This is a genomic window from uncultured Albimonas sp. (assembly GCF_963977235.1).
Taxonomy (GTDB): Bacteria; Pseudomonadota; Alphaproteobacteria; order Rhodobacterales; family Rhodobacteraceae; genus Albimonas.
Genome location: NZ_CAXBOD010000002.1, coordinates 171,623 through 228,167 on the forward strand (window position 1 = coordinate 171,623; position 56,545 = coordinate 228,167).

General features: G+C 72.5%; 48 protein-coding genes (2 of these 48 cut by a window edge). 27 read left to right on the forward strand and 21 right to left on the reverse strand.

Annotated elements, in window-relative coordinates:
- From AAC134_RS03040 to AAC134_RS03050, 3 genes are all read right to left on the reverse strand, one after another.
- A protein-coding gene (locus AAC134_RS03040; protein ID WP_339947572.1) for an ABC transporter substrate-binding protein crosses the window boundary here: on the reverse strand, positions 1 to 543 show its 5' portion. 657 nt of this gene lie to the left of the window's left edge; the window shows 543 of its 1,200 coding nt (coding positions 1-543); its start codon is at positions 541 to 543; its stop codon lies off the left edge, out of view.
- A 52-nt stretch (positions 544 to 595) separates the two neighbouring features.
- A complete protein-coding gene (locus AAC134_RS03045) occupies positions 596 to 2,176 on the reverse strand; it encodes a fatty acyl-CoA synthetase (RefSeq protein WP_339947573.1) in 1,581 nt (526 codons plus the stop codon).
- Between the two features lie 226 nt (positions 2,177 to 2,402).
- A complete protein-coding gene (locus tag AAC134_RS03050; protein ID WP_339947574.1) occupies positions 2,403 to 3,206 on the reverse strand; it encodes a TetR/AcrR family transcriptional regulator in 804 nt (267 codons plus the stop codon).
- Between the two features lie 190 nt (positions 3,207 to 3,396).
- Here AAC134_RS03050 and AAC134_RS03055 point away from each other — a divergent pair, with 190 nt between their 5' ends.
- Complete coding sequence (locus tag AAC134_RS03055) at positions 3,397 to 4,278, forward strand: MipA/OmpV family protein (protein ID WP_339947575.1); 882 nt, start codon at positions 3,397 to 3,399, stop codon at positions 4,276 to 4,278.
- Positions 4,279 to 4,620: 342 nt separating this feature from the next.
- On the opposite strand, the gene argE is transcribed toward AAC134_RS03055, so the two are convergent.
- A complete protein-coding gene (argE, locus tag AAC134_RS03060) occupies positions 4,621 to 5,793 on the reverse strand; it encodes an acetylornithine deacetylase (protein ID WP_339947576.1) in 1,173 nt (390 codons plus the stop codon).
- A gap of 283 nt (positions 5,794 to 6,076) precedes the next feature.
- Here argE and AAC134_RS03065 point away from each other — a divergent pair, with 283 nt between their 5' ends.
- The 5 genes from AAC134_RS03065 (at position 6,077) to AAC134_RS03085 (ending at position 12,054) form a co-directional block, all read left to right on the forward strand.
- Entirely contained in the window at positions 6,077 to 7,135 is a 1,059-nt protein-coding gene (locus tag AAC134_RS03065) for an ABC transporter ATP-binding protein (RefSeq protein WP_339947577.1), read from the forward strand.
- The gene (locus AAC134_RS03070; protein ID WP_339947578.1) at positions 7,132 to 8,151 is read left to right on the forward strand and encodes an oligopeptide/dipeptide ABC transporter ATP-binding protein; all 1,020 of its coding nucleotides are present in this window, start codon (positions 7,132 to 7,134) and stop codon (positions 8,149 to 8,151) included. The genes AAC134_RS03065 and AAC134_RS03070 overlap by 4 nt, the downstream gene beginning before the upstream one ends.
- A 70-nt stretch (positions 8,152 to 8,221) precedes the next feature.
- Complete coding sequence (locus AAC134_RS03075) at positions 8,222 to 9,931, forward strand: peptide ABC transporter substrate-binding protein (protein ID WP_339947579.1); 1,710 nt, start codon at positions 8,222 to 8,224, stop codon at positions 9,929 to 9,931.
- A 163-nt stretch (positions 9,932 to 10,094) separates the two neighbouring features.
- A complete protein-coding gene (locus tag AAC134_RS03080; protein WP_339947580.1) occupies positions 10,095 to 11,105 on the forward strand; it encodes an ABC transporter permease in 1,011 nt (336 codons plus the stop codon).
- A 64-nt stretch (positions 11,106 to 11,169) separates the two neighbouring features.
- A complete protein-coding gene (locus AAC134_RS03085) occupies positions 11,170 to 12,054 on the forward strand; it encodes an ABC transporter permease (RefSeq protein ID WP_339947695.1) in 885 nt (294 codons plus the stop codon).
- Positions 12,055 to 12,121: 67 nt separating this feature from the next.
- Here the strand turns inward: AAC134_RS03085 and AAC134_RS03090 are convergent, their stop codons facing one another.
- Complete coding sequence (locus AAC134_RS03090; protein WP_339947581.1) at positions 12,122 to 13,027, reverse strand: acyl-CoA thioesterase II; 906 nt, start codon at positions 13,025 to 13,027, stop codon at positions 12,122 to 12,124.
- Positions 13,028 to 13,232: 205 nt separating this feature from the next.
- On the opposite strand from AAC134_RS03090, the gene AAC134_RS03095 reads away from it, so the two are divergent.
- The 8 genes from AAC134_RS03095 to AAC134_RS03130 all read left to right on the forward strand — a co-directional run bounded on the left by AAC134_RS03095 (position 13,233) and on the right by AAC134_RS03130 (position 21,796).
- A complete protein-coding gene (locus AAC134_RS03095) occupies positions 13,233 to 13,871 on the forward strand; it encodes a TetR family transcriptional regulator (RefSeq protein ID WP_339947696.1) in 639 nt (212 codons plus the stop codon).
- Positions 13,872 to 14,046: 175 nt separating this feature from the next.
- A complete protein-coding gene (locus AAC134_RS03100; RefSeq protein ID WP_339947582.1) occupies positions 14,047 to 15,189 on the forward strand; it encodes an acyl-CoA dehydrogenase family protein in 1,143 nt (380 codons plus the stop codon).
- Positions 15,190 to 15,292: 103 nt separating this feature from the next.
- Positions 15,293 to 16,864, forward strand: coding sequence for a long-chain-fatty-acid--CoA ligase (locus tag AAC134_RS03105; protein ID WP_339947583.1), 1,572 nt, complete (start codon positions 15,293 to 15,295; stop codon positions 16,862 to 16,864).
- 72 nt (positions 16,865 to 16,936) lie between these two features.
- Positions 16,937 to 17,842, forward strand: a complete 906-nt coding sequence (locus tag AAC134_RS03110) for a crotonase/enoyl-CoA hydratase family protein (RefSeq protein ID WP_339947584.1) — start codon at positions 16,937 to 16,939, stop codon at positions 17,840 to 17,842.
- A 65-nt stretch (positions 17,843 to 17,907) separates the two neighbouring features.
- A complete protein-coding gene (locus AAC134_RS03115; RefSeq protein ID WP_339947585.1) occupies positions 17,908 to 18,687 on the forward strand; it encodes an enoyl-CoA hydratase-related protein in 780 nt (259 codons plus the stop codon).
- Positions 18,688 to 18,732: 45 nt separating this feature from the next.
- Positions 18,733 to 19,890, forward strand: a complete 1,158-nt coding sequence (locus AAC134_RS03120) for an acetyl-CoA C-acetyltransferase (protein WP_339947586.1) — start codon at positions 18,733 to 18,735, stop codon at positions 19,888 to 19,890.
- Positions 19,891 to 19,892: 2 nt separating this feature from the next.
- The gene (locus tag AAC134_RS03125) at positions 19,893 to 20,672 is read left to right on the forward strand and encodes an SDR family NAD(P)-dependent oxidoreductase (RefSeq protein ID WP_339947587.1); all 780 of its coding nucleotides are present in this window, start codon (positions 19,893 to 19,895) and stop codon (positions 20,670 to 20,672) included.
- Positions 20,673 to 20,803: 131 nt separating this feature from the next.
- On the forward strand, positions 20,804 to 21,796 hold the full coding sequence (locus AAC134_RS03130; protein ID WP_339947588.1) for a nitronate monooxygenase family protein: 993 nt from the start codon (positions 20,804 to 20,806) through the stop codon (positions 21,794 to 21,796).
- 403 nt (positions 21,797 to 22,199) lie between these two features.
- Here the strand turns inward: AAC134_RS03130 and AAC134_RS03135 are convergent, their stop codons facing one another.
- Positions 22,200 to 23,903: an EAL domain-containing protein gene (locus tag AAC134_RS03135; RefSeq protein ID WP_339947589.1), complete on the reverse strand. Its 1,704-nt coding sequence runs from the start codon at positions 23,901 to 23,903 to the stop codon at positions 22,200 to 22,202.
- A 204-nt stretch (positions 23,904 to 24,107) separates the two neighbouring features.
- Here AAC134_RS03135 and AAC134_RS03140 point away from each other — a divergent pair, with 204 nt between their 5' ends.
- From AAC134_RS03140 to AAC134_RS03165, 6 genes are all read left to right on the forward strand, one after another.
- Positions 24,108 to 25,409 carry an extracellular solute-binding protein gene (locus AAC134_RS03140; RefSeq protein WP_339947590.1) on the forward strand — a complete coding sequence of 434 codons (1,302 nt, stop codon included), beginning with the start codon at positions 24,108 to 24,110 and terminating at the stop codon, positions 25,407 to 25,409.
- 147 nt (positions 25,410 to 25,556) lie between these two features.
- Positions 25,557 to 26,438 carry an ABC transporter permease subunit gene (locus tag AAC134_RS03145; RefSeq protein ID WP_339947591.1) on the forward strand — a complete coding sequence of 294 codons (882 nt, stop codon included), beginning with the start codon at positions 25,557 to 25,559 and terminating at the stop codon, positions 26,436 to 26,438.
- Between the two features lie 139 nt (positions 26,439 to 26,577).
- Positions 26,578 to 27,366 carry an ABC transporter permease subunit gene (locus AAC134_RS03150; protein WP_339947697.1) on the forward strand — a complete coding sequence of 263 codons (789 nt, stop codon included), beginning with the start codon at positions 26,578 to 26,580 and terminating at the stop codon, positions 27,364 to 27,366.
- 41 nt (positions 27,367 to 27,407) lie between these two features.
- Positions 27,408 to 28,502: a sn-glycerol-3-phosphate ABC transporter ATP-binding protein UgpC gene (gene ugpC / locus AAC134_RS03155; RefSeq protein WP_339947698.1), complete on the forward strand. Its 1,095-nt coding sequence runs from the start codon at positions 27,408 to 27,410 to the stop codon at positions 28,500 to 28,502.
- Positions 28,499 to 29,209, forward strand: coding sequence for a DUF1868 domain-containing protein (locus AAC134_RS03160; protein ID WP_339947592.1), 711 nt, complete (start codon positions 28,499 to 28,501; stop codon positions 29,207 to 29,209). The genes ugpC and AAC134_RS03160 overlap by 4 nt, the downstream gene beginning before the upstream one ends.
- Before the next feature lie 95 nt (positions 29,210 to 29,304).
- Positions 29,305 to 30,249: a hexose kinase gene (locus AAC134_RS03165; RefSeq protein WP_339947593.1), complete on the forward strand. Its 945-nt coding sequence runs from the start codon at positions 29,305 to 29,307 to the stop codon at positions 30,247 to 30,249.
- Between the two features lie 147 nt (positions 30,250 to 30,396).
- Here the strand turns inward: AAC134_RS03165 and AAC134_RS03170 are convergent, their stop codons facing one another.
- On the reverse strand, positions 30,397 to 31,149 hold the full coding sequence (locus AAC134_RS03170; protein ID WP_339947594.1) for a tyrosine-protein phosphatase: 753 nt from the start codon (positions 31,147 to 31,149) through the stop codon (positions 30,397 to 30,399).
- Between the two features lie 385 nt (positions 31,150 to 31,534).
- On the opposite strand from AAC134_RS03170, the gene AAC134_RS03175 reads away from it, so the two are divergent.
- Genes AAC134_RS03175 through AAC134_RS03185 form a run of 3 tightly spaced genes read left to right on the forward strand, consistent with a single transcriptional unit; the run spans position 31,535 to position 33,519 of the window.
- Entirely contained in the window at positions 31,535 to 32,743 is a 1,209-nt protein-coding gene (locus AAC134_RS03175) for an adenylate/guanylate cyclase domain-containing protein (protein ID WP_339947595.1), read from the forward strand.
- A complete protein-coding gene (locus AAC134_RS03180) occupies positions 32,740 to 33,156 on the forward strand; it encodes an ATP-binding protein (RefSeq protein WP_339947596.1) in 417 nt (138 codons plus the stop codon). The genes AAC134_RS03175 and AAC134_RS03180 overlap by 4 nt, the downstream gene beginning before the upstream one ends.
- A 24-nt stretch (positions 33,157 to 33,180) precedes the next feature.
- Positions 33,181 to 33,519, forward strand: coding sequence for an STAS domain-containing protein (locus AAC134_RS03185; protein ID WP_339947597.1), 339 nt, complete (start codon positions 33,181 to 33,183; stop codon positions 33,517 to 33,519).
- A gap of 167 nt (positions 33,520 to 33,686) precedes the next feature.
- On the opposite strand, the gene AAC134_RS03190 is transcribed toward AAC134_RS03185, so the two are convergent.
- Genes AAC134_RS03190 through AAC134_RS03210 form a run of 5 tightly spaced genes read right to left on the reverse strand, consistent with a single transcriptional unit; the run spans position 33,687 to position 39,603 of the window.
- On the reverse strand, positions 33,687 to 34,982 hold the full coding sequence (locus AAC134_RS03190) for an alanine racemase (RefSeq protein ID WP_339947598.1): 1,296 nt from the start codon (positions 34,980 to 34,982) through the stop codon (positions 33,687 to 33,689).
- Positions 34,979 to 35,713, reverse strand: coding sequence for a hypothetical protein (locus AAC134_RS03195; RefSeq protein ID WP_339947599.1), 735 nt, complete (start codon positions 35,711 to 35,713; stop codon positions 34,979 to 34,981). Before AAC134_RS03195 ends, AAC134_RS03190 begins: the two co-directional genes overlap by 4 nt.
- Positions 35,714 to 35,771: 58 nt before the next feature.
- Positions 35,772 to 36,806, reverse strand: a complete 1,035-nt coding sequence (locus AAC134_RS03200; protein ID WP_339947600.1) for an ABC transporter substrate-binding protein — start codon at positions 36,804 to 36,806, stop codon at positions 35,772 to 35,774.
- A gap of 3 nt (positions 36,807 to 36,809) precedes the next feature.
- Entirely contained in the window at positions 36,810 to 38,948 is a 2,139-nt protein-coding gene (locus tag AAC134_RS03205; protein ID WP_339947601.1) for an MFS transporter, read from the reverse strand.
- A gap of 13 nt (positions 38,949 to 38,961) precedes the next feature.
- On the reverse strand, positions 38,962 to 39,603 hold the full coding sequence (locus tag AAC134_RS03210; RefSeq protein ID WP_339947602.1) for a hypothetical protein: 642 nt from the start codon (positions 39,601 to 39,603) through the stop codon (positions 38,962 to 38,964).
- Positions 39,604 to 40,186: 583 nt separating this feature from the next.
- Between AAC134_RS03210 and AAC134_RS03215 the strand changes: the two genes are divergently transcribed.
- From AAC134_RS03215 to AAC134_RS03225, 3 genes are all read left to right on the forward strand, one after another.
- Positions 40,187 to 40,927, forward strand: a complete 741-nt coding sequence (locus AAC134_RS03215; RefSeq protein WP_339947603.1) for a hypothetical protein — start codon at positions 40,187 to 40,189, stop codon at positions 40,925 to 40,927.
- Positions 40,928 to 41,021: 94 nt separating this feature from the next.
- Positions 41,022 to 43,265, forward strand: a complete 2,244-nt coding sequence (locus AAC134_RS03220) for a hypothetical protein (RefSeq protein ID WP_339947604.1) — start codon at positions 41,022 to 41,024, stop codon at positions 43,263 to 43,265.
- A gap of 3 nt (positions 43,266 to 43,268) precedes the next feature.
- Positions 43,269 to 45,431 carry a SpoIIE family protein phosphatase gene (locus AAC134_RS03225; protein ID WP_339947605.1) on the forward strand — a complete coding sequence of 721 codons (2,163 nt, stop codon included), beginning with the start codon at positions 43,269 to 43,271 and terminating at the stop codon, positions 45,429 to 45,431.
- A gap of 297 nt (positions 45,432 to 45,728) precedes the next feature.
- Here AAC134_RS03225 and AAC134_RS03230 read toward each other — a convergent pair whose 3' ends face one another.
- The 7 genes from AAC134_RS03230 to AAC134_RS03260 form a co-directional block, all read right to left on the reverse strand.
- Positions 45,729 to 46,562, reverse strand: coding sequence for an enoyl-CoA hydratase-related protein (locus AAC134_RS03230; RefSeq protein ID WP_339947606.1), 834 nt, complete (start codon positions 46,560 to 46,562; stop codon positions 45,729 to 45,731).
- Positions 46,563 to 46,732: 170 nt separating this feature from the next.
- A complete protein-coding gene (locus AAC134_RS03235; protein WP_339947607.1) occupies positions 46,733 to 47,584 on the reverse strand; it encodes an enoyl-CoA hydratase in 852 nt (283 codons plus the stop codon).
- Positions 47,585 to 47,670: 86 nt separating this feature from the next.
- Positions 47,671 to 48,843 carry an acyl-CoA dehydrogenase gene (locus tag AAC134_RS03240; protein WP_339947608.1) on the reverse strand — a complete coding sequence of 391 codons (1,173 nt, stop codon included), beginning with the start codon at positions 48,841 to 48,843 and terminating at the stop codon, positions 47,671 to 47,673.
- Positions 48,844 to 48,854: 11 nt separating this feature from the next.
- Complete coding sequence (locus AAC134_RS03245) at positions 48,855 to 50,078, reverse strand: acyl-CoA dehydrogenase family protein (RefSeq protein WP_339947609.1); 1,224 nt, start codon at positions 50,076 to 50,078, stop codon at positions 48,855 to 48,857.
- Between the two features lie 612 nt (positions 50,079 to 50,690).
- Complete coding sequence (locus tag AAC134_RS03250; RefSeq protein WP_339947610.1) at positions 50,691 to 51,983, reverse strand: FAD-binding oxidoreductase; 1,293 nt, start codon at positions 51,981 to 51,983, stop codon at positions 50,691 to 50,693.
- 14 nt (positions 51,984 to 51,997) lie between these two features.
- Entirely contained in the window at positions 51,998 to 53,140 is a 1,143-nt protein-coding gene (locus tag AAC134_RS03255; protein WP_339947611.1) for an FAD-binding oxidoreductase, read from the reverse strand.
- A 740-nt stretch (positions 53,141 to 53,880) separates the two neighbouring features.
- Entirely contained in the window at positions 53,881 to 54,582 is a 702-nt protein-coding gene (locus AAC134_RS03260) for a glutathione binding-like protein (RefSeq protein WP_339947612.1), read from the reverse strand.
- Between the two features lie 206 nt (positions 54,583 to 54,788).
- Here AAC134_RS03260 and mscL point away from each other — a divergent pair, with 206 nt between their 5' ends.
- Positions 54,789 to 55,229 carry a large conductance mechanosensitive channel protein MscL gene (mscL, locus tag AAC134_RS03265; protein WP_339947613.1) on the forward strand — a complete coding sequence of 147 codons (441 nt, stop codon included), beginning with the start codon at positions 54,789 to 54,791 and terminating at the stop codon, positions 55,227 to 55,229.
- An 89-nt stretch (positions 55,230 to 55,318) separates the two neighbouring features.
- Here mscL and AAC134_RS03270 read toward each other — a convergent pair whose 3' ends face one another.
- The gene (locus tag AAC134_RS03270) at positions 55,319 to 56,209 is read right to left on the reverse strand and encodes a CoA ester lyase (protein ID WP_339947699.1); all 891 of its coding nucleotides are present in this window, start codon (positions 56,207 to 56,209) and stop codon (positions 55,319 to 55,321) included.
- A 9-nt stretch (positions 56,210 to 56,218) separates the two neighbouring features.
- Positions 56,219 to 56,545: the 3' portion of a MaoC family dehydratase gene (locus AAC134_RS03275; RefSeq protein ID WP_339947614.1), read on the reverse strand. The gene runs 144 nt beyond the window's last position; only the last 327 of its 471 coding nucleotides appear in the window; the start codon falls outside the window, past its right edge — the gene reads right to left on this strand; the stop codon is at positions 56,219 to 56,221.

Sequence of the window (56,545 nt, forward strand, 5' to 3'; positions counted from 1 at the left end):
ATCGTCGGCCAGCGCGTGGCCGAAGGTGTAGTCGGCGGCCACGATGAACATCTTGTCCGCGCCCGACTCGACCACCGACTTGGCGATGGTCTTGGACAGGGCGTAGGTGTTGTAGACCCAGTGGAAGCCGGTCTCCGAGCAGGCCTCGCCGGTCAGCGCGTTGGTGCCCGCCGAGGTCGAGATGTTGACCTTGCCCTTCTCGGTCGAGATCCCGCGCACCGCGAGCGCGACCGAGCTGTTGCCGAGGCCGGTGATCATCTCGACCCCGTCGACGTCATACCATTTGCGCGCGATCGAGGCGCCGACGTCGGCCTTGTTCTGGTGATCGGCCGAGACGATCTCGATCGGCCGGCCCAGCACCGTGCCGCCGAAATCCTCGACCGCGAGCTGCGCGCCCGCGACCGAGTTCGCGCCGGTGATGTCGGCGTAGACGCCCGACATGTCTTCCAGGACGCCGATGCGGATCGGCTCCTGCGCGTGGGCCGCGCTCCAGCCGCCCAGGGCGAACGCGGCGATGGCCGCGCCCAGAAGGGTGCGTTTCATGATCTCTCTCCTCCCATGTGGTTCGGGCCGGCCCTCTGGCGGGGCCTCGGGTTCAGCCCGCCGACGCCGCGGCGCCGGAGTGAACGGCGGTCTCCTCTCCGCCGTGGACCCGGCGCAGCTCTCGCTTGAGGATCTTGCCCGAGGCGTTTCTCGGCAGATCCTCGACGAAGACGATGCGCTTGGGGATCTTGTAGTGGGCGAGGCTTTTCTTCGCGTGCGCGATCAGGTCGGCCTCGGTGGGGGAATGCCCCTCCTTCAGCACCACCATCGCGGCGATGGCCTCGAGCCATTTCTCGTCCGGCAGACCCACGACGGCGACCTCGAAGACCGCCTCGTGGGAGAACAGCACGTCCTCGACCTCGCGCGAGGCGACCAGCACGCCGCCGGTGTTGATCACGTCCTTCACCCGGTCGACGACATAGAGGAACCCCTCCGCGTCAAAGCGGCCCATGTCGCCGGTGTGGAACCAGCCGTTCTTGAACGCCTCGTCGGTGGCGTCGGGGCGGTTCCAGTATTCGGTGATCACGTGGGGGGTGCGGTGGACGATCTCGCCGGTCTCGCCGACGGGGACGTCGTTGTCGTCCTCGTCCACGACGCGGGTCTCGACGTTGAGCACCGGGCGGCCGCAGGAGGTCAGGCGGCCGTCATGCTCCTCGGGCTTGAGCACGGTCGCCAGCGGCCCGGTCTCGGACTGGCCGTAGCAGTTGAAGACGCGGGCCCCATTCAGGCGCTTGCGCAGCTCCACCAGGATCGGCTCGGGCATGATCGAGGCGCCGTAGTAGACCTTGTTGAGCGAGCTCAGGTCGTGGCTGTCGAAGCCCGGATGGCGCAGCAGCCCGACCCAGACCGTGGGCGGCGCGAAGAACGAGGTGATCTTGTTCCGCTCGATGCAGGCGAAGATGTCCTCGGGCTTGGGCTGCTCGAGCAGGGCGCAGGTCGAGCCGACCATGATCTGCGGGTTCGAGAAGGTGTGGATCTGGCCCGAGTGGTAGAGGGGCAGGGACCACAGGCAGCGGTCGCTCTCGACATATTCCAGCGCGTGGATGCAGCTGTGGAATTCCGACATCAGGGCGCGGTGCTTCATCAGCCCGCCCTTGGGCTTGCCGGTGGTGCCGGAGGTGTAGAGGATCTGGACGTAGTCGTCCTCGCTCACGTCCCACTCGCGCTCGGGGTCGAAGGCGCCGGTCGCGGCGGCCATCACGTCGATCGCGTCGCCCCCGTCGAAGGCCGAGAGGAACTCCAGCCCCTCGACCGGGCCCATGTCGTCGATCGAGCCCTTCAGCGCGCGATCGTAGACCAGCGCGCGGGATCCCGACTGCTCGACGATGTAGCGCAGCTCCGGCCCCGTCAGGCCGTAGTTGGCGGGCACGTGGATCAGGCCCGACTGGGCGCAGGCCAGCCACAGCAGGTAATACGCGTCGGAGTTGCGCGCGAAGGCCGCCACCCGGTCGCCCTTCTTCAGGCCGGCGTCGCGCAGGTGGGTCGCGATGCGGAAGGCAGCCGTCTCCATCTCCTCATACGACCAGGTGCGGTCGCGGAAGATCAGGGCGTCCTTCTTCGGGTTGCGGGCCACGGCGCGGCGCAGGCCGTCGCCGATGCCGTTGCGGCCGGCGCGGGCGCGAAAGTCGGTCATCGATGTCCTCCCTTGGGGCCGCGCTCGGGGGGCGGGCGGAGCGCGAGCATGGCGCAGCGCGTCGCGCGCGTCACGACCTGCCGGCCGATCGGATATCGTGAAAGGGCGCCGCGCGGCGCGGCGGGGTCGACGGTCACGTCGCGGTTTCCTCCCTGGGCGCGGGGCCGTCGCGCCCCGTGGGCTGCGCATGCTCCGTCGTTCTCTCTCGCAACAGATATAGTCGCGATTAGGTTTTGCTGGCCGCGAGCATATTTTCCTGCGCCGAGTCGTCAAGCGTCTCGTTGGGCGCCGGTCCGGCCGGCGGGCGAGAGGGCCCGCCCCAGGCCCCCGAGGCGACCTCGAACGGCACCCCCAGGGCCGCCAGCACCAGCGTCTCGAGCCGCGAGGCCACGACCTCGGGGCTCTCGGGGCCGTCGGGGTGGAACCAGTTGAACGGCCAGGTGACCATGCCGGTGACGGTCTGGTTGGCGATCGAGGCGTCCTCGTAGCGGAACACCCCGGCCCGGCGGCCTTCCTCGAGCAGCTCGTGCAGGGCGCGGGCGAAGCGCTGGCGGTCGGCGCGCAGACGCTCGTAGATCTCGGGAGGCAGGTGCTTGCCCTCGACGAACAGGATCGAGAGGAACTCGCGCTCCTCGATCACCCGCAGGGACATCTCGCGCACGAAGCTGCGGAAGCGGGTCAGGACGTCGTCGTCGGTCGGGGCGAGGGCCGACTCGGCCAGGTCCGCCGACATCACCGAGGTCTGCGCGCAGATCGCGGTCAGCAGCTCCAGCTTCGAGGCGAAGTGATAGTAGATGAACGGCGGCGTCACCCCCAGCGCGTCGGCGATGTCGGAGACCTTGGTGCCCGTGTAGCCGTTGCGGAAGAACAGCGAGGCCGCGGTCTTGAGCACCAGCTCCTTCTTGTAGGCGTAGGCCGCCAGGCGCGCCGCGGAACGGCCGGCCGGGCGGGCGCGCGCGCGTCGCGGCGCATCGGTTTCGCCGGGCGGAGCGGCGGGGTCGCCGGGCGTGCTTGGGATGTCGTCGGTCATGGGCTCCGCATCGGCGAGGCGCGCCGGGGTCGCGTGGGCGCGCAGGCGCATGATCCCCGATGCGCCCGCCCGGCGCCAAGAGGGCGCGATCGAGCGCCGCCGCGACGCTGGCGGCTGGGCGCGGGCCGTGGACGCGCCCGCGCCCAGCCGCTAGCCTCGCGGCAGAGTCAGTTGCCGGGAGGCGCGTGAGATGACCTTCGCCCATTCGAGCGCCCGGGCGCGCGCCGCCGCCCGTCTTCGCGCGGGCGCGCGCGCCCTGCTTCTGCTGTCGGCCGGCTGGGCCTCGCCCGCGCTCGCGGGCGGCGATTTCCCGATCCCGATCCCGCTCGACCACCTGCCCAACGCGGTGGCCGTGGGCGTGGGCTTCGCGCCCACCTGGCTCGGCTCGGACGACTATTTCCTCGGCGGGGCGCCGGCGGCGAGCATCGGGACCCCGCTCGGCCGGCTGAACGTGATGGGCAACTATGCCGCGCTCAACCTGCTCGAGGAGCGGTTCGACCGCAGCGGCTGGCGCTTCGGGCCCGCGGTCGTCTACCGCTTCGGCCGCTCGGACGTCGACGACCCGGTGGTGGCGCGGCTCCCCGAGGTCGACGATTCGCTCGAGATTGGCGCGAACCTCGGCTACCAGTTCGTCGACGCGGCCAATCCGGTGCGGCGGCTGAACCTCGGCGCGGACCTGACCTTCGACGTGACCCAGGGCGACGGCGCGGCGGCGCTGAACCTGTTTGCGCGCGCCGTCCAGCCGCTGCCCTGGCCCGGCGGCGCCGCGATGGCGCTGGTCTCGGCGACGCTGGTCAACGACGCCTATGCCGAGCGGTTCTTCTCCGTTTCGGCCGCAGGGTCCGCCGCCAGCGGCCTGCCGATCTTCGAGGCCGGCGGCCCCGGCCGCGACGTGCGCGTGGGCGTCGGCATGCTCCAGAGCCTGTCGCCGCGCTGGCACCTCGGCGCGGGGGTCGTCTACAGCCGCCTCGTCGGCGACGCCGCCGACGGTCCGATCGTCTCGCGCCGGGGCGAGGCCGACCAGCTCCTGTTCGGCCTCGGCCTCGCCTACGCCTGGGGCTTCGAGGGCTAGGCGCCCGCGCCCGACCTGCCGCGGCAAGCGCCTGTTCTCCGGAGCCGTCTCTCGCGGATGCCGATCAGAGCGACTCGGCCGGAGGGGTCAGGGATCGCGAAGCGACCGGCGCAGCCGGCTTGTCCTTGACCCCTGCGGGCGAGTCGCTCAGGCATCAGACGCGAGAGACGGCTCCGGAGAACAGGCGCGGGGCTTGTTCTTGGGTGAGTCAGGAGCCCGCCGGAGGCTCCCCCCGCCGGAATTCGGACGCGACGCCAGCCCCCGGGCGCCCGACAGCCAAGCCCGCCCGCAGGGCGCCTGCAGTCCGCTCCCCCACGCTCGCGCAGCGCCAGTCGCCCCCCCTCAAGCCGCCAGCATCGCCACCAGCCGCTTCATGAACGCCTCGCCCTTGTCGAGCTGGTCGACTTCGAGGAATTCGTCGGGCTGGTGGGCCTGGGCGATGTCGCCCGGCCCACAGACGATGGTCGAGTAGCCGCCCTCCTGGAAGAAGCCGGCCTCGGTGCCGTAGGCGACCGCGCGTTCGGCGTTGTCGCCGGTCAGGATCCGGGCGACGCGCTCGGCCTCGCCGTTCTCCTCGCGCCGGCAGGGGGGGACGGGGATGCGGGGCTGGGGGTCGATGCGGGCCTCGGGGCGGATCCGGCGCAGCTCCGCCTCGAGGCGCGCGCATTCCTCCTGATAGCGGCGGGCCCAGTCGGCGGGGACCTCGGGCGGGACCACGCGGATGTCGGTGGTGAACCAGGCGTCCTTGGCGGTGATGTTGCCCGCCGTGCCGCCGTGGAAGATGCCCACGTGCAGGGTGGTCCAGGGCGGCTCGAACCCCTCGGCCTCGGGGTAGGGGGCGGCCTCGGCCCTCGCCCGGTTCTCGGCCATGCGGTCCTCGAGCCAGGTCACCAGCCGGGCCGCGGTCATCACCGCCGAGACGCCCTTGTGGACCTGCGAGGAATGGATCTCGAACCCGGTCACGAACGTGGTGAACCCCGCCCCGCCCTTGTGGGTCGAGACCACGCCCATCGAGGTCGGCTCCCCCACGATCACGGCCGAAGCCGGGGGCAGAACCTTCTGCATTTCGGCGACCAGGGGCGGCGCGCCGCGACAGCCCAGCTCCTCATCGAAGGAGAAGGCGATCTGCAGGGGGCGCTTGATCCCCGCCCTGGCCGCGTCGGCCGCCGCGCACAGCGCCAGCGCGTCGAACCCCTTCATGTCGCAGGTCCCGCGGCCGAAAAGCTTGCCGTCCCGCTCGACCACCTGGAAGGGATCCGTGCTCCAGGCCTGGCCCTCGACCGGCACCACGTCGGTGTGGCCCGACAGGACCATGCCGCCGGGGACCTCGGGGCCGATGTTGGCGAGCAGGGCCGCCTTTTCGCCGGTCTCGTCGGGCATCAGGTGCACCCGCGCGCCGTGACCCTCGAGGTAGTCCTTCGCGAAATGCACCAGCTCCAGGTTCGACTTGGCGCTGACGGTGTCGAAGCCGACCAGCTTCTCCAGCATCTCGCGCGGGGTGTAGGTGACGGGCATCCGGGGGGCTCCTCAAGGGGACGACGCCGCCAGCCTGCGCCGCGCCCCGCGGCGCGGTCAAGCGCGCCCGCAAGACGGGCGGCCGCCCAGCCGACCGCCGGCAGGGATCTGACGCAGGGACTTCCGAGGATTATCGATAATCCGCGCGCCCGGGCGTTTTTGCGTTGCGGCGCCACCCGTATTGGTATTCTCTGACTCGCGCAGAACCCGAAAAACAATGGGTCCGACAGGGAAAAGAACACCATGCGAACGGCCGACGCCCTTGCGGCGGGACGGGATGCCCTTGGCTGACGGCGCCCCTGCGACCGCCCGCCAGACGGAAGGCGCGGACGACGCGCCCGTGCTCGAGGTCGAGGGCCTCGAGACCGTCTTCGACACGCGCGACGGCGCGGTGCATGCGGTGAACGGCGTGTCCTTCCACCTCCGCCCCGGCGAGCTGCTGGGGGTGGTGGGCGAGAGCGGCTCGGGCAAGTCCGTCACCATGATGAGCGCGCTGCAGCTGCTGCCCAGCCCCCCCGCGCGGCGCACCGGGGGCGCGGTGCGCTTCCGCGGCCGGGACGTCGACGCGATGACGCCCAAGGCCCTGCGGGCCCTGCGCGGCGGCGAGATCGGCTTTGTCTTCCAGGACCCGATGACCTCGCTGAACCCGGTGTTCACGGTGGGCTTCCAGATCATGGAGCCGCTGCGCAAGCACCTGAAGCTCAGCAAGCCCGAGGCCCGCAGGCGCGCGGCCGAGCTGCTGGCCATGGTCGGCATCCCCTCCCCCGAGGCGCGGCTGAACGACTATCCCCACCAGTTCTCGGGCGGCATGCGCCAGCGGGTGATGATCGCCATTGCGCTCGCCTGCGAGCCCGGCGTGGTCATCGCCGACGAGCCGACCACCGCGCTCGACGTCACCATTCAGGCGCAGATCATCGAGCTGGTGAAAGACCTGCGCCAGCGCCTCGGCGCGGCGATCGTGTGGATCACCCACGACCTCGGCGTGATCGCGGGCATCGCCGACCGCGTGGCGGTGATGTACGCGGGCCGCATCGTCGAGGAGGGCCCCGTTCTCGAGATATTCGAGAACCCCCAGCACCCCTATACCCGCGCCCTGCTCGAGACGATGCCCCACCTCGAGGGCGACCGCCCCGAGCGTCTGCGCACCATCACCGGCCAGCCGCCGGTGCTGATGGCCCGGCCCTCGTCCTGCTCCTTCGCGCCGCGCTGCCCGCACGCCTTCGACAAATGCCTCGCGGCCGATCCGCAACTGGAACCCCGCGGCGCCCCCGGCCATCGCGCCGCCTGCTGGTGGACCCCGCCCGAGGCCGGCGCCTCGCCGCAGACGGAGGCCCCGGCATGACCGACGCCGCCGCCCTTCGCGCCCCCGTCCCCGCCGCGGCCGAGGATGCGCCGCTGCTGCGGGTCCAGAACCTCTCGGTCCACTTCCCGATCCACAAGGGCCTGCTGCGCCGCCAGGTCGGCGCGGTGCAGGCGGTCGACGAGGTCGACTTCGACGTCCGCAAGGGCGAGACGCTGGGCCTGGTCGGCGAATCCGGCTGCGGCAAGTCCACCACCGGCCGCGCCGTCCTGCGCCTGACCCCGATCACCGCCGGCCGGGTGATCCTGGGCGGCGAGGACATCACCCATATCGAGGGCGAGGCCCTGCGCGCCCGGCGCCGGAAGATGCAGATGATCTTCCAGGACCCGCAGGCGAGCCTCAACCCGCGGATGAACGTCGCCGGCATCATCTCCGAGCCGCTGACCGAGCATCTCTCGCTGACCCGCAAGCAGCTCGACGCCCGCGTCTACGAGCTGATGGACCAGGTCGGCCTGCGCCGCAGTTTCGCCAACCGCTACCCGCACGAGTTCTCGGGCGGTCAGCGCCAGCGCATCGGCATCGCCCGGGCGCTGGCGCTGGACCCCGAGTTCATCGTCTGCGACGAGCCGATCGCGGCGCTCGACGTCTCGATCCAGGCGCAGGTGGTCAACCTGCTCGAGGAGCTGCAGCAGCGCCTCGGGCTGACCTACCTGTTCATCTCCCATGACCTGTCGATGGTGCGCCACATGGCGACCCGGGTGGCGGTCATGTATCTCGGCCGGATGGTCGAGCTCGCCCCGCGCGAAAAGCTCTACGCCATGCCCAAACACCCCTACACGCAGGCCCTGCTCTCGGCCGTGCCCGAGCCGGACCCCCGGCGCGAGGCCAGCCGACAGCGGATCATCCTGACCGGCGACGTGCCCAGCCCGGCGAACCCGCCCTCTGGCTGCCGCTTCCGCACGCGCTGCCCCTACGCCTTCGACCGTTGCGCGGTCGAGACGCCTGCCTTCCGCAAGCTGTCGGACGGCCACTTCGCCGCCTGCCACCTTTCGGAATGACCCGAGCTTCCGAGCGGATACCGGGAACAATCCGGGCCGCTTCCATCAACAGGGAGAGAAGGAAGAGACCATGAAACCGATGCACAAGTTGCTTGCGGGCGCCTGCGCCACGGCGTTGCTGGCCGGCGCGGCCCCCGCCCAAGCCGAGCGCGGCGCCGACGGCCAGCTCAACATCATCTACTGGCAGGCCGTGTCGATCCTGAACCCGTTCCTCTCGGGCGGCACCAAGGACGTCGAGGGCTCGTCCCTCGTGCTCGAGCCGCTGGCCCGCTACGACGAGACTGGGACCATGGTCCCCTGGCTGGTCGACGAGATCCCCACGCTGGAGAACGGCGGGGTGTCCGAGGACCTCAAGTCGATCACCTGGAAGCTGAAAGACGGCATCAAGTGGTCCGACGGCTCGGACTTCACCGCCGAGGACGTGGCCTTCACCGCCGCCTACTGTATGGATGAATCGGGCGGCTGCCAGCAGGTCGCGGCCTTCACCGACGTCGAGTCGGTCGAGGTGGTCGACCCGCTGACCGTCAAGGTCACCTTCTCGGTCGCCAAGCCCTTCCCCTACGGCCCCTTCGTCGGCGCCCAGTCGCCGATCATCCAGAAGGCCCAGTTCGCCGACTGCATGGGCGCCAAGGCCCCCGAGTGCACCGACGCCAACTTCGGCCCCCACGGCACCGGCCCCTACGTCGTCTCGGAGTTCAAGCCCAACGACGTGGTGGTGTTCGAGCCCAACCCCCACTACCGCGAGGCCGACAAGCCGGCGTTCTCCTCGGTGGTGTTCAAGGGGGGCGGGGACGCCGCCGCCGCCGCGCGCTCGGTCCTCGAGACGGGGGAGTTCGACTACGCCTGGAACCTGCAGGTGGAGCCCGAGATCCTCACCCAGATGGCCGCGGCCGGCAAGGGCACGGTGGTCTCGGCCTTCGGCACCTCGGTCGAGCGTCTGCACACCAACTTCACCGATCCCAACCCCGACCTGGGCGACCAGCGCTCCACCGCCGAGGGCGGCGCGCATCCGTTCCTGACCGATCCCGCGGTGACCAAGGCGCTGAGCCTTGCCATCGACCGCGAGATCCTGGTCGAGGCCGGCTACGGCGCCGCGGGGCAGGTGACCTGCAACGTGCTGCCGGCGCCCGAGGTCTACAACTCCACCAACAACGACTGGTGCAAGACGCCCGACGTCGAGGAGGCCAACCGCCTGCTCGACGAGGCGGGTTACGAGATGGGCTCGGACGGGGTGCGCGAGAAGGACGGCGTTCGCCTGTCGATCCTGTTCCAGACCTCGACCAACTCGGTCCGTCAGGGCACCCAGGCGCTGATCAAGCAGATGTGGCAGGAGATCGGCGTCGAGACCGAGCTGCGCAACGTCTCGGCCTCGGTGTTCTTCGGGGGCGACCCGTCCAGCCCGGACACGTTCCAGAAGTTCTACGCCGACATCGAGATGTACACCAACAACTTCGACGGCACCGACCCGGAAGCCTACATGGCCTCCTGGCGCTGCTCGGAGATCCCGTCGCCGAAGACCAACTGGCTGGGCGCCAACATGCCCCGCTACTGCTCGGAGGAGTATGACGCGCTGGTGGCCGAGATGAGCGAGACGGCGGAGCTCGAGAAGCGCGCCGAGATGGCGATCAAGATGAACGACATGCTGATGAACTCCGGCGCGATCATCCCGCTGATCCACCGCGGCGGCGTCTCGGCCCACGCGGTCACCCTGGACGGGGTGAAGATGAACGAGTGGGACTCCGAGCTGTGGAACATCGCCGACTGGACCCGGTCGGAGTGACCCGCGGGCCGGGGGGCGTCTGCGCGCCCCCCTCGCCCTTCCGCCCCCCGTGCGCGGGGGGCGGCCTGCCTCCGCGCCCAGGCCCTTCGGCCGCGCGTCCCGAGACCGGAGCCGGCGCCCCGCCGCTCCGCCACGCCGCGCAGGCTGACCCCCAGAGACGCCCATGCTGACCTACACCCTGAGACGGCTCGCTTTCGCGGTTCCCGCGCTTCTGGCGATCAGCTTCATCATCTTCGCGATCCTCGACCTCGCCCCCTCGGATCCGACGGCGCAGCTGCCGCTGACCATCCCGCCCGAGGTGCGCGAGAAGATCCGCATGAGCCTCGGCCTCGGCGAGCCCTTCGCGGTGCGCTACTGGAAATGGCTGATCCAGTTCTTCGTCAACGAGCCCCTGAACCTGATCGAGCAATGGACCGGCTGGAGTTTCGGCGACGGCGACCGGTTGCGCGTCCTGTCCTGGCAGACCCGCTCGCCCGTCGTGGACCTGATCGCCCAGCGCATGCCGCAGACCCTGTGGGTGGTGGGCATGTCCTATGTGATCGGCGCGCTGATCGCGATCCCCATCGGGGTGATCTCGGCCTATCGGCAGTATTCGTGGTTCGACCAGTTCGGCACGCTGTTTTCGATGGTCGGCTTCTCGATCCCGACCTTCTTCACGGGGCTCTTGTTCATCGTGATCTTCTCGGTGAACCTCGAGTGGTTCCCCTCGATCTACGACACCACGCACCGGGTCACGGACTGGGACAGCTTCGTCTACCAGATCAAGCAGATGATCATGCCGACCATGGTGCTGGGGCTCTACAACGCCTCCCAGATCAGCCGCTTCATGCGGGCCTCCATGCTCGACAATCTCGGGCAGGACTATGTGCGCACCGCCCGCGCCAAGGGCATGACCGAGCGGGTGGTGGTGCTGGTGCACGTGATGCGCAACTCGTTGATCCCGGTGGTGACGGTGCTGGCGCTGAACCTGCCGCAGGTCTTCGGGGGGGCGATCATCACCGAACAGATCTTCAAGGTGAACGGCCTCGGCCAGCTGCTGATCGGCGCCATCGAGGGCGGCGACATTCCCACCGTCCAGACCCTGACCTTCATCTTCGCGGTGCTGATCGTGCTGTTCAACCTGATCGCCGACCTGCTCTACGGCATCCTGGACCCGAGGATCCGCTATGACTGACCAGCCGATCCCCGCCGGCGGCGCCACCCCCGCGGGCGGCCCCGCTCTCGTCGCCGCGCCCGAGATGCCGCGCCACCGCTCGCAATGGTCGGACGTGTGGCGCCAGTTCGCCTCTCACCGCGGGGCGCTGGCGGGGATGGCGGTGTTCCTGTTCATCATCCTGCTGTTCACGCTGGGGGCGTTCCTGCACGACGTGGACCCCCAGAAGCTCGACATCCGCGCCAAGAACCAGCTGATGAGCTGGGAGCATCCGCTGGGGACCGACAACCTCGGACGGGACATGCTGGCCCAGATCATCGCGGGGGGGCAGGTGTCGCTCGCCGTGGGCGTGACCGCGATGCTGTTGTCGCTGCTGGTGGGCACGCTGATCGGGGTGCTGTCGGGCTATTTCCGGCGGCTCGACGGGCCCTTGATGCGTTTCACCGACCTGTTCCTGGCCCTGCCGCTGCTGCCGCTGCTGCTGGTCATCATCATGCTGTTCCGCGACGTGCTGCGCTCGGCCTTCGGGCCGGAGAGCGGCATCTTCATCCTGATCGTCTTCGTGATCGGCATCACCTCCTGGATGCAGACCGCGCGCATCGTGCGCGGCGACGTGCTGGCCCTGAAGGAGCGGGAGTTCGTGCTGGCCGCCAAGTCCATCGGCACGCCCTCGCGGCGCATCATCCTGCGCCACATCCTGCCCAACGTGCTGAGCCCGATCATGGTCTCGGCCACGCTCGGCGTCGCCAACGCCATCATCACCGAGAGCGCGCTGTCGTTCCTGGGCCTCGGCTTCCCCTCGGACTTCCCGACCTGGGGGCGGCTGCTCTACGACGGCGCGAACTTCATGACGCTGACGCCCGACCGGGTGATCTGGCCCGGCCTCGCGATCTCGCTGACGGTGCTGTCGGTGAACTACATCGGCGACGGGTTGCGCGATGCGCTCGATCCGCGGATCAGGGGGCGCTGAGGCCGGGCAGGGCGCAAACGAAAAGGGCGGCCCCCGGGGCCGCCCTTTGCCGTTTCGTCAGGCGGTTTCAGCCCTTCTTCTTCATCGGCCGCATCAGCCCTTCCTGCGCGACCGAGCAGACCAGCTCGCCGGCCTGCGTGAACACCTGCCCGCGGTTGAAGCTGCGGGCGCCGCCGGAGAAGGGGCTGTCCATCGAATAGAGCAGCCAGTCGTCAAAGCTGACCGGCTTGTGGAACCACATCGCGTGGTCCAGCGAGGCCTGCATCGCGTCGCCCCGCCGCCAGGAGATGCCGTGCCGACGGGTGCCGGAGCTGAGCAGGTTCATGTCCGACGCATAGGCCAGCAGGCACTGGTGCACCTCGGGCGGCTGGTTCGCGGGCGCCTGGAGCTTCATCCACAGGCGGTTGAAATCCGACAGCTGCTTGGGCTCGAGCAGGTCCTGGGGCTCCACCTCGCGCATCTCGATCGCGTAGATGTGGGTCGGCCCCAGCGGGTCGAACTTGCCGGTCTTGCGCCGGATCTCCTCGCGGATCTCGTGGCGCGAGCGCAGGCCGCTGTCGGGGCCGGGCGTGTCGGGCATCTCGTGCTGGTGCGACCAGCTCTCCTCGGGCCGCTGGAACGAGGCGGCGAGGTTGAAGATCTGCCGGCCGTGCTGGATCGCGATCACCCGGCGGGTGGCGAAGCTGCGGCCGTCGCGGGCGCGGTCGACCTCGTAGATCACCGGGATCGCCGGGTCGCCGGGATGGATGAAATAGGCGTGGATCGAATGGCAGGCCATGCCCTCGACCGTCTTGTAGGCCGCGCGCAGCGCCTGGGCGATGACGTGGCCGCCGTAGATGCGCACGTGATCCTCGTCGGCCTCGGCGACATGCCCGCGGAACAGGTTCATCTCCAGGCGCTCGACGTCGAGCAGGTCGATCAGCTCCTCGACCAGCTGGCGGCCGGGAACGGGTTGGGGGCTCGGCTCGGACACGGCGTCTCCTCTGGCGGGTCGTGGGCGGGCGCCGGCGTCGGGCCGGCGGGCGGGAGATTACTCCCCACCGCGCCGCGGCGCCATGGGTGCGGCGCAACACGGTCGCCGCGCATGACCGGCCGGCCGGACGGCGAGCGTCGCGTGACAACGCTTCGCTCCCCGATTAAGGTCAGCGCCATGAACGCAGGGACAGTTTAACTTGACGATGAAGAGCGAGTCGGCCGCCGTGGCCGTAGAGGGGCGGATGTCGACGCGCGACCTGCTGCTGACCGCGGCCAGCGAACTGATGCGCAAGCGCGACACGCTCAACGTGCCGATCAGCGAGATCGCGGCCGAGGCGGGCGTGAACTCGGCGCTGGTGAAGTACTATTTCGGCAACAAGAACGGGCTGATGCTGGCCCTGCTGGAGCGGGACCTCGGCGCCTCGATCACCCAGCTCTCGGCGCTGGTCAACATGGACATGAGCCCGTCCAAGAAGATGCGCTATCACCTGTCGGGCCTGGTGCGCATGTATTTCCGCTGCCCCTACCTGCAGCGGCTGCTGATCAAGACGATGCGCGACGAAAACGCCGAAACCGCGCGCGACATCGCCGAGAAATACCTCTCGCCGATCTCCCGCGCCTACCAGACGATGATCTCCGAAGGGGTGGCGGCGGGCGAATTCAAGCCGATCGACGCGCGCCTGTTCTACTTCATCGCCATCGGCTCGGCGGACCAGATCTTCTCGGCGCGATTCGTCCTGAAGTACGTCCACGGCATCGACGAGATCGACGACGAGCTGCGCCGGGCCTATGTCGACACCACCATCACGCTGATCATGGACGGGCTGCTCGCCAAGCGCTGAGCCCGTCCGCAAACCCGGCCGAAATCTGACCCGGACGCCCGTTCCGCCCGTCCCGGCGCCCGCCCTGGCGGGCGCCGCCACGTGGCTTGCGGCGCCGCGCTTGCCGCTTTACCGTCCCGGTTTAATCGACTAGTTAATACCGCCAAGGCCGATTGAACGCCATCGGGAGGATCATATGCTCGACGCCATGGACCGCAGCGTTTACGACGAGGAGCACGGGCTGTTCCGGGATGCGGTGCGCAAGGTCTTCGACCGCCACCTCACCCCGCGCCTGGACGAATTCGAACAGAGCGGCGTCGTCGACCGCTCGGTCTGGCTCGCCGCCGGCGAGGCCGGGATGCTCTGTCCCACCGTCCCCGAAGAATACGGCGGGATGGGCCTCGATTACCGCTACAACGCCGTCGTCGCCGAAGAGCTCGCCTACCTCGGCTCCTCGGCCGGCTTCACGCTCCAGTCCGACATCGTGGCCGACTACCTGGTCGCCTACGGCTCGGAAGAGCAGAAGAAGAAGTGGCTGCCCAGGTTCGTCACCGGCGAGGCGATCAGCGCCATCGCGATGACCGAGCCGGGCACCGGCTCCGACCTCCAGGGCGTCAAGACGACGGCCAAGAAGGACGGCAACCACTACGTCGTCAGCGGCCAGAAGACCTACATCACCAACGGCCAGAACGCCGACGTGATCGTGGTCGTGGCCAAGACCGACCCGACGCAGGGCGCCAAGGGCATCTCGCTGATCCTGGTCGAGGCCGACCGCGACGGCTTCACCCGCGGGCGCAACCTCGACAAGATCGGCCAGCACTCCGCCGACACCTCCGAGCTGTTCTTCCAGGACGTGCGCGTCCCGATCACCAACTGTCTGGGCGAAGAGGGCAAGGGCTTCGCCTACCTGATGAACCAGCTGCCCCAGGAGCGTCTGTCGATCGCGCTGGCCGCCCAGGCCGGCGCGCAGCGCGCCTTCGACGAGGCGGTGAAGTTCACCAAGGAGCGCACCGCCTTCAAGCAGCCGATCTTCGACTTCCAGAACACCCGCTTCACGCTGGCGAGCCTGAAGTCCAAGCTGCAGGTCGGCTGGGCGCATGTGGACTGGGCGCTGGCCCGCCACGTCGAGGGCAAGCTCGACGCCTACGAGGCCTCGGCCGCCAAGCTCTGGCACACCGAGATGCAGTGGGAGATGGTGGACGCCTGCCTCCAGCTCCATGGCGGCGCCGGCTACATGAACGAATATCCGATCGCCCGCCTGTGGCGCGACGCCCGCGTGCAGCGCATCTACGGCGGCACCTCGGAGATCATGAAGGAGCTGGTGTCCCGCTCGATCTGACGGCGGGCCGGCCCCGGCGGCGTCAAGACCGCCGGGCCGACAGGACAACGGGGGCGACGCGGCCGGCGCAAGGCCGCGCGCCCGCTCAGGGAGGATGCACCGAATGATCGACCCCGCCGCGCTGAAGACGATGGGCACGCTCGCCCGCTCGAACGCCAAGCGCCGCCCCGACGTGATGGTCCACGAGTTCGAGGGCCGGATCACCACCTTCGCCCAGTTCGACCGCTACACCGACCAGGTGGCCAACGGGCTGCAGGCGCTGGGCGGCCGGAACGTCGCCTACTGGGGCAAGAATTCCGACGTGGCCTTCGAGCTGTTCATCGGCACGGCCAAGGCCGGCGGCTTCTTCGGCCCGCTGAACTGGCGCCTGGCGCCGGCCGAGATCGCCCAGATCCTCGAGCGCTACGTCCCCGACGTGCTGGCCGTGGGCCCCGAGTTCCTGTCCGCCGTCGAGGAGATCCGCGACCAGCTCCCCAAGGATCTGACCATCATCGCGGCCGAGGGCGGGTCGGAGAAACACCCCTCCTATTTCGACTGGCGCGACGGCCAGGACGCCGAGTTCAAGGGCGACCTCGGAGAGCCCGACGACGTCTGCCTGGTGCTGTTCACCTCCGGCACCACCGGCCTGCCCAAGGGCGTGATGCTGAGCCATCACAACCTGCTGGGCCAGCGCACGCTGATGTCCGCGGCGGGCATGAACTACGACACCATGGATGATGACGCGATCATGCTGGTGTGCATGCCCTTCGCCCATATCGGCGGCATCGGGGTGTGGTGCCTCAGCTACGCCAACTGCGCCAAGGCGATCATCACGCGGGAGTTCAACCCCCTCGAGGCGCTGGACCTGTTCATCAACCGCGGCGTCTCCCACGCCTTCCTGGTGCCCGCGGCGCTGCAGTTCATCGTGCGCACGCCCCAGGCGCAGGCGGCCGATTTCTCCCACGTCAAGAACATCGCATATGGCGCGGCGCCGATGCCCGTGCCGCTGCTGGAAGAATGCCTGACCGTCTTCGGCTGCGACTTCTGCCAGTGCTACGGGATGACCGAGACGACCGGCACGATCTCCCTCCTGCCGCCCGAGGATCACCGCGCCCGCGACCCCAAGCGCCTCGCCTCCGCCGGCAAGGCGCTGCCGGGCTCGCAGATCAAGATCGTGGACCCCGACGGGACCGAGCTGCCGCTGGGCGAGATCGGCGAGATCGCGATCCTGTCGGGCAACAACATGGCCGGCTACTACAACAACCCCGAGGCGACGGCGAAGACCAAGGACGCGCAGGGCTGGGTCCGCTCGGGCGACGCGGGCTACATGGACGCGGACGGCTATCTCTACATCCACGACCGCATCAAGGACATGATCGTCTCGGGCGGCGAGAACGTCTATCCCGCCGAGGTCGAGAGCGCCCTCTACGCCCATCCCGCCATCTCCGAGGCCGCCGTGATCGGCGTGCCGGACGAGAAGTGGGGCGAGGCGGTGAAGGCCGTGGTCACGGTGAAGGAGGGCCAGACCCTCGACCCCGTCGACGTGATCAACTTCGTGCGCGGGCGGCTCGCCCACTTCAAGTGCCCCAAGTCGGTCGACGTGATCCAGGCGATGCCCCGCAACGCCTCCGGCAAGCTCCTGAAACGAGAGCTTCGCGCACCCTACTGGGAAGGCCAGGACCGACAGGTCAATTGAGGGCCCCCGCCTCCGGGGGCGCGTGAACCGGCGCCCCCGGCCACCAAAAAAGAACCCCGGAGGAGACGCACCATGGCGGAGCGCAAGGACTACTCGACGATCTACACGACGCTGGACGAGGGGATCTTCACGATCACCCTCAACCGGCCCGACAAGCTGAACGCCTTCACCCGCGACATGATGGACGAGATGATCGCGGCCTTCGACGTCTCGGACGCCGACGACCGGGTGCGCGCGGTGATCGTCACCGGCGAGGGCCGCGGCTTCTGCGCCGGCGCGGACCTGGAGCGCGGCAAGGGCGACGGCGGCAAGGTCTTCACCACCGGCGACTTCATCAAGAAGAACCCCGACGGGACCAACGACTACTCGGCCGAGGAACTCCGCGACGGCGGCGGCCAGGTCACCCTGCGCATCTTCGACAGCCTAAAGCCGGTGATCGGCGCGATCAACGGACCCGCGGTCGGCATCGGCGCCACCATGCAGCTGCCGATGGACGTTCGCATGGTCTCGACCAAGGCCCGCGTCGGCTTCGTGTTCCCCAAGCGCGGCATCGTCCCCGAGGCCTGCTCGTCGTGGTTCCTGCCCCGCGTCGTGGGCATCTCGCGCGCGGTGGAGTGGACCACGACAGGCCGGATCTTCGACGCCGACGAGGCGCTCGCCACCGGCTACGCCCGCTCGGTCCATGAGCCCGACGACCTGATCCCCGCGGCCCGCTCGCTGGCCAAGGAGATGTCGGAGAACACTTCCCCCGTCGCCGTCGCGCTGGCGCGCAACATGATGTGGAAGATGCTGGGCGAGCCGCACCCGATGATGGCCCACCGCGTCGACAGCCGGGGCATCGCCGCGCGCGGGATGTCGGCCGACGTCAAGGAAGGCGTGCAGAGCTTCCTCGAGAAGCGCGCCCCGCAGTTCCCCGACAAGGTCTCGACGGACATGCCCGACTACTACCCGTTCTGGGAAACGCCCGAGTATCGCTGAGGCGATGCGCGCGGGCCCTTGGCGGCCCGCGCGATCGCCCGCGCCCTGACTGACCGGAGACCCCCATGTCCGACAAGCTGCTGGTGGAGAAGGACGGCGATGTCGCCGTCATCCGCCTCAACGACCCCAAGACGATGAACGCCATCACCTCCGACCTCGCGACCGAGTTCAAGGAGGCGATCGAGGCGGCCGCGGGAAGCTCCCGCGCGATCCTGCTCGCTTCCGGCGAGCGGGCGTTCTGCTCGGGCGCCAACCTCTCGGGCGGCACCGTGGAGCCGGGCGACCCCAACGCCGACGCGGGCGGGGCGCTGGAGAAGCACTTCAACCCGCTGATGATGGCGATCCGCGACTCGGCCGTGCCCATCGTCTCGGCGGTGCGCGGGGCGGCGGCGGGCGTCGGCTCGTCGATCTCGCTGTCGGCGGACATGATCGTGGCCGGCAAGTCGGCCTACTTCATGCTCGCCTTCGCACGCATCGGTCTCGTGCCCGACGGCGGCGCCACCTGGCTGCTGACCCGGGCCGCGGGCCGGGCGCGGGCGATGGAGATGATGCTGCTGGCCGAGAAGATCCCGGCCGAAAAGGCCCTCGACTGGGGGCTCGTCAACCGCGTGGTCGAGGACGACAAGATCGACGAGACCGCGATGGAACTGGCCCAGCGGCTGGCCAGGGGCCCCCAGCCCTCGCTGCGCCTGATCCGCAAGCAGGCCTGGCTCGCGGCCGACGGCTCCTTCGCCGAGGTGCTGCAGGCCGAGCGCGACCACCAGCGCGACGCCGGGCGTTCGGCCGATTTCAAGGAGGGCGTCTCGGCCTTCCTCGAGAAGCGCGCCGCGAAATTCGGCGGCTGACCGCCGCCCCAACCCATACGTCGAAAAGACGAAGGAGGAGTGATCATGGCTGAAGCCTACATCTGCGCCGCCGTGCGCACCGCCGGAGGCCGCCGCGGCGGCAAGGTCGCCGACTGGCACCCTGTCGACCTCGCCGCCCAGTCGCTGAACGCGGTCGTCGACCGCTCGGGCGTCGATCCCGCGGCCATCGAGGACGTGATCATGGGCTGCGTCGGCATGGTCGGCGAGCAGGGCCTGCACATCGGCCGCAACGCCGTGCTGGCCTCCAAGCTGCCCGAGCATGTGCCGGCCGTGTCCATCGACCGCCAGTGCGGCTCGTCCCAGCAGGCGATCCAGTTCGCGGCGCAGGCCGTGATGTCGGGCACCATGGACCTGGTGATCGCCGCGGGCGTCGAGAGCATGACCCGCGTGCCCATGGGCTCCTCGGGCCGGTTCAGCCGCTCGTTCGAGCCGGGCTCGGCCAAGTCGCCGGGGCTGGACAAGAAGTATCCCGACATCGCCTTCACGCAGTTCGCCGGCGCCGAGATGATCGCCCAGAAGCACGGCTTCACGCGTGAGCAGCTCGACGCCTTCTCGCTCGAGTCCCACAAGCGCGCCGCCGCCGCCATCCAGGCCGGCGCCTTCAACGACGAGATCGTGCCGCTGGAGATCGAGGGCGGCATGCACACCCAGGACGAGGGCGTGCGTCTGGACGCCTCGATGGAGGGTCTGGGCGGCCTGAAGACGCTGGTCGAGGGCGGCGTGATCACGGCGGGCAACGCCTCCCAGATCTGCGACGGGTCTTCGGGCGTGCTGATCGCCTCGGCCGAGGCGGTCAAGCAGCATGGGCTGAAGCCGCTGGCGCGGATCCACAACCTGACCGTGACCGCCGGCGACCCGGTGATCATGCTCGAGGAGCCGCTCTACGCCACCGACCGCGCGCTGAAGCGGGCGGGGATGAAGATCGACGACATCGACCTCTACGAGGTCAACGAGGCCTTCGCGCCGGTGCCGCTCGCCTGGCTGAAGCATGTGGGCGCGGACCACGCGAAGCTGAACGTGAACGGCGGCGCGATCGCCCTGGGGCACCCGCTGGGCGCCTCTGGCACCAAGCTGATGGCGACGCTCGTCCACGCGCTGCATGCGCGCGGCAAGAAGTGGGGCCTGCAGACCATGTGCGAAGGCGGCGGCGTCGCCAACGTGACCATTATCGAGGCTGTGTAATCATGGATGTGAACGGACTTTCCGCCGTCGTCACCGGCGGCGCGTCGGGCCTGGGCGCCGCGACCGCCAAGCGGCTGGCCGCCAAGGGCGCCAAGGTGGCGCTGTTCGACCTCAACGCCGAGAAGGGCGAGGCGCTGGCCAAGGAGCTGGGCGGCGTCTTCGTGCATGTCGACGTGACCTCGGATTCCTCGGTCGACGAGGGCTTCGCCAAGGCCCGCTCCGCCATCGGGCAGGAGCGGATCCTGGTCAACTGCGCGGGCATCGGCAACGCGATCAAGACCGTGGGCCGGGACCGCAAGACGGGCGAGATCCGCAAGTTCCCGATCGACGCCTACAAGAAGATCATCGAGGTCAACCAGATCGGCACCTTCCGCTGCATCGTGGGTTCGGCCGCGGGGATGCTGGAGCTGGAAAAGCTCGACTGCGGCGACCGGGGCGCGATGGTGATGACGGCCTCGGTCGCGGCCGAGGACGGGCAGATGGGCCAGGTCGCCTACTCCGCCTCGAAGGGCGCGATCGTGGCGATGACCCTGCCGATCGCGCGCGACTTCGCCTCCGAGGGGATCCGCATCAACACGATCCTGCCGGGCATCTTCAACACGCCGCTGTTGCAGGGCGCGCCCGACAACGTGAAGGCGGCGCTCTCGGCCTCGGTCCCCCATCCCCCGCGGCTGGGCGACCCCGACGAGTATGCGGCCCTGGCGATGTGCATGCTCGAGACCGGCTACTTCAACGCCGAGGACGTTCGCCTCGACGGCGCCATCCGCATGGCGCCTCGCTGATGCGACGTCAGGGGTTCCGCGGTCGCTTGACCTTCGCGTAACCTCTTTGGGAGGAGCACGGCCGGGCCGGGGGTTCACGCCCTCGGCCCGACCCGCAACGGGCGCCCGGCAGAGGCGCGGAGGAGGACGACATGAAGACCCGTTTCACCGAACTGTTCGGCGTCGAGCATCCCATCGCCCAGGGCGGCATGCAGTGGGTGGGCACGGCCGAGCTGGTGTCCGCCGTGGCCAACGCCGGCGGCCTGGGCTTCCTCACGGCCCTGACCCAGCCGACCCCCGAGGCGCTGGCCAAGGAAATCGCCCGCTGCCGCGAGATGACCGACAAGCCCTTCGGCGTGAACCTGACGATCCTGCCGACGCTGACGCCTCCGCCCTATGCGGAGTATCGCGACGCGATCATCCTGGGCGGCATCAAGGCGGTCGAGACCGCCGGCTACAAGCCCCAGGAGCATGTCGACGCCTTCAAGGCCGCCGGCGTGAAGGTGATTCACAAGTGCACCGCGGTTCGTCACGCGCTCTCGGCCGAGCGGATGGGCGTGGATGCGATCTCGATCGACGGGTTCGAATGTGCGGGCCACCCGGGCGAGGACGACATCCCCGGCCTGATCCTGATCCCGGCGGCCGCCGACAAGATCAAGATCCCGATGATCGCCTCGGGCGGCTTCGGCGATGGCCGCGGGCTCGTGGCGGCGCTCGCGCTGGGCGCCGAGGGCATCAACATGGGCACCCGCTTCTGCGCCACCAAGGAGGCGCCGATCCACGAGGCTTTCAAGCAGGCCATGGTCGACCAGGACGAGCGCGCGACCGACCTGATCTTCCGCTCCTATCGCAACACGGCGCGGGTGGCCAGGAACGCGATCTCCCAGCAGGTGCTCGAGGCCGAGCGGGCCGGCAAGCCCTTCGAGGAGGTCGCCCACCTGGTCAAGGGCGTGCGCGGCCGCGAAGGGCTGACCTCGGGCGAAACCGACCACGGCGTCTGGTCGGCCGGCATGATCCAGGGCCTGATCAACGACGTGCCCTCGGTCAAGGAACTGATCGACCGGATCATGGCGGACGCGCACGAGATCATCGCCTCGCGCCTGGCCCGCTTCGACGCCGGCTCCGACGCCGTCGCCGCCGAGTAAGGCCGCATTCGATCAAGCCGGACGGGGGCCTGCGGGCCCCCGTCTGCGTTTTCCCGGCGATCGCGGGCGCGCCGCAGAGGGTGCGCAGCCCGCAGCCCGGCGCGATCGCGTCCCGCCGGAAGCATTGCGCGAGGACGGGCGGGCGGGCGCGGACTCCTCGGGGTCCGAAAGGTCCTGGCGCGGCGGCCCAGCCGGGGCTCCGGGGTTGTCGTCGGGGCTGGCTGCCTCGGGTCTGCGAGCCTTCCGGCGGAGGGCGAGGCCGATCCGGCGAAGGGCCGAAGGGGACGGCGGGACGGACGCTCGCGCTGCGCGCGTCGCCCCGCCCGCCATCCCCGGGGCCGGGCGCCTGGCGGAGGGCGGAGGGGAGGGGTCCGGCGGCGCCGGCGCCGTCCGCCGGCGGGTCTCAGCCGGCGCGGCGGGCGTCGGCGGGGAGGGCGGCCTCGGCGGCGATGCGGGCCAGCGCCTCGGTCTGGGAGGCGGGGCGGCCCAGCAGGAAGCCCTGGCCGAAACCGCAGCCCAGCGCGCGCAGGCGGGCGAGCTGGGCCGCGGTCTCGATCCCCTCGGCGGTCGCGTCGACGCCCAGGCCGCGGGCCAGGCCCAGCACCGCGCGCAGGATCTCGTCGCCCTCGCCCGCGTCGCCGGCGCGGGCGATGAAGCCCTTGTCGATCTTGATGCCGTCAAAGCGCAGGCGGGTGATCTGGGCGAGGCTGGAACAGCCCGCGCCGAAGTCGTCCAGCGCCACCCGCACCCCGGCCTCGCGCAGGCTGTCGAGGATCATCACGCCCATGTCGGGATTGCGCATCACCGCGGTCTCGGTCACCTCGATCTGCAGGCGGGCGGGGGGCAGGCCGGCGTTCGCGAGGGCGCCCAGGATCCGGGGCGCGAGCTCCGGGTCCCCGAGCTGTGTGGGCGAGATGTTGAACGACAGGCGCAGCCGCTCCGGCCAGCGCACGGCGTCGGCGCAGGCCTGACTCAGCAGCTGCTCGGACAGGCGCATGATCTGTCCGGTCTCCTCGGCGAGCGCCACGAACTCCGCCGGGGCGGCGGCGGGGGCGCCGTCGGGGCCGGTCCAGCGGGCCAGCGCCTCGAATCCCGCGAGGCGCCCGCTCGCGAGCTCGACCAGCGGCTGGTAGAGCAGAGAGATCGCCGGGGAAACCTGCGCCGCCGCCGGTTTGCCCGGCTTGTCCGAAGCGCCCGAGGGCTCGGTCGGCCTCGCGGCCAGGGCGCGGCGCAGCCCGGTCTCGAGCTCGGCCCGGCGAGCCAGCGCGTCGCCCATCTCGGGACGGTAGGCGGCCGCCTGGCCGCGCCCGCTGTCCTTGGCCGCGTAGAGCGCGGCGTCGGCCATGCCCAGCGCCTCGGCGAGGCGCGGCGTGTCCTCGGGGAGCAGCGCGACGCCGACCGAGGCGCCGACGCGCACCGCCACGCCGCCAAGCTCGATCGACTCCGAGAGCGCCGCGCAGATGCGGTCGCCCAGGGCCAGCGGATCGGGGGCGACGGCCCGGTCGACGATCACCACGAACTCGTCCCCGCCAAGGCGCGCGATGACACCGCCTGGAACCGCGCGGCGCAGTCGGGCCGCGCTTTCGCGCAGCAGGGCGTCGCCGCCCTCGTGGCCGACCAGGGTGTTGACCTGCTTGAAGCCGTCGAGGTCCAGCGCCAGCACCGCGCCCCGCTCCAGCCCCATGTCGTCGGTCCGACGATCGGGCCCCGAGGCCCAGGGGCGGCCGGCGGCGCGCCGATCCGCGCGCGAGCGGCGGTCGACGCCGTGGCGGGCGGTCATCTCGTCGATGAAGCGGCGGTTGAACAGGCCGGTCAGCGGATCGTGCAGGGCCAGCCAGGCGACCTCGGCCTCGGCCCGGTCGCGTCCGGCCTCGCTCCTGCGCAGCACCAGGCCGCGGCGGGCCAGCGCGACCATCGCCAGCAGCCCCGCCAGTGCCAGCGCCAGCAGCAGCTCGTCGAGTTCCCAGTCCTCGTGCACGACCATCAGGCCGACCACGTCGTCCATGACGTCATAGGCGCTTGCCACGGCGTAGACCGCGACCCAGCAGATCACGAACATCCCTTCGGCGCTCTGCGCCAGGGTGAGAGCGCGCCGCACGAGCGCCATGCCATGTCCTCCCAAGCCGATCCCGCGATGGTCATGGGCCGCCGGAGGCTAAGTCCGGGTTAAAGACGCCGCCGCTCCGCGCGACTGCAATGCAAACGACATCAAACCGTGATCCGCACGACATCGAGCGCCGCTAGGCATCGCCACGGTCCGCTCGCGGCGCCCGGGGGGCGCGCGGGCTCCCGACGTTCATGAGGGTTACGCATGCTCCGCAAGACGCTGCTCGCAGCCGGCGCGCTGGCCGCCACGGCCACCTACGCCCAGGCCCAGACCGAAATCACCTGGTGGCACGCCATGGGCGGCGCCCTTGGCGAGACGGTCAACGAGATCTCGACCCAGTTCAACGAGAGCCAGTCCGACTACAGGATCACCCCGATCTACAAGGGCGGCTACGAAGAGACCCTGACCAACGTCATCGCCGCCTTCCGCGCCGGCGAGCAGCCCAACATCGTGCAGGTGTTCGATGCGGGCAGCGCCACGATCATCGGCGCCACGGGCGCGGTGCTGCCGGCCGAGGACCTGCTGAACGAAGCCGGCGCCGGCTTCGACGTGACCGACTACATCGACGGCGTGCGCTACATGTACGCCGACGCCTCGGGCAAGATGATCGGCATGCCGTTCAACTCGTCCACACCGATCCTCTACTACAACGAGGACGCGCTGAAGGCCGCGGGCGTCGAGGCGCCCAAGACCTGGGAAGAGTTCGAGGAGATCGCGCCCAAGCTCAAGGAGGCCGGCTACGTCCCGCTGGCCCAGAGCCACATGCCCTGGATCTTCGTCGAGAACTTCTTCTCGCGCCACAACCTGCCGTTCGCGACGCAGAACAACGGCTATGAGTCCGCCCAGGACGTCGAGCTGCTGCTGTCCTCGACGCCCGAGCTGCAGATGCACTTCGACAAGCTGAAGGAATGGCAGGACGCGGGCCTGTTCGGCTACTACGGCCCCGGCTGGAACGACAACCAGCAGCCGTTCGAGAATGGCGACGTGGCGATGTGGATCGGCTCCTCGGGCAGCTTCGGCGGCCTGCAGCAGTCGATGAAGCATCCCTTCGCCTCGACCTACCTGCCCTACTGGGGTTCGGTCGAGGGCGCCGGCGGGTCGACCTTCATCGGCGGCGCCGCGCTGTTCGCGCTGACCGGCCATGACGAAGCCGAGAACCAGGCCACCGCCGCGTTCTTCGAGTTCCTGACCTCGCCCGAGGTCCAGTACATGTGGCACCGTCAGACCGGCTACGTGCCGATCACCAACGCCGCCTACGAGATGGCCAAGGCCGACGGCTACTACGACGAGGCCCCCTCGGCCGAGACCGGCATCCTGCAGCTGCTGCTGCCGGCCGGCGAGTGGACCCGCGGCTATCGCCTGGGCTTCTACCCGCAGGTCCGCGACGTCATCAACCGCGAGACCGGCAAGATCTTCTCCGACGAGACCTCGGTCGAGGACGCGCTGAAGACGATCGACGAGGAAGGCGACCAGATCCTGGAGCGCTTCGCCAAGACCTCGGGCTGATCGCCCGGCCATGGCGGACGGGGGCGCCCGCGCGGCGTCCCCGTTCTCTTTCCGGGGGAGGGCCCCCGGCGAGACCTCGGGGGACGCTCCCCGCCGCCTTTCCGGGGGTTCGCCCCCACCCACGATCCCACCGCGAGCCGCATTCCCATGAAGAAGGCCCTCTTCGGCCCCTCCCTGACGCCTTACCTGCTGCTGCTGCCGCAGATGGCGATCGTCGCGATCTTCTTCCTGTGGCCCTCGGCCGAGGCGGTGCGCTCGTCCTTCCACATCGAGGATCCGTTCTTCGGCACGGCGACCTTCGTGGGCGTGGACAACTACGTCGACGCGGTCACCAACTCGACCTACGCCCGCTCGGCCCGGTTCACGGCGCTGTTCACGGTGGTGGTGGCGCTGTTCAGCCTCGGCATCGCGCTGGCGCTGGCGGTATCGGCCGACGCGGTGCTGCGGGGGAAGTCGACCTACAAGACCTCGTTGATGTGGGTCTACGCCATCGCGCCGCCCGTGGCCGGGCTGATGGGCTCGATGTTCTTCGACCAGCACATCGGCCCGCTGAAGGAGTTCGCCGCCTGGCTGGGCTGGGACATGCGCGTGGGGTTCGACTATTTCGACACCGCCGTGGCGATGATGACGGTCGCGGCCTGGAAGCAGATCCCGGTCAACTTCATCTTCTTCCTCTCGGGCCTGCAGGGCATCCCCACTTCCCTGCGCGAGGCGGCGTCGATCGACTGCCGTTCGCCGGTGCGGCGGTTCTGGACGGTGGTGTTCCCGCTCCTGGCGCCGACCAGCTTCTTCCTGCTGATCATCAACATCACCTACGCCTTCTTCGAGACCTTCGGCGTCGTCGACGTGATGCTGAAGGGCGAGCCGGGCAACAACCCCGTGACGCTGGTCTACAAGGTCTATCTCGACGGCTTCCGCGGCCAGGACCTGGGGGGCAGCTCGGCCCAGTCGGTGATCCTGATGGCGGCCGTGTTCCTTCTCACCGTGATCCAGTTCCGCCTGATCGAGCGGCGCGTCCACTACACCTGAGGCCAGACCCATGACCGTCACAACCGATCCGGCGCTGGCCGCCTCCTGGTCGCGCGCCGCCGCCTCGGCGGGCGCGCGGCGCAGGCGCAGCCGCGTGCAGCTCTATCACCATGCGGTGCTGATCTTGGGCGTGCTGCTGATGATGGCCCCGCTGGTGGTGGCCTTCGCCTCCTCGACCTACGACCCCGTGGTGATCCACTCCGAGGGGCTGCAGCTGGGCTATGGGGGGGAGTTCGCCTCCACCTACGGCGCGGTCCTGTTCGACCGGGGCGGCTTCACCGGAGAGGTCACCGGCGTGCGGATGCTTTGGAACTCGGTGATCCTCGGGATGGGCTTTGCGGTCGGCAAGATCGTGATCTCGATGCTGGCGGCCTACGCCATCGTCTACTTCCGCTTCCCGCTGGGCTCGCTGGCGTTCTGGATCATCTTCTCGACCCTGCTGCTGCCGCTCGAGGTGCGGATCCTGCCCTCCTACGAGGTGGTGCAGTCGATGGGCCTTCTGAACACCTACACCGGGCTGATCCTGCCGCTGATCGCCTCGGCCACCGGCACCTTCTTCTTCCGCCAGTTCTTCAAGTCGGTCCCCGACGAGCTGCTGGAGGCCGCGCGCATCGACGGCGCGGGGCCGGTGCGCTTCTTCATCGACATCCTGGTTCCGCTCTCGAAGACGATGATGGCCGCGATCTTCATCATCATGTTCGTGGTGGGCTGGAACCAGTATCTGTGGCCCGCGCTGATGACCACGGACGAGGGCATGTTCACCATCGTGCGCGGCATCCGCCAGATCCTGCAGGTGTGGATCGGCGCCAACATCCCCGACTACAACAAGGCCCTGGCCATGGCGATCCTGGCCATGGTTCCCCCCGCGCTGATCGTCCTGATCTTCCAGCGCGCCTTCGTGAAGGGCCTGGTGGAGAGCGAGAAATGATCAAGATCCTCGAAGCGGTCGCCTCCGACGTGACCTCCGACATGGCCTCTGACTGGGCCCCCGTCGGCCCGCCCGTTCCCTCCGACCGCGCCCTGACGCTCGAGATCGACGGCGTGGTCAAGCGCTACCCCAACGGGGCGCTGGCGGTGAAGGGCGTCGACATCCAGGTGGGGCAGGGCGAGCTGGTGGTCTTCGTCGGGCCGTCCGGCTGCGGCAAGTCCACGCTCCTGCGCATGGTCGCGGGGCTCGAGGAGGTCTCGGAGGGCGAGATCCGCATCGACGGGCGCCGGGTGAACGACGCCGACCCCGCCGACCGGGACATCGCCATGGTGTTCCAGAACTATGCGCTTTACCCGCACATGACGGTGCGCAGGAACCTCGCCTACGGGTTGCAGAACCGAAAGATCGCCCGCGAGGTGATCGCCGAGAAGGTCGCCCAGGCCGCCGCGATGCTCCAGATCGAGGAGTTCCTCGACCGCAAGCCCGCCCAGCTTTCGGGCGGCCAGCGCCAGCGGGTGGCGATGGGCCGGGCCATCGTGCGCGATCCCAAGGTGTTCCTGTTCGACGAGCCGCTCTCGAACCTCGACGCGCGCCTGCGCAACCAGATGCGGCTCGAGATCCGCAAGCTGCAGCGCCGGCTGGGGGTTTCGGCGATCTATGTGACCCACGATCAGGTCGAGGCGATGACGCTCGCCGACCGCATCGTGGTCCTGAACGGCGGTCTGGTCGAGCAGGTCGGGACCCCGGCCGAGGTCTACGCCCGCCCCGCCACCACCTTCGTCGCCTCCTTCATCGGCGCGCCGGCGATGAACCTGCTCGACGCCGTGGTCGAGGGCGACCGGCTGCGCGTGGGCGAGGCCGCGATCCCGGCCCCCCTCGGCGCGCCCCAGGGCCCGGCGAAGGCCGGCCTGCGCCCGGAGAAGGCCCGCCTCGCCGCCCCCGGCGCCGGCCTGCCGTTCGCGCTCGAGGCGGTCGAGGAGCTGGGCGCCACCCGCCTCCTGCACGGGCTCGCGGCAGGGGCGCCGGTGGTGATCGCGGCCGACGCCGCGTTGCCGCTGCCCTCGGGCCCGCTGTCGCTGACCGCGGATCCCGCCGACCTGCACCTGTTCGACGCCAACAGCGGGGCCCGACTGTGAGACTGACCGACGCGCTCGCCGCCCGCCAGGGCGAGGCGGCCCCGACCTACCTCGACCTGCGCTTCGACGCCCAGGGCCACGCGCTGCCAGACCCCGGCTGCACCGTCATCGCCCATGTGCGGGAGCCTGCGGCCAACGCGGCGCTCGCCACCGTGCGGGCCACGATGCAGGCCGCCGGTCTCGCCCGTTTCTGGGCCTGGCTGCCGCCCGCCTCGTTCCACATGACGATGTTCGACATGCTGCTGCACGGCCGCCGCGGCGCGGCCTGGCCGCAGCACCTCTCGCCCACCTTGTCCGGCCGCCTCGCCGACGAGGCGCTGATCGAAGCCCTGCGCGGCTTCTCGCTCGACACCGACCCGGTGTTCGCCATGAAGCTCGACGGGCTGACCCTGTCGCCCTCGGGCATGGGCGTGGCGCTCAGCGGCCGCACCCCGGCCGAGGACGCCCGCCTGCGCGCCCTGCGCGACCGCCTGGCCGCGGCGACCGGCCTCGCGGCCCGTCCGGGGCATGCGGACTACCGCTTCCACGTCACGCTCGCCTATCTGATCGACTGGCCCGCGCCCGAGGACGCCCGCGAGGCCGACGCCATGCTCTCGGAGGCCGAGTCCGCGCTGCTGGGCGCCCTGCCGACGCTGGACCTGGGCCCGCCCGAGGTCTGCCTGTTCGACGACATGACCGAGTTCCGGCCTCTCTTCACCCTGTCCTGAGCCCGCGCGCGCCCTCCTGCGGCGCCGCGCGGGGTTCAGCCGGGCGCGGGCGCTCCGATAGGCTCCCGCGAGACAGCAGAGCAATCGGAGCGCGCATGTCCCGCATCCTGACCGTCACCCTGAACCCCGCCCTCGACCTGACCACCGGCGTCGCGCGGCTGGAGGAGGGCCACAAGATGCGCTGCACGCCGCCGCAGACGGACCCCGGCGGCGGCGGCGCCAATGTCTCCCGCGCCATCCGCAAGCTGGGCGGCGCGTCCGAGGCGTTCATCTGCACCGGCGCCCCGCTCGGCCTGACCTACCGCGAGCGGTTCGAGGCCGGCGGCCTGCCCGCCATCTGGCATGACTGCGGCGTCCCCACCCGCCAGAGCATCGCCGTCCACGACCACGCCACCGGCGGCCAGTATCGCTTCGTGATGCCCGGGGAGCCCTGGGGCGAGCCGGTCTGGCAGGGCGCGCTCGCCGCCCTCACGCAGGCGATGCGCCCGGGCGACCTGGTGGTCCTCTCGGGCTCCCAGCCCCCCGGCGTGCCGGAGGACTTCCCGCGCCGCCTCTGCGCCCACGCGGGGCGGGTGGGGGCGAAAGTGATCGTGGACACCTCCGGCCGCCCGCTCGAGGTCGCCGCCCAGCCCAACACCGGCGCCTACGTGCTGCGGATGGACCACTACGAGGGGATGGAGCTGATGGGCTGGACCGAGTTCGGCCCCTCCGAGGCCGAGGCGCTGGCCCGCGAGCTTGTCGCCCGCGGCGCCGCCGAAATCGCCATCGTGACGCTCGGCGGCGACGGCGCCTGGGCCGCCACCGCCGAGGAGGCCTGGCGCTGCGCCCCCCCGGCGGTCGAGGTCCTCTCGACCACCGGCGCCGGCGACAGTTTCGTGGCGGCGCTCGCGATCGGCCTGTCGGAGCGCCGTGCGTTCGAGGACACCATCGCCTTCGCCGTCGCCGCGGCCGCCGACGCCGTCACCACCGCGGGCACCGACCTGTGCACCCTCGAGGGCACGCTGGAGAAGCTGGCGCGGGTCACGCGCGAGCGGCTCTAGGGCCCGCGCCCGGCCGCGCCCCCCCACCGTTGCGGCCCCCCCCGCCGGCGAGCCCCCGCAGAGCGCCTGTCGAGGCGCAGACCCCGCCTGAACGAAAACCGCCGCCGGAGGTCCGGCGGCGGGTCTTGTCCGGCGCGGGGCAGGGGATCAGGCCGCCTGCGCGTCCTCCAGCGCCTCGGCCACGAAGCGGGCCACCTGGTCCTCGCCGCCCAGCGCCTCGGCCGCGAAGGCCGACATCGAGCCATAGCGCAGCGCGACCGCGTCGAGCGCGGTCTGCAGGTAGTCGGTCTCGACCCGGCGCAGCGCCTCGCGCGCGGCCTCGGGGACCGCGTGGACGGTCGAATGGGCGGGAGGCTGCCAGAGGTCGTTGGTGGCGAGGTAGTCGGCCATCACCGACTCCTCGGTCGCCCCCAGCGTGCCCAGGATCATCGCCCCCGCAAAGCCGGTGCGGTCCTTGCCCGCCGCGCAGTGCCAGACGATCGGACGTCCGCCGCTCTCGTGGGCGAGGCGCAGCAGGTCGTGGAACACGTCGGCGTTCTCCTCGACGTAATAGCGGTAGGTCTCGCGCATCGCCTCGCGCGCGCTCTCCCGGTCCAGCAGACCGGCCTCGGCCAGCGCCCGCACGCGGTCGCCGGTCTTGGGCTCGATCGGCAGCGCCACGCGCCGGTCCTTGATCGCGTCGGGCAGCACGTAGGCGTTGACCGTCGCCTCGTCCCGCCCGCGCAGGTCGATCACCGCATAGGGGTCCAGCGCCTCGAGCGCCTCCATCCCCGCGGGGCCGAAGGTCCGCGGCGAGGCGCAGCGGTAGAACCGCCCCTGCCGCACGCGCCGCCCGTCAGGCAGGGCCAGCCCGCAGAAGGAGCGGAAATTCGGGGCGTCGGGGTGCAGAAGCGTCGCCATGCGCGTGATCCTTTGCTCTTGCCTGCCGGCCGGCAGGAAATTCCGTATAGGCCGATTCCGGCCCGCGGCGTGCGGCGACCCGGGGTCGCGGCGACTGCCGTCTGTGCCAGACATCGCGTTCCGAGCGCCCCGGCGCAAGCCGGCCCGTCGTCGCTGCCCACCCTGCCGGCCCCCGGCGACGTTTTCGCGACGCCCGTGCCGGCCTGCGCCCTGCGAGCCCGTCCCCGGACCTGCCCGCTTGCCCCGCCCCCCCGGCATCCCCGCTTGCCCCCGCCCCCGGGCATCCCCGCTTGCGCCCGTCCCCGGGGCATCGCCGCTTGCGCCCGTCCCCGGGCGACGCCTAGAGTTCCCCCAGCTTGCACGAGGCGTTGGGAGGAACCGGCCGGTGAGCGCCGAAGCCGTGATCCTGTGCGCCGCGCCCTACGTCGCCGACCCGGCGTGGCTGGCGCCCGCCTGCGAATCCGCCCTGCGCGATGAGATCGAGGCCGCCTTCCCCCCCACGGCCCGCGTCGCCTACGCCTGCCCCTCGGCCGGCCCCGGCCTGGTCTTCGCCGAAGCCGCGCTCGCCCGCGGCGCCGAGCTGCACCTGTTTCTGCCCTGCGCGCCCGAGGATTTCGCCCGTTGGCACGTGGCGCCCGCCGGCCCCGCCCATCTCGCCCGCTTCGAGGCCGTGCGCGCCGCCGCCGCCCGCGTGGACACCTCGGGCGAGGAGCGTCTGGCCGGCGACGAGATCCAGCTTCGCTTCAACAACCAGGTCCTCCAGGGCCTCGCCCGCCTGCACGCCGACGCGCTGGGCGCCGCCGCCCGACTGCTGGTCTGCTGGAGCCCCGCCGCTCCGGCCGAGCCCGGCTCGCCCGCCGACTTCATGGACCAGTGGCCCGAGATCGAGCGCCTGTCCCTGATCGACCTCGACGAACCCCGCGGCGGGACAGACGCGCCGCTCGCCGACATCGCGCCCGGCCTCGGGGCGCTCGCCTTCGGCGCGAGCCCGCTGGTGGTGCGTGCGATCTTCTTCGCCGATCTCGCCACCTACTCCACCCTGCGCGATGAGCAGGTGCCGTTGCTGTGGGACTTCCTCGCCGAGGTGCAGATGCGGATCGAGGCGCGCTCGACCGCCCCCATCCTGATCAACACCTGGGGCGACGCGGTCCACGCGGCGGCCGAGACCGCCACCGACCTTGCCGGATACGCCGCCGAGCTGACCGAGGGCGTGGCCGAGCTCGACCTCGACCGCTTCGGGCTCGAGGCCCGCCCCCGCTTCCGCGTCGCCCTGCACGCGGGCCCGGTCTATGTCGGCCTGCATCCGCTGACCGGCCGCTCGATGATCTTCGGCCATCACGTCAACCGGGCCGCGCGGATCGAGGGGGTGGCCGCGCCTGGCGAGATCTACGCCTCCCAGCACTTCGTCGCCCTGCTGCGCGCCGAGATGGACGCCCGCCAGCACGAGGCGCTGCTGACCGGTCAGCCCTTCGCCCCGGAATTCGCGATGACCTATGTCGGCGAGATGGAGCTGCCCAAGAAGTTCGGCCGCGAGACGGTCTATCGGGTCGAGCCCCTCGCCCCGTCCCGTCCCCTGCCGGCGCCCGCCGCATGACCGCGCTCTCGCTGACGCTGGTCAACGACCTGGCCGAGGTCGGGCGCCTCGCCGAGGCGGTCGAGGCCTTCTGCGAGGCCAACGATCTGCCCATGGCCGCGGCCCATGCGCTGGCCCTGTCGCTGGACGAGCTTTTGACCAACACGATCAGCTACGGGTATGAGGACGGCGCGGCGGGGCGGATCGAGGTCACGATCACGATCGCAGAGGGCGCCGCGCGGGCGGTGGTGCGCGACGACGCGCGCCCCTTCGACCCCACCGGGGCCGAGCCGCCGGACGTGGACGCGGCCCTCGACGACCGCGCCATGGGGGGGCTGGGCATCCATCTGGTGCAGTCGATGATGGACGAGGTCGCCTACGCGCGCCGCGACGGGGTCAACGAGATGACCCTGGTCAAGCGGCTGCACGGCTGAGCGAGCGGGAACAGGAGAGCGAGCGTGGACATCGAGACGGAAACCCGGGGCGGCGCGAGGGTGATCCGCCCGCAGGGGCGGGTGGACAGCAACTCGGCCCGCGAGCTGGAGGACGCGCTCCTCCCCTGCTTCGACACGCCCGAGCCGGTGCTGGTCGACTTCACCGGCCTGTCCTACATCTCCTCGGCGGGCCTGCGGGTGCTGCTTCTGGCCGCCCGTCGCTCGAAAGCGACCGGCGTGCCGCTGGGTCTGAGCGGCATGAGCGAGCCGGTGGCCGAGGTCTTCACGATCAGCGGCTTTGCCAAGCTGTTCCGGATCTGGCCCGACGCCGAGGCGGCGCTCGCCGAACTCTCGGCCGGCTGAGCGCGCCCGGCCGAGGCGTCCGCGCGCCGGGCGTCCTGCGCCTCCGCGCGCAACGCGCCCCGGGCCTGACCCGGGGTCTCCTGCGCTCGGCCCTTCCGGGGGCGCGCCGGGACCCGCGCGAGCTTCTTGAGCATCGCCTCCATGCGCTGCGCCTGCCCCCGCAGCCCTCAGATGCCGAGGTAGTTTCTGCGCACCGCCGCGCCGATCTGGGTCAGCAGCACGTTGGGCGCGCAGCCCATCGCCTCGGCCAGCGGCTCCACCGGCGCGTCCGCGTCCAGCAGCACTGCGCGCGCGCCGGGCAGGACCGCGCCCTCGGGCAGGTCGGTGACGTCGAGCATCGTCAGGTTCATCGCCACCCCGCCCACCACCGGGACCGCGCGGCCTGCGATCCGCGGGCGCCCGGCCTCGGCGTAGATCTGCGGCAGCCCGTCGGCATAGCCCGCCGCCAGCGTGGCGATGCGCGAGGGGCGGGTCAGCTCGGTCGTTCCGCGATAGCCCAGCCGCCGGCCGGCGGGATGCTCGGCCACCGCGATCACCGGCGCCTCGAGCGAATAGCACGGCCGCAGCCCCGGCTGGAACGCCACCGAGGTCTGCGTGCCGAACAGCGCGCTGCCCACGCGCGCCATGTCGAGCCGCCATTCCGGCCCCAGGAACAGTCCTGAGGAGGCCGACAGGCTCAGCGCCGCCGGCGGCAGCCCGGCCGCCAGCCGCTTCAGGCGATCCAGCTGCGCGGCGTTGCCGGGATCGTCGGGCAGGTTGTAGGCGGCCAGATGCGAGACCAGCGCCGCCGTCTCGAGGCCCGCCAGACGTTCGGGCGAGGCGGCGAGCCGCGCCGCGTCGGCCTCCGAAAGCCCCAGCCGCCCCAACCCGGTGTCGAGTTGCAGCGCCACCGTCATCGGCCGTCCTGTCGCGGCGGCGGCGTCTGCGCAAAGCGCGACCTCGGCCATCGAGACCAGCGCCGGCACCACCCCGCGCGCGACGAAATCGGCGGGCCGGGCGCCGGCCAGCCCCATCAGGCAGAACACCCGCGCCCCCGGCACGGCGGCCAGCAGCGCCACCGCCTCATGCAGGTCGTTCACCCAGAAATCCGCGCAGCCGAGCTCCGCCAGCGTCCGCGCCACCGGCGCCATCCCCAATCCGTAGGCGTCGGCCTTGAGCACCGCCGAAAGCCGCCCCGCCCCGTTGCGCCGCTTGGCCTCCCGCCAGTTGGCCCGCACCGCATCTAGGTCCACGCGCAGCACCGGCGCGCTCGCCTCGCGCGGCGCGGCAGGCGTCGCCGCAGGGGCGCCGGCGTTGGGGGGCGCGGCGCCGGGGGCGCCCGCCGGCGCCGAGCCGGACTGGCGGTCGCCGGGATCGGCCGCGCCGGCCTGGCGGACGCCGGCGTGCGGGACGCCGGAGGGACAGGCCTTGGGGGGACACGCCTCGGAGGGAGAGGCGGCGGGACGGGGCGCGGGGCGGCTCATGGTCGGGCGTACCACAGCTCGCGCCGGCCGTCCTTGCCGAGCCGCCAGCCCACGCCGAGCCGTCCCTCCGCCAGCGCCTGGAGCTGGGCCGCGGTGTCGTCGGCGGCGATCCAGGCGCCCTCGCCCGGGTCCGGCGCCGCGCCCGCGCCCGCGCCCGGCGGAGTCGCGCGCTCCGGCGTCGCGGGGGCCTGCGCGCGGCGCCACATGAAGTAGCGCAGGTGGCCGCCGTATTTCTCCTGCAGCGCGCGCACCGCAAAGCCGCCCGCGAGAAGGTTGGTCCAGCTGCGCGGATTGCCCGGCGCGGCGGTGGCGTAGAGGTGCTCGACCCCCAGCCGCCGGGCCTCGCTCACCCGCCAGTCAATGAACACGTCATGCAGCCCCGCGCCCCAGTCGCCCGGCCGCACCCCGGCGCCGGCGAGTTTGGCGAGCCCCTCCGCGGCGGCGAGGCCGAGGCAGGGGCGCGCGTCCTCGGACGGCGGCAGGTGCAGCTGGAGGACGCCGTAGCCCAGCAGCTCGCCGCCGCGCAGGGCGCCCAGCAGGCGGCCCTCGCCGGCCAGCAGGCGGGCGAAGAAGTCCCGGTCCTCGGGCTTGACCAGCTTCGGGTCGCCCACCGCCGCCATGGCGGCGAGGTGCACCGCATAGACGCGGTCCAGATCCTCCGGCCCCAGCGGCGCGAAGCTCACGTCCCGCCGGCCGGCCCTGCCGTCCCGCTCATCCCCCGGCGCGGACATCGCGCGCTCCCCCCCTGTACGCGCCCCGCTTCCCGGCGAGGCGGCGGCTCCTGCGCCCTCAGCCCGTCAGAACCTCGGCATAGTTCAGCATCTCGATCGGCGGATACAGGTCCAGCTTCTCGGCCACCGGCAGGTTGATGATCAGCGAGAACCGCTTCAGCGTTTCGATCGGGATCCCGGCCGGGTCCTCGCCGTCGCGCAGCACCCGCGCCGCCTTCGATGCCGCCAGCTGCCCCACCGAGTAATACCGCGAGATCAGCCCCACCAGCGCCCCGCCCTTGCGGATCGCGAGCTCGGCCGCCCCGAAGGTCGGCAGCGCATGCGCGAGCGCGGCGGGGACCACCCGGTCGTATTGCGTGCCGAGGAAGGTGTCGGGCAGCAGGTAGAGCCAGTTGGCCCCCTCCCCGGCGATCTCGGCGATCAGCTCCTCGATCCCCTCGGCGGTGGGGCGGCCGTCGCCGTCGACGCGGAACTGCCGCTCGACCAGTTCGTAGCCCATGCGCTCGCGCAGCGCCCGCAGCTCCTCGAGGATCGCGGCCGAGTTCTCCTCGGAGGCGGTGTAGAGGACGCCCAGCCGTTCGATCGGTCGGTAGGAGTGCATGGCGCGCAGCTGCGTCTCGGGGGGCACGATGTGCACCGCGCCGGTGACGTTGCGCCCGGGCGCGTCGTTGTCCGCGACGAGGCCGGATTCCTCGGGCGCCGAGACCAGCGCGAAGACCACGGGGGTGTCGTGGACATGGGTTTCGGGCGCCGGGTCGTCGTGGCGCCCGGCGATGCCCAGCGTCACCGAGGTGCCCCAGGTGACCACCAGGTCGGGGCGCAGCTCGCGGATTTCCTCGACGAAGCCGGGAAGTTTGCCGGGATCGCGGTCGGCGTCCCGCTCGATGAACTCGGCGGCGATGCCGTTGGCGGCGAGGTAGTCGTCAAAGCCGTCCTCGACCTCGGTGCGCCCGCGGTAGGTGACGCGGTAGATCCGCCAGGGACGCGACTGGGGCAGGGCGGGGCCGGCGGCGCCGGCGGCGATCAGGCCCGCGGCGCCGCCCAGAAAGGCGCGGCGGCCCAGCGGCGGGGGGCTCCGGTCGGGGTCATGCATCGCTCAGCCCTCCACGCCTTCCACGTCCAGATCGGCCGGGCGCAGCGCAAGCGCGGCCAGGCCGAAGACCAGGGCGCAGGCCATCGCCGCGCCCCCCACGATCATCGCCGCGTCGGCGAAGCCGTAAAGCCCCAGCAGCGCGCCGGCAACCGGCGGGCCCAGCGCGTTGCCGGTGCGCTCCACCAGGCGGAAGATGCCGTAGACCGAGCCCTCGGTCACCTCCCCGGCGTGCCGGCGCCCGTAGTCGCCGACAAGGCCCGAGAGGGCGGCGATCGACAGCGCCTGTCCCAGGCCCAGTCCCAGCAGCATCAGGGCGATGCGCGCGGGATCCTCGTCGCCGCCGCCCGCCAGCGCAAAGGCCGAGGCGCCGGCCAGCAGCCCGCCCACGGCCACGAAGGCCGCCCGCGCGCGCCAGCGGTCGGCGAGCTTCGCGCAGGTCGGGACCAGCAGCACCATGACGATGGGGTAGATCATCAGCATCCGTCCCGTCGCCGACTGCGAGGCGCCCAGCGCCTCCATCTGCAGGGGGACGAGGAAGAAGCAGAAGGCGACCAGGATGATCTTGGCGGGCATCGCGCACAGGAAGAACAGGGCGGCCAGCGAGGGCGAGGCGATCACGCGACCGAACTCCCGCCAGCGGATCGCGGGGCCGGCGGCGCGCACGGGGCCCGATTCGGGCATCACCAGCCAGGCCAGCAGCAGCGACAGGCCCGCGAAGAGGCCGGCGACCAGGAACGTGCCCGAGACGCCGATGCGGTCGGTCAGGATGCCCCCGATCGGCGGGCCGCAGACGCCCGCGACCAGGATCGCCGAGATGAACACCGCCATCCCCGAGGAGCGCTGCGCCGGCGCGGTCGCGTCGATCACGTAGCCCTGGGCGCCGACGAAGACCATCGCGAAGCCGAAACCGGTCAGGGCGCGCAGGGCGGCGAAGGGGGCGAGCCCCTCGACGAAGGCCGAGGCGGCATAGCCCGCCAGCCCCACCGCGCCGCCCAGCATCATCGCCCGCCGGCGGCCCAGCCGCTCGGTCACGCCGCCCAGCAGCGGCTGGCAGGCCGCGACGACGGCGAGGAACGCCATCATCGGCAGGGCGGCGACGAAGGAGGGGTCGAGTCCCGCCAGCGCCCCCTCGCCCTGCGCGGCGCGGGCGAGCGCGCGGACATGGCCGGGCAGGAAGGGCCGGGTCAGCTCCTCGGCCAGCATGAACACGAAGAGCGGCGCGCGCACCGCCATCACCTTGCCCGAACCCGCGGCGCTCAGCATCTGGCCGAGGCCGAAGCGGTCCTGGAGCATCTCGAGCGCCTGGCGGGCGGCGCGGTCGCCGCTCTCGAGCGCGCGGTCGCGGATCTGGGCGTAGGCGGCGTGGAGCTTCTCGATGCGGCTGTCGAGGGCGTGGGCCAGGGCTCCGAACTCGCCCCGCGCCTCGACCGGCTGGTGACTGCGCAGGTCCCCGCGGGAGATGTTGTTGAGCCGCCGCTCGACCCCGTCGATGGCGGCGTATAGCCCGTCGCCGAGGCCCACGTAGATCAGCTCCAGCGCCACCACGGCGGTGACGAACATGACGATGGCGAGGTCGATCCACAGGTTTGCCACCACGTCGCGGGCGAAGGCGGGATCGAGGCCCACGCTGACCGCCAGCGCCGGCACATCGCCTGCGCCCGTCGCCGCAGCCTGGTTCGCCTGCGGTGCCGCCTCCGGCGTCGGGTCGGCGCGGGCTTGCGTTGCGGCGTCGGGCGCGGCGCCCGGCTCGGCAGTCGACCCGGGACCCGCGCTCGGGGCCGGGCGGGGCACGGGGCGCGAGACCACGCCCGCGGTCTGCGTGCGCTCTCCGCCCGGGGCGTAGGTGATCTGCAGGGGGGCGCCGTCGGGCCCCTCGAGCGCGATCCAGGAGATGTCGTCGTTCTCGGCCACGATGCGGGCGAAATGGGCGTCGAGCCCGTGCAGCCGGTCGGCCGGGATGCCCAGCGCCAGCGCCTTGCCGATCAGGGCGGCCGAGGAGTCGGCGAGCGTGGCGGCCTTGCGCTCGATCTCGGGCGAGAGCACCGCGTCGGCCCGGCGCACCGTCTCGAACGAGATCGCCAGCAGCGCGACGAGCAGGGCGGCCAGCAGGGCGGCCGAGAGACGGACCCGAAGGCTCTTCATCCTGCGCGCCCCCCTAGCGCCGAGCCGACGGGCGCAGGCCCGCCATCTCGTTCTCGGCCTCTGCGATCATGTCGGCATGCTCGGCGGCCGAGGCGCGTCGGGCCCGGGCCCGCAGCCGGCTGAGCAGCGCCAGCGCCAGCAGGCAGCCGGTCGCGACAGCCCCCAGCCCGGCGGGCACGGCGCCCAGCAGGACGTCGCGGCGCAGGCCCGCCACGGTGGCGTCCATCGTGGCGCCGTCGAGGCGCACCAGAACCTCGCCGACCGGGGCGCCGAGCGCGCCGATCACCGGCTCGGCCTGGCGGAAGGCGGCGTCCTCGCCGGCGGGCGGCGCCGGCGCTCCGGCCCGGGCGGGGGCCGAGGAGAACAGGACCCGGCCGTCGGGCGTGGTCACGTCGATGGACAGGATCAGCGGATCGGTCGCGGCCTGGCGGGCCAGCAGCTCGGCGAGCGTGCGCTGCTCGGTCAGGCGGATGCCGAAGCCCTGGGCGGCGGAGGCGTCGGCGGCGATGTCGCGCGCGATCATCCCGGCGCGCGCGCGCACCAGGTCGAGGTAGGCGGTCCGCACGCCCGAGAAGTTCAGATAGGCCGCGAGCGCCATCGCAAAGCCGATGATCGCGGCGAAAACGGGAAGCGTGCGGGCTGCAAGCCGAATCATCGGTGAACCGCCGGAAGGTCGAAGTTGCGAGGGCGCCTGAACAGGTTCGAAAAATCTATCATGCCCGGTTCCCAGCGCACAGGGCGCTGCGCGCGCCCATTGTCCCGGCGCGCGCCCCCCGGACCGGGGGGGCGCCGCGTCGGCTGTCGCGCCCGGCCGCAGCCTTCCGCCCGCGGCGCGTTTCCGCCCGGGCGCCCGGCACGACCGCCGCCCGCGGACGCCCGCGCCCCCGGGGGACAGGTTGCGCGCGCCGCGTAGGTCGCCCCCGACCGGCATCGCGGTCGCGCGGGCGGAGCCTTTGCGCGGGCGGCCCCGGGCGCCGCGTCGGGCGGAACGGCTGCGGCCAGGGTCCGCCCGCGGCGCATGGCGGACGGCTCGCCCGGGGCGGCGGTCGCCACGCGCGCCGAGCCCGGGACGCGCCGCGAGCGGACCGCCGGTCCCTGGCGGGCGGCCCGTCGCGGCGCCTTCGCCCGCCGCCGGCGCCCGGTTTTGGCGGGTGACAGGCCCCGGGCCGCGGGCTAGCGTGGCCCGGTTCCCGTCCCGCCCCGCCCAGCCCCCCTCGCCGCCCGAGACACGTCCCCCGATGGCCCCCAGTTCGCGGATCCTCCTGGCCCTCGCGGGCGTCACGGCCGCGGCCCTCGCGCTGGCCGCGGCGCTGGTGTTCGGAGGGCTCGACCGGCTCGGCCTGCGCTCGGCCGAGGCGAACGTGGACTTCCTCCTCTCCCAGCTGAGCGGCTCGATCGAGGCCAACGTCGGCCTCGGCCTCGCCCTCCCCGACGTTCGCGTCGCTCAGGCGCTGGTCGAGCAGGCCAAGGCCGCCGACGACCGTGTCCTGGCGGTCGAGGTGTTCTCGCCGGCCGGGATCTCGCTGTTCAACACCGACCGCGGCGCGGTGGGCGAGGCGATCCCCGAGACCTGGCGGCGCGCGCTCGCCTACCGCGCCGTCGGCGACCGCTGGCGGGTCGAGGAGCTAGGCGCGATCGTGGTCGGCGAGGCGATGCGCAACGACTTCGACGAGCCGGTGGGCCATGTCGCAGCGACCATCTCCAACGCCGCCCGCGCCAGCCATGCCGACGGCTTGGCCGCCGTGCTCGCCGCCCGCGCCGCCTGGCTCGCGCCGCTGGCGATGGCGCTGGCGCTGGGGGTGGCGTGGTGGGCGCTCGACCGCTCCACCCGCGACGTGCGCCGCCTGGCCGAGGCGCTTGGCGCCCCCGCCCCCGGCGCGCCCGAGACCCCTGCGGCCAGGGTCCGCGCCGCCGCCGACCGCGCCGTCGCCGATCACGACCGCGCCGCGGCCGAGGTCCTTGCCGCGGACGAGGCCTGAGCCCGCCGTGCCCGACCCTCGCCCCCCCGGCGCGCCCGACGCCCCTGACCGCCTCCCAAGGGGCGACGCGCCAACCCCTGGCCCGGATTCCGCGATGCTCGAGCCTGAGCTCGACACCTCCGCGCCCCGCCCCGACCTCGCCCCCTGTCCCGAGGGCGCGAGGGCGCAGCCGGCCCGCGGGGCGCCGGCGCTCCTCTCAAGTCGCGAAGCCCGCGCCCGTGTCTGGACGCCGGCGCTGCTGACCGCGCTTGCGCTGACGCTGGCGGTGGCGCTGGCCGGGCACCTGATGCTGCGGGCGGGCCTGGCCTACAGCGTCCCGATCCTGACCGAATCCACCCGTGCCGGAGCCGCGGCCGTGGGCCAGGCGGTGGCGGGTCAGGTCGCCCGCGCGTTGGACCTCGGCATCCCGCTCGACCGGATCCCCGACGTGGAACCCTGGCTCGAGCGCATCGCGCGCGAGGCGCCCCAGGTCCGCGCGCTCGCCCTGCTCGACGCCGAGGGCCGCCCGCTCGCGGCCACCGCGCCCGACGTCGCCGGCGTCTCGATCCCGGTCGAGGGCGCCGCCGGCCGCGCCACGCTGGTGGTCGCAGCGGCCTCGCCCCTCTTCGAGGACGCGATGCTGCGCCTGCAGACGGCGCTGTGGCTGGCGGCCGCGCTTGCCGGCGCGGCGGGAGGGGCGGTGACCGCAGGCTTCCTCGGGCTCGCCCAGGAGCCGGCGCGCCGCCGCCTGCGCCGCGCGGTCCGGCGCGCCGCCGAGGGCGACTTCGCGCAGGCCCCGCCCCCCGGCGCCCGCGGCCGCTTCGCCGCCGCCGCCGAGGCCCTCGCCCGCCAGGTCGAGCGCGTGCAGACGGCCCGGGTGAAGCTGCTCGAGGCCGCGGCCACGATCCGGGCGATCGATTTCGACGGCAGCCTCGGCCGACGCATCGACCCGATCCTGGCGGGCGTTCAGGCCCGCTGGACCCTGCCCGCGACCGAGGACGATGAGGTCGCCGTCTCCAGCCCTGTTCGCGCCGCGACGCCTGCTGTCGTCGCGCCCGAGGCGACGCCCGTCGCGCCGAACACCCCGGCGGCGGAGCCCTCGGCCGTATCCCTGGCCGGCGACGCCGCGTCCTGGCGGCTGGCGACGGCGCTGGCCCTCTGGGCGGGGGCGGCGCCGCTGGCGGCGAACTTCGCGATCGACCGGGGATCGCTGTGGGCCTCGGTCGCCTGGCAACCGGCGGCGCCGCTGCTGATCGAGTTGCTGGCGCTGCTGCTGGGCGCCCTTGTCGGCCGGGGCGCCGCGGGCCGCGCGGCGGTCCTGCGGGCCCTGGCGCTGGCGCTGGCGGGGGCCTGTATCGCGGCGACCTACTGGTGCCGCTCGTGGGAAGTGTTCGCGGCGCTGCGCCTGGGCGCGGGGCTGGGCGCGGGGTTCGCGGGGGCGGCGCTGGCCGCGTCCTTCGCGCCGGCCGCCTCGCCGCGCGCCGTGCGCGCCCTGCTGATCTTCGCGGCCCTCGTCGCAGGCCCGCTGGCCGGCGGCCTGCTGGGCGAGGCGGTCGGCCGTCGCGCCGCTTTCCTGGCGCTGGGCGCGCTGGCGCTGTTCGCCGCGCCGCTGCTCGCCGCGGGCCCCGCGCGGCCGCGGCGCGCACCGCCCCGGACGATGGCCGCGCGCTCGGCGCCCGTCGCGGCGGGGGAGGCCCTGTCGGTCGGCGATCCGCCCGAGGCTTCCCGGTCGGCCGCCTCCGAGCCTGTCGGCCCCGACCCTCTCGCCCTTGCGCCTGCGGCCCCCGAGATTGCCGCCCTCGAGTCTGCGGCGGGCTCGGCGGCCGCGGCGCCCGCCCGCGGCGCGGGCCCCACGTGGCTCGCCGCCCCTGCGCTGCTCGCGGGACTGGCGGCGGCGCCGGCGGCGGCGGCGGCGCTGGTCTGGCTGCCGGTGGGCGCGGGCTATGACGACTATCTCTCGGGCGGCGGGCTGACGGCGGCGCTGGGGCTTGCGGCGCTGCTCGCCCCCCGCCTGCCGGCTCCGGTCATCGCCGTCGCCCTGGCGCTTGCCGGCGCCGCGCGCTTTGCGGCCGAGGCCGCGTCGGCCCCCGGCGGTCCGCTGGCCGAGACCTTCCCCGCGGGTCCCCCCTCCGTGCTGCTGCTGCCCGCCTGCCTGCTGCTGGGTCTGGCGCTGGGCGCGGCCGCCCCGGTGCGCGGCGGCCGCGGGGCGCTCGCCGGGCTTGCTCTCGGCGCGGCCGCCGGGCTCCTCGCGGCCGGCCTCGCGCGCCAGGTCGCCGCCCCGCCGGGAGCCGTCGCCGTCCTCTTCGCCGCCGCCGCGCTGCTCGTCGGCGGGGTCCGGCGCCGGCCGGGGAGGGGCTGAGCCGTGCTCCTCTCGACGCGCATCGCCATCATCGTCAGCCTGGCCTTCGCGCTCGCCTTCGGCTCGCTGGTCGCCATCGGCCTGCAGCGCGAGGCGCTGGCCGTGCGCCCGCACACCGACGTCGCCATCGCCGGCGAGGCCGCCCTGTGGCGCAAGATCGTCGAGCTCGAGACCCTGCGCCTGGCCGAGATCCGCGATGCGCTGGCCTCCGATCCCGTCTTCGTCGAGGCCGCCGAGGCCGCCGACCTGCCGCGCCTGCGCCGCCTTGGAACCGTGCTGCTGCGCGCCCGGCTGATGGCCGACGAGGTCTCGGACCTGCAGATCCTCGACCCCCAGGGGCGGGTGATCTACGCCTCGGCCGCCTCGGCCGAGCCGCCGCCGCTGCTGGATGTGGCGACGGTGGGTGCGGTGCTCGACGGGCCGCCCATCGGGGGGGTGCGGCAGGTGGCGCCGGGGGCGTTCCGGGTGGTCTCGGCCGCGCGCTTCGGGGACTGGGGCGGCGGGGCCACGGTGATCGCGGTGGGGGTCAACGCGGCCCGGCCGCTGGACGAATTCGCGCAGACGATGCAGGCCGAGGCCTATCTCCTCTCGACCCGCGGCCGGCTGGTCGAGGGCACCGACCCCCGCCTTTGGCGCGATCTGGCCATCGAGCTGCCCCAGCGGGTCGGCGTGGTCCGCCAGGCGCCGCTGGAGGATCGGCTGTTCTCGGTCACCGCGATCCCGATCGCCGACATCTCGGCGGGCTCGGCGGGGCTGCTGGTGGCGGTGCAGGACGCCACCGCCAGCCTGCGCGCGCTCGAGCGGCTGACGGCCGCGACCGTGGCGGTGATGATCGCCGTGGCGCTGCTGACGGTAGGAGGTCTGTGGCTGTACCTGCGGGTCAGCTTTGCGCCGCTGCAGCGCGCGGTGGGCACGCTGGGCGCGCTCGCCCGCGGGGACATGAGCGCCCGCCTGCCGCCGGGCGGCGACGACGAGATCGGCCAGATCGCCTCGGCCGTGGCCCGCCTGCGCCGCAGCCTGCGCGCGCTCGACGACGCGCGCCGCCAGCGGGAACTCCAGCGCCGCCGGCAGGAGCGGTTCGTGCGCCGCCAGATGGAGGCCCTGGCCGAGACCCTGGAGCCCGGCGCCCGCGAGGAGGTTCTCGCCGACCTCCGCCGCATCGTCGCGGCCACCCGCGGCGCGGCCCGAGGCGCGCCCGATGCGGCCCCCGAAGAGGCCCTTCAGGCGGCCCCGGCCGCTGCGGGGTCCGCGGGCGCGGCCGAGGCCGCCCCACCCGCGGACCCCGTCGCCCGGCTGATCCGCGAGGACGACCAGCTCGGCCCCATCGCCGCGGTCCTCCAGCAGATGTCGGGCCGGGTGGTGGACCAGCACCGGCGGCTGTCGGAGCTGATCGCCCGCCTGCGCGAGGCGCTGGTGCGCGAGACGCGGCTCGCCTCCCTCCAGCAGGAGCTGGCCATCGCGCGGGAGCTGCAGCATTCGGTCCTGCCCGCCGACATGGCCCACCGGCCGGGCTACGCGGTGAAGGGGGTCATGGAATCGGCCCAGGAGGTCGGCGGCGATTTCTATGACTTCTTCGAGCGGCCCGACGGGCGGCTGGTGTTCGTGATCGCCGACGTCTCGGGCAAGGGCGTGCCGGCGGCGTTCTTCATGGCGATCTCGCGGACCCTTCTGAAGGCCATCGCGCTGTTCGAGCCGGACCCGGCGCAATGCGTCCGCCAGCTCAACGACCTGCTGGCCGTCGACAACGACCGGATGATGTTCGTCACCCTGCTGTTCGGCATCTTCGACCCCGCCACCGGGCGCGCCGAGATCGTCAACGCTGGCCACCTGCCGCCGGTGCGCCTCGCGCCGGGCGGCGGCGCGTTCCTGGTGCCCTCGACCGGCGACATGGCCGTGGCGGTGGCCGACGGGCTCGAGTTCACCACCCTCGCCCTCGACCTGGCGCCGGGGGAGAGCCTGGTCCTCTACACCGACGGGGTCACCGAGGCCTTCAACGCCGCCGGCGACCAGTTCGGGGAGGAGCGGATGCTCGAACGTCTGGCGCCCCTGGGCGGAGCCGGTCCGGAGACGGTGGCCGAGGCGATGCTCGAGACGGTGAAGACCTTCGAGACGGGCGTGGAGCAGTCGGACGACATCACCCTGCTGATCGTGCGCAGGGCAGGGTGAGGAGGCGCCCTGCGGGCGGGCTTGCGGCGTGGCGGGCGGGACGCCCGAGACGCGCAGGCCGCTTCAAGACTCACCCAAGAACAGGGCCGCGCCTGTCCTCCGGATCCGCCCGTCGCTTCTGATGCCTGAGCGACTCGCCCGGAGCGGTCAAGGACAAGCCGCCTGCGGCGGTCGCTGCGCGATCCTGGACCGCTCCGGGCGAGTCGCTCTGATCGGCATCAGCGACGGACGGCTCCGGAGAACAGGCGCTCCGCGAGGGGGGGCCGCCGCGCGCCAGGGCGCCTGGAGGGGGCGGGGTCAGGGCTTGTCGTCGAAGGGCTTGTCACGCTCGCGCACCAGGCCTGCGACCGAGGCGCCGTCGCGGCGGAAACGCGAGAGGTAGGCGCGGCTGGTGTCCGACGAGAAGGCCAGCGCCTGGATCTCGGTTCCCGCGCGCAGACCGGCGCGGATGCCCATCGCCTCCATCTGCCGGTGCACCGCGCGCTTGTTGAACGCCTGCACGTCGGAGGGAACCAGCGCCACGCGCTCGGCAAAGGCCAGGGTGGCGTCTTCGAGCGCGTCGAGGGGGAAGGCGCGGGTGGCGTAGCCGTCGGCGACGGCCTCGAGCCCGGTGATCGAGTCGCCGGTCAGATACATCTCCATCGCCCGCCGCATGCCGTGCAGCCAGGGGTGGAACTGCATGTCGGGCGGGGACATCAGGCGGGTCGGCGGGTAGCCGATGGCCGCGTCCTGCGCCACGTAGACCACGTCGCAGGCGGCCGCGAGCTCCGAGCCGCCGGCCAGGCAGTGGCCGTGGACCTGGGCGATCACGGGCTTGGCGAGGTCCCAGACGCGGAACCAGCCCTCGACCACGTGGCGGGCCCAGTCGGCGCCGCTGCGGGCGGTGTGGTAGGGGCGGTCTTGCGTGTTGTCGGCCGAGAGGTCGTAGCCGGCCGAGAAGCTGGGTCCGGCGCCGCGGATCACGGTGACGTGGATCTCGGGGTCGAGGTCGGCGGCCTCCAGCTCGGCGAAGATCCGGCCGCGGAGTTCGTTGGACAGCGCGTTGCGCTTCTCGGGACGGTTCAGGGTCAGGCGGCGGACCTTGGGGCGGGGCGTGTCGACCAGCAGCACGTCGGGACCGGTGAGGGGCATGGGAGGGCCTTTCGGAACGGGGAGGGCGCCCCGGGCCTGACCCGGGGCCTCGCGCAGCGGGTGGGAAGAGGCCCCGGGTCAAGCCCGGGGCGCCGCGTGTGTGGCGTCGGGCCCCCCTCGCAGAGGGCGCGGGCCACCGACGCGGACGCCGTCGGGGGCGTCTCGGGGCGCTACTTCGCCTTCGCCTCGCGCCGGATGATCTCGGCGCCCTTCGGGTCCACCAGCATGCCGTGGACGATCTCGTTATGGGCGTGGCCCATCTGGTGAAGGCTCATCGCCGCCGCCTGCACGGTCTGGAAGCCCTGCGCGTCCTGCGCCTGGTTCACCGCCTGCTTGGCGAGCCGCAGGCCGAAGGCGGGGCGCTGGGCGATGCGCGAGGCCAGCGCCAGGGTCTCGGCGGCGAGGTCCGCGCGCGGGACCACGCGGTTGACGAACCCCATCTTCTCGGCCTGCGCGGCCGAGAAGGGAGCGCCGGTGAACAGCAGCTCCTTGGCCTTGCGGATGCCGAAATCCCAAGGGTGGGAGAACCACTCCACCCCGTTCACCCCGAAGGCGACGGTGGGGTCGGAGAACTGGGCGTCCTCGGAGGCCACCACCAGGTCGCAGACCGCGACCAGCATCAGGCCGCCGGCGATCGCCTTGCCTTGGACCTGGGCGATGGTGGGTTTCGGAAGGTCCCGCCAGCGGCGGCAGAAGCCGAGGTAGATCTCTTCCTCGCGCGCCTGGCGGCCGGCGACGCCGGGCTCCTCGGCCGCGGCTCCGCCCCAGGAGGTGACAGGGGTGAACCGGGTCATGTCCCGCGCGCCGCTGAGGTCGTGGCCCGAGGAGAAATGCGGGCCGTCGCCCGCCAGGATGATCACCTTGACGGCCGTGTCATGCGCCGCCCGGTCGAAGGCCGCGTCGAGCTCGTAGAGCAGCGCCTCGTTCTGGGCGTTGCGCATCTCCGGGCGGGCGAGGGTTATGCGGGCGACGCCCTCGGCGGGGGTCTCGCAGCGGATCGTCTCGTAGGCGGGATCGGTCATGGGGGGCGTTCCGGGGCTGGCAGGGGAGGGCCCGGGCCGCCGAGGGGGCGGCGGCCCGGACATCCGGCGCGGCGGGCGCGCGGGGCTCAGCCCGCCGCGAGGCCCGAGGCGAGCGCGGCCGAGGCCGGAGCCGCGGCGCCCGCCTCGATCAACCGGCGCAGGTGCCACTCGCCGTCGCCGAACTGGGCCTCGGTCACCGAGAGGCGCTTGTAGAAGTGGCTCGCGGCCAGCTCGTCGGTCATGCCCATGCCGCCGTGGAGCTGCACCGCCTGGCCGCCGATGAAGCGCGAGGCGCGGGCGCACTGCACCTTGGCGCGGGCCACCGCGAGGGCCGCGTCGGCCCGGCCCTCGTCCACCGCGGTGAGGGCGGCGTGGACGGCGGCGCGGGTCTCCTCGCACAGGATGTTCATGTCGACGAGCCGGTGCTGGATCACCTGGAACTCCGACAGCGCACGGCCGAACTGCTTGCGCTGCTTGAGGTAATCGAGCGTGGTCGCGGTCGCGGCATGCATGGCGCCCACGGCCTCGGCGCAGGCGGCCAGCGTGCCGCGGTCGAGCAGGGCGTCGATGGCCGAGAGCCGGTCGGTCTCGGCCCCGCCCAGCAGGGCGTCGGCGGGGAGCGAGACGCCCGCGAAGCGCGCGGCCGCGCCCCGGCGCCCGTCCATGGCGGGCGAGACGTTGAGCGACACGCCCTCCGCCTTGCCCGGAACCAGGAACAGGCCGACCGGGCCCGAGGCGTCGCCGATGCGGGCCGAGACCACCAGCGTGTCGGCCGCGTGGGCCCCGATGGCGAAGGTCTTGGCGCCGTCCAGCGTGAAGCCGTCGCCCGAGCGGGTCGCCACCGCCTCGACATGGTCGCGCGCGAAGCCCGAGGCGGGCTCGGCGTGAAGGAGGGCCATCAGGCAGGCGCCCTCCGCCACCTTGCCGAGGATCTCCTGCTGCGCGGGGGCGCCGAACTGGGCCACTGCGCCGGCGCCCAGCACGAGGGTGGGCAGCAGGGGCTCGACGGCCAGGTGCTTGCCGGCGGTCGAGAGCAGGATCGCGAGTTCCGTCAGCCCGCCGTCGGAGCCGCCGGCGGCCTCGGGCAGGGCGAGGCCGAGCCAGCCCATCTCGGCGTAGGTCTTCCATTCCTCGCGGCCGAAGCCGTCCTCGGTGTCGCGGGTCAGTTTCTTGGAGTGCTCGGGGCCGTAGCGGTCGGCGAACCAGGCCTCGGCGGACTCGGACAGGAGCTGACGCTCCTCGGTGGAGAATGCGGTCATGGTCCCCTCCCTCAGAGCCCCAGGGCGCCCTTGGCGATGATGTTGCGTTGAATTTCCGAGCTGCCGCCGTAGATCGTGGCGGCGCGGCGGTGCAGATGCTCGGCGAGGATCCCGGCCATCTCGGCGGGGCCCATGAGTTCTCCGTTCCAGCCGGCCATCAGGGCGTCGGCCTGGTAGGCGAGGCCGTGGCGGGCCAGCGCGTCGGTCATGCACTGCAGGATCGCCTGCTGAAGCTCCGAGCCGCGGATCTTGAGGGCGGCGGCGCCGATCAGGCTGGGCTGGTCGGCGGCGGACTGGTGGGCGGCGTGCTGGTCGGCGACCAGCGCCTCGAGGGTCGCGAACTGCACCTCCAGCTCGGCCACGCGGCGCTGGAACTCAGGGCTCTGCGAAAGGGGTTTGCCCCCCTCCATCGTCTGGGCGAGCACGCCCTTGAGCTGGTCGAGGTAGCGGACCATCGAGCCGAGCTCGGCCACGCCCACCCGCTCGTTCGCGAGCAGGAACTTGGCGTAGTCCCAGCCCTTGTTCTCCTCGCCGATCAGGTTCTCGGCCGGGACGCGGACGTCGTCGAAGAAGACCTCGTTGACGTGGTGGCCCATGTCCAGCGTGATGATCGGGCGCACGGTGATGCCCGGCGTCTTCATGTCGATCAGAAGGAAGGAGATGCCCTTCTGGGGCTTGGCGTCCGGGTCGGTGCGCACCAGGCAGAAGCACCAGTCGGCCCAGTGGGCCAGCGTCGTCCAGATCTTCTGGCCGGTGACGCGGTAGTGCGCACCGTCGTCGTCCACGCCTTTCACCGCGCGGGTGCGCAGGCTGGCGAGGTCAGAGCCCGAGCCCGGCTCGGAATAGCCCTGGCACCACCAGGTGGTGTTCTTGAGGATGCCGGGCAGGTGCCGGGCCTTCTGCTCGGGCGTGCCGAAGGTGTAGATCACCGGGCCGACCATGGTCACGCCGAAGGGGATCAGCCAGGGGGCGCCGGCGCGGCCGGTCTCCTCGCGGAAGATCGCGGCCTCCTCGGCCGACCAGCCCTGGCCGCCGGCTTCCCTGGGCCAGTTGCCGCCGAGCCAGCCCTTCTCGCCAAGCGCCTGGAGCCAGGCGTTGTACTCCTCCTTGGTGAGGTGCTGGCCGAGGTCGAGCTTGCGGCGCAGGTCGGGGCCGATGTTGGCCGCGCAGAAATCGCGAACCTCCTGCCGGAAGGACTCCAGCGAGGGGTCGCGGGCGAGGGCGTTGATGAACATGAGCCTCCTCCCGTGGGGCTGTGGCGTGCGTCCCGGCTTCTGGGTCCGTGGATCGACCGCGGCGCGCGGGGGGATTCGACCCCGGCGCGGATTCTGACTGGCCAACCGGTTAAATCGGGACGCCGCCGCAGGCAAGGTTTCGATGCGGCCGGGTGGGGCGGCGGCGGGGCGCCCTGCGGGCGGAGGCGCCGCGTCGGGCGGGTCGTCTGAGGCGCGGTTGCGTGCGCGGCGCGCGGCGGGCGTTGGCGCCTGGGGCAGGCTTGCGAGGGCGCGAGGGGGCGGTCAGGCGCCGCGCCGCGGCGAGCGGGGGAAGCGCCGCGTCGGGCCGCGCGCCTGTGCGGCGGTCCCGCCCGCGGCGCGTTGCAGGCGGGAGCGTGGGTGGCCAGGGCGCCCCTGGCTGGCGGGGCGCGGGAGGTCCCGACGACAGGTCCTGGGGGAGCTCGGGACGGCCCGGACCGCCGGGGCCGGTCCAGGCGCACCCTGCGGCGATCGCGCACCGCCCGCCGCGGGGCGCCTGGCAACAGGCGCGGAGGCCAGCCCGGCGCCGCGCGCGAGACCGCGGGGCCGGCGTTCCGGCCGACGCGGCGCCTCCTTTGCCGGCGGCGGGCGCCCTCAGATGCCCAGGCGGTCCATCAGCTTGTACTTCTGGATCGTCGCCCAGATGCCGAGGCCGCGCAGGCCGTGGAACGGGATCGGGGCGAGCGGAGTCACCGGCGCGTCCAGCGCCTCGGCCGGCCGGCCCGCCGCCCACTCGCCCAGCACCCGCCCCATGGCCACCGTCAGCGCCACGCCGCGGCCGTTGAACCCGCCCGAACTCAGCACATTGGGCGCCAGAAGATGCAGGTGGGGGAAGTGATCCACCGTCATCGCCACGCTGCCGCCCCAGGCGTAGGGCCAGTCGAAGTCGGCAAGGTCGGGAATCATCCGCCGCGCGATCCGCCGCAGCGCCTCCTGGTCCGCGGGAACCCGCCCGTCGTTGAAGCCGCTGCGCCCGCCGATCACGAAGCGTCCCTCGGGCGACATCCGGAAATAGGTGGTCAGCCGCTGGGTGTCCGAGCCGTGGTGCCCTTCCGGCATCAGCGTGTCGCGCAGGTTTCGCGGCAGCACCTCGGTCGCCACCTGCACCGAGCGCACGGGAACCACCGAGCGCCGCAGCCGGTCGTGCACCCCGTCCCCGTAGCCGTTCAGGCAGACCACCGCCCTGCGCGCCGTGACTGCGCCGGCGGCAGTGCGCACGGTCACCCGCTCGGGCCCCGGCTCGATCGCGCTGGCGCGGCTGCGGGCGTGGATGCGGGCGCCGGCGGCCTCGGCCGCGGCGGCGAGACCGAGCGCCAGCTTCAGGGGCTGCACCGTGCCGCCCGCCTCGTGCACCGCGCCGCCGACATAGTGGTCGAAGCCCAGCAGGCCCGCGATCTCCTCGCGGTCCAGGGCGCGCACGGGGCGGTCGAGCGCCTGCCACTGGCGCGCCCGTTCGCGCAGAGGCCCCATGCCGGCCTCGCTCACCGCGGTCTGCACGAAGCCGCCGCGCCGGGCGTCGCAGTCGATCCCCAGACGCTCGGCCAGCGCGAAGAGGTAATCCGCGTCATCGCCGGCCAGCCGCAGGAAGCGCCCGCCCAGGTCCTCGCCAAAGCGCGCCGCCACCGCCTCGGGGTCCTCCTTCAGCCCCGGGTTCACCTGCCCGCCGTTGCGCCCCGAGGCGCCCCAGCCCGGGGTCATCGCCTCGAGCACCGTCACCGAGAGCCCCGCCTCGGCCGCATGCAGCGCCGCCGAGAGGCCCGAGAACCCGCCCCCCACCACCACGAGATCCGCCTCGACCTCGCCCTCAAGCGCCGGCCGCTCCGGCGGCGGGGGGGCGGTCGCGGTCCACAGCGAGTTGGCGATGACCGAGGCTTCGTCGTGGATCATGGGGCCACCGCGGGTCATGAGAAACGGGCGGGCGAGAGGGCCGAGACCACCTCGGCCTCCATCGCGGGCGCGCCGCCGGTCAGCAGCGCCCCGGCGAGCGCCGAGAGCGCGGGCGAGGTCTGGATCCCATGCCCCCCCTGGCCCGCCAGCCAGAAGAACCCCGGCGTCTCGGGCGCAAAGCCCACCACCGGCGTCCCGTCGGGGGCGAAGCTGCGCAGGCCGGCCCAGGCGCGTTCGACCCGGGTCACCTCATAGTCCATCGCCTGGGCGAACCGGTCCAGCCCCTCGGCCAGCACCATGTCGTCGGGCCAGGCGTCCATCGGGGCCACCGGGTCCTCGTCGGCGGGCGAGACCATCAGCGCGCCCGATTGCGGCTTGGCGTACCAGTCGAAGGCGACCGGATCGATCAGCGGCCAGACCGAGGCGTCGATCCCCGCCGGCAACGGCAGCATCGCGGCCGAGCGGCGCTTGGGCACGATCCCCAGCGGCGCGGCCCCGGCCATCGCGGCGACCTCGTCGGCCCAGGCGCCGGCGGCGTTGACCAGCACCGGCGCCTCGAAGACGCCGGCGGGGGTCTCGACCCGCCAGGCCTCGCCGACCCGCGCGATGCGCCCGACCTGAGCGTTGCGGGCGATGCGCCCGACTCGGGCGTTGACCGCGATCCGCCCGCCATCCCGGCGCAGCATCTTCGCAAACCCCTGGAAGAGGCGGTCGACGTCGATGTCCGCGGCCTCGGGCTCGAGGCTGGCCGCAACGATGCGGCCCTTCCTGAGGAGGGGGAACAGGGCCTCGGCCTGCGGGCCGGTCAGCCGCTCGAGCCCCTTGGATTCGGCGAACGAGGCCTCCAGCCCCTCCATCTCGGCCTCGGTGGCGACCGTCAGCACGCCGCGGCGCGAGAGCAGGGCGCCGGCGATGGCGCCGCCCGAGAACGCCTCGGGGTCCATGAAGGCCGGGTGGGCCGCGTCGCTGACCGCGCGCAGGACAGGGCCGCCGTAGTTGCGGATGTAGATCGCGGCGGAGCGGCCGGTGGTGTGGTAGGCCGGCGTCGGCTCGGCCTCGAGCACGGTGACGGAGGCGCCGTGCGCGGCGGCCATGGCGCCGGCGCCGACGCCCGCGATGCCGGCGCCGATCACCAGGATGTCGGAGGTCTCGGTCATGGGGTCCTTTCAGGCCGGCCCCGCCGCCCGAGCGAGGCGGTCGAGGCCGGAGTCAGCGTCTCGATGCGCGCGGCGAGGCGCGGCTCGACAGGGGCCGCGGAGGGCGGCTCCGATCGTCTCTGTGCGGGGCCGCCGCGCCCGAGGGGCCGCGCTCCCCGCCTCGAGGCAGGCGGGGCGGCTCGGGAGTCGGGCGCCGCGTTTGCCCTAGATGGCGCTGACGGCGGCCTGCAGTCCGCCGGCGCTCCGGAAGGGCGTTGGATGGGCGGTCGTTCCCCGGAGGTTCGGGTCGCGGCGGCAGGCATGACGGCTCCGGCAGGGCCTCGGGGTGGCGGGGAGTCAGTCGTCCACGCCAGGGGGCCGCGCGTCAACGGCGACGCCGCAGCGCAGGGGCGATGGGGCAGCGCAGGGTGACGGGATCGCACCGCCGGGCGCGGCGCGCGCCTTCGGAAAGGGTCGGCCTCGGTTGGGGACGTCGCCCGAGGCGCGGGTCCGGCGAGGACGCGGGGCGTGGGGCGCGGGCGGCCGCGCTTGGCGCCCCGCGCGCATCGCTGGGGGCGGGCCGTCCGCCTCGGGGGGCCGATCCGGGAAGCCCCTGCGCGCGGGGCGCCGCTCGCCCATCGATCTGCTGCCGGTCGGGGCCGTCGCAGCCCTTTCAACAAGCGGCCTGCAGGCGCCCTGCGGGCGGGCTTGGCTGCGTCGCGCCGGGGTGCGGGCGGAGATCCGCCCCCCGACCCTGTCGCTCAGTCCCGCGCGGGGATGGTCAGCGCCGCCTGGGAGGCGGGGCGCGCCATGCACCGGTCCAGCCAGGCGCCGACCGCGGGGAAGTCGTCGAGCCCCAGCCGCTCGCCCGCCTCGTAGAACCCGCCCAGCGTGCGCACCCAGGGCCAGGTCGCGATGTCGGCGATCGTGTAGTCCGCCCCCATGACGAACTCGCGCGAGGCCAGACGCCCCTCGAGCACGCTCAGCAGGCGGCGGCTCTCGTCGGCGTAGCGGGTCTCGGGGTAGGGGTCCTGGACTTTGTCGGCGGCGAACTTGAAGAAGTGCCCGAACTGGCCGAACATCGGTCCGAGACCCCCCATCTGGAACATCAGCCACTGCAGCGTCTCGTAGCGCGCGGCGGGCTCGCCGGGCAGGAATTTCCCGGTCTTCTCGGCGAGATACACCAGGATCGCGCCCGATTCCCACAGCGCCAGCGGCCCCTCGGGCCCGTCGGGATCGAGGATCGCGGGGATCTTGTTGTTGGGGTTCAGGGACAGGAACTCGGGGCTCATCTGGTCGTTTGCGCCGAAGTCGACGAGATGCGCCTCGTAGGGCAGGCCGGTCTCCTCGAGCATCGCGCCGACCTTGATGCCGTTGGGCGTGGGCAGCGAGTAGAGCTGCAGCCGCGAGGGATCGGCCGCGGGCCATTTCCGGGTGATCGGGAAAGCGGAGAGGTCGGCCATCGGGGCTGCCTTTCTGTGCGGGTCGGGCCTGGCCGCCGGGGCGGCCGCGAAGACGGGGGGGCCGGCCGCCGCCGGAGCGGGCGGGGCCCTCGCCCTCACCTGTGCGCCGCGGCGCGAAACGCAATCCCGGCGTCAGAAACGAATTGTCCGCGCGCCCGGCCCGGCATAGGTCTCGGCGAAACGACACCGGGCAGGAGGTCCCAATCGTGCTGAAGGAATTCAAGGAATTCGCCGTAAAGGGCAACGTGGTCGACATGGGCGTGGGCATCGTCATCGGCGCCGCCTTCACCACCATCGTCAAGAGCTTCGTGGACGACATCGTCAACCCGGTGCTGGGCCTGTTCACCGGCGGCATCGACTTCGCGGGCCTCTATGTGAACCTCTCGGGCCAGGCGGTCGCCTCGGCGGCCGAGGCCAAGGAGCAGGGCCTCGCGGTGATCACCTACGGCGTCTTCGTGAACGCCTGCATCAGCTTCCTGATCGTGGCCTGGGCGCTGTTCTTCGTGGTGCGCGCGATCAACCGCCTCAAGACCCAGCTCGAGCCGCCGACCGCCGCCACCACCCCCCCGGGCGAGCCCGAGCCGCCGGCGGACGTGAAGCTGCTGTCCGAGATCCGCGACCTGCTCAAGGAGCGCCCCGCGGTCTGAACTCCGCGCGGCGCATTGAAATGCGCCCTACGGGGGGCCGCCGGCCGTGGCGAGGGGCGGCCGCGGCGTGCGGCCGACCCTGACCCGGCTCAGCCGCGGGCCTGGATCGTCTCGTGCAGCGCCAGCACGTGGCGGGCCTGGCGCAGGTGGGGGATGTCGATCATCTTGCCGTCGAGCCCCACGGTTCCCACGCCCGGATTGGCCTCGAACGCCGCCACCACCCGGCGGGCGTGGGCGACCGAGGCCTCCGAAGGCGCGAAGGCCCGGTTGATCGGCGCCACCTGCGCGGGGTGGATGGCGAGGCGTCCCAGGAACCCCTCGGTCGCCGCCTCCTCGGAGGCCGCCAGCAGCCCCGCCTCGTCGCGGAAATCCGCGTGCAGCGTGTCGATCGGCGCCACGCCGGCCGCCTTCGCGGCCAGCAGCAGGTTGGCGCGCGCGATGCGGTAGACCAGCGCCCAGCGCCCGTCCGGGCTGCGGTTGGTCGAGGCGCCGAGCGCGGCCGACAGGTCCTCGGCCCCCCAGGTCAGGGCGATGACGCGGGGCAGGCTGACCTCGGTGAAGGTGATCAGGCGCAGGGCGGCCTCGGGCGTCTCGGTCATCACCGGGATGATCCGGGTCGAGCCCGCCTCGAGCCCGTGGGCCGCCTCGAACGCATCCAGCCAGCGGCCGAGATGCACCAGGTCCTGCGCATCGCGGGCCTTGGGCAGCATGATCCCGTCGGGGGCCGCGGGCATCACCGCGGCCAGATCCTCCAGCGCCCCCTCGTCCAGCGCGTTGACCCGCACATAGAGCAGCGGGGCGCGCCCCTGCCGCGGCCGCGCGTCCAGATGCGCGCGGGTCAGGCGGCGCCCCTCGGCCTTGCGCTCGGGCGCGACCGAGTCCTCGAGGTCCAGGATCAGCGCGTCGGCCCCGGTGGCGTCGGCCTTGGCCAGCTTCTTCTCGCTGTCGCCGGGAATGAACAGCCAGCTGCGCGGGATCATCTCCACCGCTCAGGCCTCCATCTTCGCGACGGGACGCTTGTGCTGCAGGCCCGAGCGCTTGCAGATTCCCACCAGCTCGCCCTTCTGGTTGTAGGCGCGATGCTCGAAGGTGACGATGCCCTGGGTGGGGCGCGACTTGCTTTCGCGCAGCTCCAGCACCTCGGTCTGCACGCGCACCGTGTCGCCGTGAAACAGGGGCTTGGGGAAGCGCACCTCGTCCCAGCCGAGGTTCGCGACCGCGGTCCCCAGCGTGGTGTCGTTGACCGAGATCCCCACCATCAGGCTGAGCGTGAAGCAGGAGTTCACGATCCGCTGGCCGAACTCGGTCTCGGTCCG

Coding starts and splice junctions, on each gene's coding strand:
- AAC134_RS03165 (WP_339947593.1), top strand. CDS start 29,305: ATGTCCCGCATCCTGACCGTCACCCTGAACCCCGCCCTCGACCTGACC.
- AAC134_RS03055 (WP_339947575.1), top strand. CDS start 3,397: ATGACCTTCGCCCATTCGAGCGCCCGGGCGCGCGCCGCCGCCCGTCTT.
- ugpC (WP_339947698.1), top strand. CDS start 27,408: ATGGCCTCTGACTGGGCCCCCGTCGGCCCGCCCGTTCCCTCCGACCGC.
- AAC134_RS03170 (WP_339947594.1), bottom strand. CDS start 31,149: ATGGCGACGCTTCTGCACCCCGACGCCCCGAATTTCCGCTCCTTCTGC.
- AAC134_RS03235 (WP_339947607.1), bottom strand. CDS start 47,584: ATGACCGATCCCGCCTACGAGACGATCCGCTGCGAGACCCCCGCCGAG.
- AAC134_RS03105 (WP_339947583.1), top strand. CDS start 15,293: ATGATCGACCCCGCCGCGCTGAAGACGATGGGCACGCTCGCCCGCTCG.
- AAC134_RS03120 (WP_339947586.1), top strand. CDS start 18,733: ATGGCTGAAGCCTACATCTGCGCCGCCGTGCGCACCGCCGGAGGCCGC.
- AAC134_RS03255 (WP_339947611.1), bottom strand. CDS start 53,140: ATGACCGAGACCTCCGACATCCTGGTGATCGGCGCCGGCATCGCGGGC.
- AAC134_RS03070 (WP_339947578.1), top strand. CDS start 7,132: ATGACCGACGCCGCCGCCCTTCGCGCCCCCGTCCCCGCCGCGGCCGAG.
- AAC134_RS03085 (WP_339947695.1), top strand. CDS start 11,170: ATGCCGCGCCACCGCTCGCAATGGTCGGACGTGTGGCGCCAGTTCGCC.
- AAC134_RS03150 (WP_339947697.1), top strand. CDS start 26,578: ATGATGGCCCCGCTGGTGGTGGCCTTCGCCTCCTCGACCTACGACCCC.
- AAC134_RS03260 (WP_339947612.1), bottom strand. CDS start 54,582: ATGGCCGACCTCTCCGCTTTCCCGATCACCCGGAAATGGCCCGCGGCC.
- AAC134_RS03250 (WP_339947610.1), bottom strand. CDS start 51,983: ATGATCCACGACGAAGCCTCGGTCATCGCCAACTCGCTGTGGACCGCG.
- AAC134_RS03075 (WP_339947579.1), top strand. CDS start 8,222: ATGAAACCGATGCACAAGTTGCTTGCGGGCGCCTGCGCCACGGCGTTG.
- AAC134_RS03125 (WP_339947587.1), top strand. CDS start 19,893: ATGGATGTGAACGGACTTTCCGCCGTCGTCACCGGCGGCGCGTCGGGC.
- AAC134_RS03110 (WP_339947584.1), top strand. CDS start 16,937: ATGGCGGAGCGCAAGGACTACTCGACGATCTACACGACGCTGGACGAG.
- AAC134_RS03080 (WP_339947580.1), top strand. CDS start 10,095: ATGCTGACCTACACCCTGAGACGGCTCGCTTTCGCGGTTCCCGCGCTT.
- AAC134_RS03130 (WP_339947588.1), top strand. CDS start 20,804: ATGAAGACCCGTTTCACCGAACTGTTCGGCGTCGAGCATCCCATCGCC.
- AAC134_RS03100 (WP_339947582.1), top strand. CDS start 14,047: ATGCTCGACGCCATGGACCGCAGCGTTTACGACGAGGAGCACGGGCTG.
- AAC134_RS03095 (WP_339947696.1), top strand. CDS start 13,233: ATGAAGAGCGAGTCGGCCGCCGTGGCCGTAGAGGGGCGGATGTCGACG.
- AAC134_RS03240 (WP_339947608.1), bottom strand. CDS start 48,843: ATGACCGCATTCTCCACCGAGGAGCGTCAGCTCCTGTCCGAGTCCGCC.
- AAC134_RS03140 (WP_339947590.1), top strand. CDS start 24,108: ATGCTCCGCAAGACGCTGCTCGCAGCCGGCGCGCTGGCCGCCACGGCC.
- AAC134_RS03045 (WP_339947573.1), bottom strand. CDS start 2,176: ATGACCGACTTTCGCGCCCGCGCCGGCCGCAACGGCATCGGCGACGGC.
- AAC134_RS03190 (WP_339947598.1), bottom strand. CDS start 34,982: ATGAGCCGCCCCGCGCCCCGTCCCGCCGCCTCTCCCTCCGAGGCGTGT.
- AAC134_RS03220 (WP_339947604.1), top strand. CDS start 41,022: ATGCTCGAGCCTGAGCTCGACACCTCCGCGCCCCGCCCCGACCTCGCC.
- argE (WP_339947576.1), bottom strand. CDS start 5,793: ATGCCCGTCACCTACACCCCGCGCGAGATGCTGGAGAAGCTGGTCGGC.
- AAC134_RS03205 (WP_339947601.1), bottom strand. CDS start 38,948: ATGAAGAGCCTTCGGGTCCGTCTCTCGGCCGCCCTGCTGGCCGCCCTG.
- AAC134_RS03135 (WP_339947589.1), bottom strand. CDS start 23,903: ATGGCGCTCGTGCGGCGCGCTCTCACCCTGGCGCAGAGCGCCGAAGGG.
- AAC134_RS03270 (WP_339947699.1), bottom strand. CDS start 56,209: ATGATCCCGCGCAGCTGGCTGTTCATTCCCGGCGACAGCGAGAAGAAG.
- AAC134_RS03145 (WP_339947591.1), top strand. CDS start 25,557: ATGAAGAAGGCCCTCTTCGGCCCCTCCCTGACGCCTTACCTGCTGCTG.
- AAC134_RS03050 (WP_339947574.1), bottom strand. CDS start 3,206: ATGACCGACGACATCCCAAGCACGCCCGGCGACCCCGCCGCTCCGCCC.
- AAC134_RS03115 (WP_339947585.1), top strand. CDS start 17,908: ATGTCCGACAAGCTGCTGGTGGAGAAGGACGGCGATGTCGCCGTCATC.
- AAC134_RS03245 (WP_339947609.1), bottom strand. CDS start 50,078: ATGTTCATCAACGCCCTCGCCCGCGACCCCTCGCTGGAGTCCTTCCGG.
- AAC134_RS03180 (WP_339947596.1), top strand. CDS start 32,740: ATGACCGCGCTCTCGCTGACGCTGGTCAACGACCTGGCCGAGGTCGGG.
- AAC134_RS03230 (WP_339947606.1), bottom strand. CDS start 46,562: ATGCCCCTCACCGGTCCCGACGTGCTGCTGGTCGACACGCCCCGCCCC.
- AAC134_RS03210 (WP_339947602.1), bottom strand. CDS start 39,603: ATGATTCGGCTTGCAGCCCGCACGCTTCCCGTTTTCGCCGCGATCATC.
- AAC134_RS03215 (WP_339947603.1), top strand. CDS start 40,187: ATGGCCCCCAGTTCGCGGATCCTCCTGGCCCTCGCGGGCGTCACGGCC.
- AAC134_RS03195 (WP_339947599.1), bottom strand. CDS start 35,713: ATGTCCGCGCCGGGGGATGAGCGGGACGGCAGGGCCGGCCGGCGGGAC.
- AAC134_RS03200 (WP_339947600.1), bottom strand. CDS start 36,806: ATGCATGACCCCGACCGGAGCCCCCCGCCGCTGGGCCGCCGCGCCTTT.